Annotated in this window: 52 protein-coding genes and 1 pseudogene (2 of these 53 only partly in view); 36 read left to right on the top strand and 17 right to left on the bottom strand. The window is 69.5% G+C overall.

Going from position 1 to position 57,671, the window contains the following annotated elements:
* Positions 1-443, top strand: the 3' end of a protein-coding gene (locus ABD830_RS22235) for an extracellular catalytic domain type 1 short-chain-length polyhydroxyalkanoate depolymerase (protein ID WP_344990385.1). The gene continues 889 nt to the left of window position 1, outside the view; only the last 443 of its 1,332 coding nucleotides appear in the window; the start codon falls outside the window, past its left edge; it ends in the stop codon at positions 441-443.
* Positions 444-456: 13 nt separating this feature from the next.
* Here ABD830_RS22235 and ABD830_RS22230 read toward each other — a convergent pair whose 3' ends face one another.
* From ABD830_RS22230 to ABD830_RS54300, 3 genes and pseudogenes are all read right to left on the bottom strand, one after another.
* Complete coding sequence (locus tag ABD830_RS22230) at positions 457-1,431, bottom strand: NADP-dependent oxidoreductase (RefSeq protein WP_344990382.1); 975 nt, start codon at positions 1,429-1,431, stop codon at positions 457-459.
* 370 nt (positions 1,432-1,801) lie between these two features.
* Positions 1,802-2,179 carry an NlpC/P60 family protein gene (locus ABD830_RS54305; protein WP_425567163.1) on the bottom strand — a complete coding sequence of 126 codons (378 nt, stop codon included), beginning with the start codon at positions 2,177-2,179 and terminating at the stop codon, positions 1,802-1,804.
* Positions 2,180-2,708: 529 nt separating this feature from the next.
* Positions 2,709-3,533, bottom strand: a pseudogene (locus ABD830_RS54300) (tachylectin-related carbohydrate-binding protein); the annotation flags it as partial.
* Between the two features lie 817 nt (positions 3,534-4,350).
* On the opposite strand from ABD830_RS54300, the gene rph reads away from it, so the two are divergent.
* The 6 genes from rph (at position 4,351) to ABD830_RS22195 (ending at position 10,407) form a co-directional block, all read left to right on the top strand.
* Positions 4,351-6,948, top strand: a complete 2,598-nt coding sequence (rph, locus tag ABD830_RS22220; protein ID WP_344990377.1) for a rifamycin-inactivating phosphotransferase — start codon at positions 4,351-4,353, stop codon at positions 6,946-6,948.
* Positions 6,949-7,407: 459 nt separating this feature from the next.
* Positions 7,408-8,127, top strand: coding sequence for a DUF2785 domain-containing protein (locus tag ABD830_RS22215; protein ID WP_344990374.1), 720 nt, complete (start codon positions 7,408-7,410; stop codon positions 8,125-8,127).
* 116 nt (positions 8,128-8,243) lie between these two features.
* The gene (locus ABD830_RS22210; RefSeq protein WP_344990371.1) at positions 8,244-8,720 is read left to right on the top strand and encodes a hypothetical protein; all 477 of its coding nucleotides are present in this window, start codon (positions 8,244-8,246) and stop codon (positions 8,718-8,720) included.
* 345 nt (positions 8,721-9,065) lie between these two features.
* Entirely contained in the window at positions 9,066-9,224 is a 159-nt protein-coding gene (locus ABD830_RS22205; RefSeq protein WP_344990368.1) for a hypothetical protein, read from the top strand.
* Between the two features lie 518 nt (positions 9,225-9,742).
* A complete protein-coding gene (locus tag ABD830_RS22200) occupies positions 9,743-9,910 on the top strand; it encodes a hypothetical protein (RefSeq protein ID WP_344990365.1) in 168 nt (55 codons plus the stop codon).
* A complete protein-coding gene (locus tag ABD830_RS22195) occupies positions 9,907-10,407 on the top strand; it encodes a S26 family signal peptidase (protein ID WP_344990362.1) in 501 nt (166 codons plus the stop codon). Before ABD830_RS22200 ends, ABD830_RS22195 begins: the two co-directional genes overlap by 4 nt.
* A 41-nt stretch (positions 10,408-10,448) precedes the next feature.
* Here the strand turns inward: ABD830_RS22195 and ABD830_RS22190 are convergent, their stop codons facing one another.
* A complete protein-coding gene (locus tag ABD830_RS22190) occupies positions 10,449-11,024 on the bottom strand; it encodes a dihydrofolate reductase family protein (RefSeq protein ID WP_344990360.1) in 576 nt (191 codons plus the stop codon).
* A 253-nt stretch (positions 11,025-11,277) separates the two neighbouring features.
* On the opposite strand from ABD830_RS22190, the gene ABD830_RS22185 reads away from it, so the two are divergent.
* Both ABD830_RS22185 and ABD830_RS54295 read left to right on the top strand, forming a co-directional pair.
* The gene (locus tag ABD830_RS22185; RefSeq protein ID WP_344990357.1) at positions 11,278-13,251 is read left to right on the top strand and encodes a right-handed parallel beta-helix repeat-containing protein; all 1,974 of its coding nucleotides are present in this window, start codon (positions 11,278-11,280) and stop codon (positions 13,249-13,251) included.
* Complete coding sequence (locus ABD830_RS54295) at positions 13,223-13,981, top strand: DUF4189 domain-containing protein (protein WP_378521036.1); 759 nt, start codon at positions 13,223-13,225, stop codon at positions 13,979-13,981. Before ABD830_RS22185 ends, ABD830_RS54295 begins: the two co-directional genes overlap by 29 nt.
* Before the next feature lie 143 nt (positions 13,982-14,124).
* Here the strand turns inward: ABD830_RS54295 and ABD830_RS22180 are convergent, their stop codons facing one another.
* The 3 genes from ABD830_RS22180 to ABD830_RS22170 form a co-directional block, all read right to left on the bottom strand.
* Complete coding sequence (locus ABD830_RS22180) at positions 14,125-15,708, bottom strand: ABC-F family ATP-binding cassette domain-containing protein (protein WP_344990354.1); 1,584 nt, start codon at positions 15,706-15,708, stop codon at positions 14,125-14,127.
* Positions 15,709-15,876: 168 nt separating this feature from the next.
* Positions 15,877-16,866: a M36 family metallopeptidase gene (locus ABD830_RS22175; protein ID WP_344990351.1), complete on the bottom strand. Its 990-nt coding sequence runs from the start codon at positions 16,864-16,866 to the stop codon at positions 15,877-15,879.
* Positions 16,867-17,015: 149 nt separating this feature from the next.
* Positions 17,016-17,864 carry an SGNH/GDSL hydrolase family protein gene (locus ABD830_RS22170; protein ID WP_344990348.1) on the bottom strand — a complete coding sequence of 283 codons (849 nt, stop codon included), beginning with the start codon at positions 17,862-17,864 and terminating at the stop codon, positions 17,016-17,018.
* On the opposite strand from ABD830_RS22170, the gene ABD830_RS22165 reads away from it, so the two are divergent.
* The gene (locus tag ABD830_RS22165; protein ID WP_344990345.1) at positions 17,863-18,066 is read left to right on the top strand and encodes a hypothetical protein; all 204 of its coding nucleotides are present in this window, start codon (positions 17,863-17,865) and stop codon (positions 18,064-18,066) included. The genes ABD830_RS22170 and ABD830_RS22165 overlap by 2 nt on opposite strands.
* A 120-nt stretch (positions 18,067-18,186) precedes the next feature.
* Here the strand turns inward: ABD830_RS22165 and ABD830_RS22160 are convergent, their stop codons facing one another.
* The 3 genes from ABD830_RS22160 to ABD830_RS22150 all read right to left on the bottom strand — a co-directional run bounded on the left by ABD830_RS22160 (position 18,187) and on the right by ABD830_RS22150 (position 22,146).
* Positions 18,187-18,915 carry a hypothetical protein gene (locus ABD830_RS22160; RefSeq protein WP_344990342.1) on the bottom strand — a complete coding sequence of 243 codons (729 nt, stop codon included), beginning with the start codon at positions 18,913-18,915 and terminating at the stop codon, positions 18,187-18,189.
* 222 nt (positions 18,916-19,137) lie between these two features.
* A complete protein-coding gene (gene lanL / locus ABD830_RS22155) occupies positions 19,138-21,843 on the bottom strand; it encodes a class IV lanthionine synthetase LanL (protein ID WP_344990339.1) in 2,706 nt (901 codons plus the stop codon).
* Positions 21,844-21,975: 132 nt separating this feature from the next.
* Positions 21,976-22,146, bottom strand: coding sequence for an SflA family class IV lanthipeptide (locus ABD830_RS22150; protein ID WP_165974944.1), 171 nt, complete (start codon positions 22,144-22,146; stop codon positions 21,976-21,978).
* Between the two features lie 292 nt (positions 22,147-22,438).
* Here ABD830_RS22150 and ABD830_RS22145 point away from each other — a divergent pair, with 292 nt between their 5' ends.
* The gene (locus tag ABD830_RS22145; protein WP_344990334.1) at positions 22,439-24,349 is read left to right on the top strand and encodes an ABC transporter ATP-binding protein; all 1,911 of its coding nucleotides are present in this window, start codon (positions 22,439-22,441) and stop codon (positions 24,347-24,349) included.
* Positions 24,346-25,209: a MauE/DoxX family redox-associated membrane protein gene (locus ABD830_RS22140; protein WP_344990332.1), complete on the top strand. Its 864-nt coding sequence runs from the start codon at positions 24,346-24,348 to the stop codon at positions 25,207-25,209. The genes ABD830_RS22145 and ABD830_RS22140 overlap by 4 nt, the downstream gene beginning before the upstream one ends.
* Before the next feature lie 46 nt (positions 25,210-25,255).
* On the opposite strand, the gene ABD830_RS22135 is transcribed toward ABD830_RS22140, so the two are convergent.
* Both ABD830_RS22135 and ABD830_RS22130 read right to left on the bottom strand, forming a co-directional pair.
* Complete coding sequence (locus ABD830_RS22135; RefSeq protein WP_344990329.1) at positions 25,256-28,381, bottom strand: amidohydrolase family protein; 3,126 nt, start codon at positions 28,379-28,381, stop codon at positions 25,256-25,258.
* A 186-nt stretch (positions 28,382-28,567) separates the two neighbouring features.
* Positions 28,568-29,155: a hypothetical protein gene (locus tag ABD830_RS22130; RefSeq protein WP_344990326.1), complete on the bottom strand. Its 588-nt coding sequence runs from the start codon at positions 29,153-29,155 to the stop codon at positions 28,568-28,570.
* 332 nt (positions 29,156-29,487) lie between these two features.
* On the opposite strand from ABD830_RS22130, the gene ABD830_RS22125 reads away from it, so the two are divergent.
* The 5 genes from ABD830_RS22125 to ABD830_RS22105 all read left to right on the top strand — a co-directional run bounded on the left by ABD830_RS22125 (position 29,488) and on the right by ABD830_RS22105 (position 35,023).
* The gene (locus ABD830_RS22125) at positions 29,488-30,444 is read left to right on the top strand and encodes a D-alanine--D-alanine ligase family protein (RefSeq protein WP_344990323.1); all 957 of its coding nucleotides are present in this window, start codon (positions 29,488-29,490) and stop codon (positions 30,442-30,444) included.
* On the top strand, positions 30,441-31,820 hold the full coding sequence (locus ABD830_RS22120) for a UDP-N-acetylmuramoyl-tripeptide--D-alanyl-D-alanine ligase (RefSeq protein WP_344990320.1): 1,380 nt from the start codon (positions 30,441-30,443) through the stop codon (positions 31,818-31,820). The genes ABD830_RS22125 and ABD830_RS22120 overlap by 4 nt, the downstream gene beginning before the upstream one ends.
* Positions 31,821-31,856: 36 nt before the next feature.
* Entirely contained in the window at positions 31,857-32,549 is a 693-nt protein-coding gene (locus ABD830_RS22115; RefSeq protein ID WP_344990317.1) for an aspartate/glutamate racemase family protein, read from the top strand.
* A gap of 93 nt (positions 32,550-32,642) precedes the next feature.
* Positions 32,643-33,917 carry an aspartyl protease family protein gene (locus ABD830_RS22110; RefSeq protein WP_344990314.1) on the top strand — a complete coding sequence of 425 codons (1,275 nt, stop codon included), beginning with the start codon at positions 32,643-32,645 and terminating at the stop codon, positions 33,915-33,917.
* A gap of 98 nt (positions 33,918-34,015) precedes the next feature.
* Entirely contained in the window at positions 34,016-35,023 is a 1,008-nt protein-coding gene (locus tag ABD830_RS22105; RefSeq protein WP_344990312.1) for an NAD-dependent epimerase/dehydratase family protein, read from the top strand.
* A 6-nt stretch (positions 35,024-35,029) separates the two neighbouring features.
* Here ABD830_RS22105 and ABD830_RS22100 read toward each other — a convergent pair whose 3' ends face one another.
* Entirely contained in the window at positions 35,030-36,238 is a 1,209-nt protein-coding gene (locus ABD830_RS22100; protein ID WP_344990309.1) for a cytochrome P450, read from the bottom strand.
* Between the two features lie 485 nt (positions 36,239-36,723).
* Here ABD830_RS22100 and ABD830_RS22095 point away from each other — a divergent pair, with 485 nt between their 5' ends.
* The 5 genes from ABD830_RS22095 (at position 36,724) to ABD830_RS22075 (ending at position 41,959) form a co-directional block, all read left to right on the top strand.
* A complete protein-coding gene (locus tag ABD830_RS22095; protein ID WP_344990306.1) occupies positions 36,724-36,996 on the top strand; it encodes a hypothetical protein in 273 nt (90 codons plus the stop codon).
* A 450-nt stretch (positions 36,997-37,446) separates the two neighbouring features.
* Positions 37,447-37,812, top strand: coding sequence for a hypothetical protein (locus tag ABD830_RS22090; RefSeq protein WP_344990304.1), 366 nt, complete (start codon positions 37,447-37,449; stop codon positions 37,810-37,812).
* A 17-nt stretch (positions 37,813-37,829) separates the two neighbouring features.
* Complete coding sequence (locus tag ABD830_RS22085) at positions 37,830-41,189, top strand: putative Ig domain-containing protein (protein WP_344990301.1); 3,360 nt, start codon at positions 37,830-37,832, stop codon at positions 41,187-41,189.
* Positions 41,190-41,313: 124 nt separating this feature from the next.
* Positions 41,314-41,619 carry a hypothetical protein gene (locus tag ABD830_RS22080; RefSeq protein ID WP_344990298.1) on the top strand — a complete coding sequence of 102 codons (306 nt, stop codon included), beginning with the start codon at positions 41,314-41,316 and terminating at the stop codon, positions 41,617-41,619.
* Positions 41,591-41,959, top strand: a complete 369-nt coding sequence (locus ABD830_RS22075) for a DUF8094 domain-containing protein (protein ID WP_344990296.1) — start codon at positions 41,591-41,593, stop codon at positions 41,957-41,959. The genes ABD830_RS22080 and ABD830_RS22075 overlap by 29 nt, the downstream gene beginning before the upstream one ends.
* Positions 41,960-42,156: 197 nt before the next feature.
* Here the strand turns inward: ABD830_RS22075 and ABD830_RS22070 are convergent, their stop codons facing one another.
* Positions 42,157-43,176 (bottom strand): hypothetical protein, encoded by a 1,020-nt coding sequence (locus ABD830_RS22070; protein ID WP_344990293.1) that lies wholly within the window; start codon positions 43,174-43,176, stop codon positions 42,157-42,159.
* Between the two features lie 138 nt (positions 43,177-43,314).
* On the opposite strand from ABD830_RS22070, the gene ABD830_RS22065 reads away from it, so the two are divergent.
* Positions 43,315-43,905 (top strand): matrixin family metalloprotease, encoded by a 591-nt coding sequence (locus tag ABD830_RS22065; RefSeq protein ID WP_344990291.1) that lies wholly within the window; start codon positions 43,315-43,317, stop codon positions 43,903-43,905.
* Between the two features lie 10 nt (positions 43,906-43,915).
* Positions 43,916-44,677, top strand: a complete 762-nt coding sequence (locus tag ABD830_RS22060; protein ID WP_344990289.1) for a hypothetical protein — start codon at positions 43,916-43,918, stop codon at positions 44,675-44,677.
* A gap of 112 nt (positions 44,678-44,789) precedes the next feature.
* Here the strand turns inward: ABD830_RS22060 and ABD830_RS22055 are convergent, their stop codons facing one another.
* Together ABD830_RS22055 and ABD830_RS22050 are read right to left on the bottom strand one after the other, a co-directional pair.
* Positions 44,790-45,194, bottom strand: coding sequence for a hypothetical protein (locus ABD830_RS22055; protein WP_344990286.1), 405 nt, complete (start codon positions 45,192-45,194; stop codon positions 44,790-44,792).
* 29 nt (positions 45,195-45,223) lie between these two features.
* Positions 45,224-46,513, bottom strand: a complete 1,290-nt coding sequence (locus ABD830_RS22050; protein ID WP_344990284.1) for a DUF6745 domain-containing protein — start codon at positions 46,511-46,513, stop codon at positions 45,224-45,226.
* A gap of 209 nt (positions 46,514-46,722) precedes the next feature.
* On the opposite strand from ABD830_RS22050, the gene ABD830_RS22045 reads away from it, so the two are divergent.
* From ABD830_RS22045 to ABD830_RS22025, 5 genes are all read left to right on the top strand, one after another.
* Entirely contained in the window at positions 46,723-47,640 is a 918-nt protein-coding gene (locus ABD830_RS22045; RefSeq protein ID WP_344990282.1) for a TIGR02996 domain-containing protein, read from the top strand.
* Complete coding sequence (locus ABD830_RS22040) at positions 47,637-49,517, top strand: hypothetical protein (RefSeq protein ID WP_344990280.1); 1,881 nt, start codon at positions 47,637-47,639, stop codon at positions 49,515-49,517. The genes ABD830_RS22045 and ABD830_RS22040 overlap by 4 nt, the downstream gene beginning before the upstream one ends.
* A 372-nt stretch (positions 49,518-49,889) precedes the next feature.
* Positions 49,890-50,027 (top strand): hypothetical protein, encoded by a 138-nt coding sequence (locus tag ABD830_RS22035; RefSeq protein WP_344990278.1) that lies wholly within the window; start codon positions 49,890-49,892, stop codon positions 50,025-50,027.
* 867 nt (positions 50,028-50,894) lie between these two features.
* Entirely contained in the window at positions 50,895-51,059 is a 165-nt protein-coding gene (locus ABD830_RS22030) for a hypothetical protein (RefSeq protein ID WP_344990276.1), read from the top strand.
* 208 nt (positions 51,060-51,267) lie between these two features.
* On the top strand, positions 51,268-51,474 hold the full coding sequence (locus ABD830_RS22025) for a cold-shock protein (protein WP_344990274.1): 207 nt from the start codon (positions 51,268-51,270) through the stop codon (positions 51,472-51,474).
* Positions 51,475-51,686: 212 nt separating this feature from the next.
* On the opposite strand, the gene ABD830_RS22020 is transcribed toward ABD830_RS22025, so the two are convergent.
* Positions 51,687-52,040, bottom strand: coding sequence for a hypothetical protein (locus ABD830_RS22020; RefSeq protein WP_344990271.1), 354 nt, complete (start codon positions 52,038-52,040; stop codon positions 51,687-51,689).
* Between the two features lie 129 nt (positions 52,041-52,169).
* Between ABD830_RS22020 and ABD830_RS22015 the strand changes: the two genes are divergently transcribed.
* The 7 genes from ABD830_RS22015 to ABD830_RS21985 all read left to right on the top strand — a co-directional run.
* A complete protein-coding gene (locus ABD830_RS22015) occupies positions 52,170-52,577 on the top strand; it encodes a hypothetical protein (RefSeq protein WP_344990268.1) in 408 nt (135 codons plus the stop codon).
* Between the two features lie 47 nt (positions 52,578-52,624).
* Entirely contained in the window at positions 52,625-53,458 is an 834-nt protein-coding gene (locus tag ABD830_RS22010; RefSeq protein ID WP_344990266.1) for an NAD(P)H-binding protein, read from the top strand.
* Between the two features lie 127 nt (positions 53,459-53,585).
* Positions 53,586-54,362, top strand: a complete 777-nt coding sequence (locus ABD830_RS22005) for a SigE family RNA polymerase sigma factor (RefSeq protein WP_344990263.1) — start codon at positions 53,586-53,588, stop codon at positions 54,360-54,362.
* A gap of 133 nt (positions 54,363-54,495) precedes the next feature.
* Positions 54,496-55,194, top strand: coding sequence for a hypothetical protein (locus tag ABD830_RS22000; protein ID WP_344990260.1), 699 nt, complete (start codon positions 54,496-54,498; stop codon positions 55,192-55,194).
* Between the two features lie 58 nt (positions 55,195-55,252).
* On the top strand, positions 55,253-55,930 hold the full coding sequence (locus tag ABD830_RS21995) for a response regulator transcription factor (protein ID WP_344990258.1): 678 nt from the start codon (positions 55,253-55,255) through the stop codon (positions 55,928-55,930).
* Complete coding sequence (locus ABD830_RS21990) at positions 55,927-57,327, top strand: sensor histidine kinase (protein ID WP_344990255.1); 1,401 nt, start codon at positions 55,927-55,929, stop codon at positions 57,325-57,327. Before ABD830_RS21995 ends, ABD830_RS21990 begins: the two co-directional genes overlap by 4 nt.
* Before the next feature lie 71 nt (positions 57,328-57,398).
* Positions 57,399-57,671, top strand: partial view of a serine hydrolase domain-containing protein gene (locus ABD830_RS21985; protein ID WP_344990252.1) — the 5' end (the start) only. The gene runs 840 nt beyond the window's last position; 273 of the gene's 1,113 nt are visible here — the first part of the coding sequence; its start codon is at positions 57,399-57,401; its stop codon lies beyond the right edge, outside the window.

Genomic DNA, 57,671 nt, shown 5'->3' with positions numbered 1-57,671 from the left:
CGTACGCCATCCGCTTCTTCGGCCTGGACGGCGGCTCGTCCACCACGACGCCGACTCCACCACCCGCCGGGCAGATCAAGGGAGTCGGCTCCGGGCGTTGCCTGGACGTGCCCGGCGCCGCCACCGCCGACGGCACCGCGGTGCAGTTGTGGGACTGCAACGGGCGCAGTAACCAGCAGTGGGCCGCCACCTCAGCCGGCGAGCTCAGGGTCTATGGCAACAAATGCCTCGACGCGGCCGGCACCGGCAACGGCGCCGGCATCCAGATCTACTCCTGCCACGGCGGCGCCAACCAGAAATGGCGCCTGAACGCCGACGGCACCATCGCCGGGGTGCAGTCCGGGCTGTGCCTGGACGCCGTCGGCCAGGGCACCGCCAACGGCACCCGGCTCCAGCTCTACTCCTGCCACGGCGGCGCCAACCAGCGCTGGACCCGCACCTGACACACCGCCGCCGTCAAATCGGGTGCACGGCAGCGCCTCGCCGTCCACCCGATGATCGCGTCCTCGAGTCCCACGGTCGAACGCGGATGACCGTCTTCCCCTGGCGTCGCTCGGTCGGGTTGAGGACGGCGACGGCGTCGTCGAGGGTCGCGACGTTGCCGATGTTCGTCCGCAGTCGTCCGTCCCGGACCCGCTGGACGATCTCGCTCAGTTGGGCGCGGTCGGACTCGACAACGAAGTCGATGGCCAGGCCGTCGTCGGGCCGCGCCTCGGGCGGCCCGACGACGGACACCAGTGTTCCTCCGGCTCGGATCAGGCCTGCGGACCGCCTCCCGATGTCGCCGCCGATGACATCGAAAACCAGGTCGACTTCGCCGACGTCTTCGAGCGTGTCGTTCTCAAGGTCGACGAACTCCTGCGCGCCGAAGTCGAGTGCCTTCTGACGGTCGGCGGCGCGTCCGGTGCCGATGACGTAGGCGCCGGCCTCTCGTGCGAGTTGCGTCACCATCGACCCGACTGCGCCGGCCGCGCCGTGCACGAGGACGCTCTGCCCTGCCCGAAGGCGGCCGTGCTCGAACAGTCCCTGCCACGCGGTCAGTCCCGAGATCGGCAGGCTCGCGCCCACCGTGAAGTCGACGTCGCCGGGCAGCGGTGCGAGGTTGCGTGCCTCGACGGCCACATATTCCGCCAGGGTGCCGTCGCGAGTCCAGTCCGTGATGCCGAACACCCGCTGTCCCACCGACAGCCCTGTCGTGCCATAGCCGAGAGCGGTGACCACTCCGGCCAGCTCGTGCCCAGGGATCGACGGTGTTCGGTCACGGTCGAGGCGATCGGCCCAGGTCGAGGGCCACGCCATCTCCGTCGGGACGAATCCCGACGCATGAACCTGAACGACGACATCCATCAGCGCTGCCTGCGGCTCGGGCCGTTCCATCAGCGTCATCCCGGCCGTTCCCGCGGCCTGGTCCGTCACCACAATCGCCTTCATCCGGAATCCCCCTATGTCCAGTCCTCGCCGACACGTGTCCGCGTACGACCTCATCTCCCCGAACGAGGTCGTACCCGGACGCAAGCGGGCCGTCACCGACAGACGGCGCCCGGGACGGCCCGGCACCCGCCGGCCGGTCAAGCCGCCGGTGTCGATCCGGCGCCTCGCCGGGCTGGACGACCTGGCGGCAGTTCCTGGCCGCTCAGGCCCACGCGATCATCGTGTGCGACTTCCTGGTGGTCGAGACGGTACTACTCAAACGGCGGCGCCGGCTCGCCCCTTCAGCACTGCTTGGTGATCTCCGACCGGATGCCAGCGGAAGCGCTGAGCTATGGCATTCAGGGCCGCACGCTCATGCGGCGTGCGGAAGTCAGGCGCGTTTGGCCTTGCGCCATGAGCGGTCGTAGAGCGTGGCGCTGTCGAGGGTTGAGGGGCCGCCTTCGTCGCCCAGCGTAGGACCGTCGACCGTTTTGCGGCTGGAGATGAACCGGTGTTTGCCGGTGGAGTCGATTCCCAGATAGATGCCGACGTGGTCGAGGGCTGTGCCGTCGTCCGTGCTGGCGTCCCAGAACAGCAGGTCGCCCGTCCGCAGGTCCGCGTAGGACGTGGGTTTGGCCGTGCCACCGTCGATCACGGTGATCCCCGGGGCGTTCTCGTCGGCCATTTGGACGGCTCGACGGGGAAGGGCGGACTTGCTCAGCGTGTCGCCGATGCCCAGGGGGTAGCCGCCGCGGTAGCCAAGGACCATTCTGACGAAACCGGAACAGTCCAGCGATTCCTTCTGCCGGGCTTCCGGGGGGGTCGATCCTGTCGTCGTAGGTCCATGCGAGGCCGAGGTAGTCGTTGAAGTCTGAGCCCTCTTCCCGGGTGCCGTCCGGGAGTAAGGGACCGTAGTGGGCGTCGCCCGCGTAGCGCAGGCCATCGCGGACCTGGGAGGGGGCGTCCGCGAGGTACTGCGTGGCGATGTCCAGCAGATCCTCGTCGGTCCTGGCGATGTTGGCCGCCGGCCATGAGGCCGCCCATGGCGCCGAGGGCGACCACGGGCCGGGCAGCAGGCGGACCCAGGCTCGGGTCGAGACGGTCGCCTCGGTCGTTGTCTCGGCGAACTTACGTTGCCGGCCGTAGGTGACGGCGGTTCGGGCGCCTTCCGTCAGGACAGCTCCGACCCGGCCTTGGCTGAAGTAGAGGTTCTGGCCGGATGTGCCGGGGGCGTAACCAGTGAAGGACTGCCCCGCCGAGCAGGCGGCGGCGTCGGCGAACAGGGCGGTGAAGGAGGCGAATCCGTCTTTCAAGGGGCGGCGGTCCTGCCAGACCGGTGCCCCGGCCAGGGGGTCGGCATGATGATGCCACCACATCCGGCCGGACGCGTCGAGCGCGTAGACGACTCCCGCTCCAGCGCCGGACGGACTGCGGTAATCCTCCCACCCCTCGCCGGTTACCAGCCCCGTGCCCGGGCCGAAGGCGGTGCCGCCTGCTGCCGGGTCGGTGTGGTCGTACCAGCGGACGTGTCCCTTGGTGTTCACGCCGTACAGGGTGCCGTCGCGCCCGGTCATCAGAGTGGTGATCGCTGTCCAGCCCGAGCGGATGACCTTGCCGCTCCCCGGCGCCCACTGGGCCTCGCCGGTTGTCGGCGAAAGATGGCGGTACCAGTGCAGGTCTCCGGCTTTGTCGAGGGCGTAGATGACCCCGGAGCCGGCCGACACGATGTCCACGAAGTCGCCCCAGCCGTGGCCGATGACCGTGCGCTCGCCGGGGGCCCAGCCCCGCTCACCGGTCGCCGGGTCCAGGTGACGGTACCATTTCAGATCCCCGTCGCTGTCGACCGCATAGATCACGCCGTTGCCGCCGGAGAACACCTTGGCCAGTGTGTTCCAGCCGTAGCCGATCTCCTTGCCGCTGTCGGCGGCCCAGGAATCCTCGCCGGAGGCGCCGGCGCGGTGGCCGTACCAGCGCAGTTTTCCCCCGCCGTCGATGCCGTACACCGGCACGACCGCCGAGCAGGTCAGGGCGGAGGCGGCCACGGCTGGTCGTGGATCGACCGTGGACAGCAGGGACGCTCCGACGATTGCCGCGGACAGGACGGCCAGATGTGTACGGAGCATGTCCACAACCTTCTTTTGATCTCACGCCAGAACGGATCCCGCACGCCTCGATGCCACCGGGCTGACCCTGGGAAAATGATCTCATGGATGTCGCTCTTCACACCCCGGTCAGGCCGCCGCTGACCGGGCGTGCGCGCCGCCTCCCGTTCGTCGGCCGTCGAAGGTTGCGGGGCTCGAATATTCGACTCACATGGTGACCTGCAGCTTCTGGCAAGCGGGCGGATCTTGAGCGTCACCGTCCAAGCTGCATTGCAGCCGGCACCGAACGTCGACGCTCTCGACGTCGTGCACGTCGCTCATGGCACCCGGGTTCCGTCCCGGTCCGCATGTCAAACCAGACTTATCCGCTGACTCACGCGGACAGGCAGACCGCGGTACGCGCCCGCCGCCGCTGCGCAAGCAGCTTGTCGGTTCCCAGCGGGCGTAAGGGGCAGAGGCAGAAAGATCCTCTCCTTGCCTCTCCTAACGTATAGCGCACAGGGGGGCTTGCGGCAAGACCCGGGTCGTACCCCAGAATCGTCGGCCGAAGCCACAACCTGCGGAATGGGGGGCACGACGTGCATGTGTGGTTGTCGACGTGTGTGGGACGCGGTGACGTCCAACCAGTGATGGGACCGCCGGTGCGATCGCGGGCGCTCGGCACGGAGGTGCGGGTGTGCGCACCGCCCGACTGGCCGGAGCGGCCGGCCGACTCGTCAGAGGAAAGGCAACGAGGGATGAGGACGTGCCCGGCAAGTATCTCGACGGAGCTCGAGGCGCCGGCGATTCGATCGGCCGGTGCAGTGCAACGGAGCACGGCGGCCTCGGAGGTGTCGCAGTGATCGAGCAGTACGTGTTGGGTCTCCAAGAGGTTGACGAGACGCGGGTCGCGGTCGTTGGCGGCAAGGGCGCGCACCTGGGGGAGTTGTCGCGGATCGAAGGCATCCGCGTGCCGGCCGGCTTCTGCGTGACGACGGACGCCTTCCGGCGGATCATGGCGGAAGCGCCGTCGATCGACGATCGGCTCGATCAGCTCTCGCGCCTCAACCCGGATGACCGGGAGGCGATCCGCACGCTCAGCACGGAGGTCCGCCAGATGATCGAAGGGATCGCCATCCCTGACGAGCTGGCGGCGGCGATCACCCGCGCGCTCGCGCAGCTCGGCGAGCACGCCGCCTACGCCGTGCGATCCAGCGCGACGGCGGAGGACCTGCCGACGGCATCCTTCGCCGGCCAGCAGGACACCTACCTGAACGTCGTGGGTCCGGCGGCGATCCTCCAGCACGTCGGCCGGTGCTGGGCGTCGCTGTTCACCGAGCGGGCCGTGACCTACCGCCTGCGCAACGGCTTCGACCACCGGAAGGTCCGCATGGCGGTGGTCGTACAGCAGATGGTCTTCCCGCATGCGGCCGGCATCATGTTCACGGCCGACCCCGTCACGGGCAACCGGAAGGTCGCCACCGTGGACGCCGGCTTCGGCCTCGGTGAGGCCCTGGTCTCCGGCCTGGTGAACCCGGACGTCTACAAGGTGCGAGACGGCCAGGTCGTCACCAAGGCGGTTGCCGCCAAGAAGCGTGCCATCCACGCTTCGCCGGCGGGCGGGACGCAGGTACTGCCGATCGACCCGCAGCGGCAGGAGCAGCCGGCGCTGACGGATGCGCAGGTCGTACGGCTCGTGCGGCTCGGCCGGCGGATCGAAGCGCACTTCGGCCGCCCGCAGGACATCGAATGGTGCCTGGTCGACGATGACTTCCAGATCGTGCAGAGCCGGCCGATCACCACGCTGTTCCCCATCCCCGCGGCCCGCGACCAGGAGAACCACGTCTACCTCTCCGTCGGTCATCAGCAGATGATGACCGACCCCATGAAGCCCCTGGGGCTCTCCTTCTGGCAGCTGACGGCCATGGCGCCGATGCACGAGGCCGGTGGGAGGCTGTTCGTCGACGCCACTCGGCTACTGGCCTCGCCCGCGAGCCGCGCCGGCTTCCTGGAGATGGCGGGGAGGTCCGATCCGCTGACCAGGGACGCGCTGGAAACCGTCCTCGATCGCGGCGACTTCGTCCCGACGCTCCCGGACGGGGGTCCCGGCGGGCCGCCGGTCGGCGGCGCGTCCGCTCCGATCGAGACCGATCCGGCTATCGTCACCGGGCTGATCGAGCGCAGCCAGGCGTCCATCGCCGCCCTGCGGCGCGACATCCGGACGAAGACCGGGCCGGCGCTGTTCGACTTCCTGCTGGAGGCCTTCCAGGAGCACAAGCGGGTCCTCAGCGATCCGCTGAGCATGCAGGCGATCATGGCGGGGATGGAGGCCACGTGGTGGCTCAACGACAAGCTGCAGGAGTGGCTGGGCGAGAAGAACGCGGCCGACACGCTCACGCTGTCCGCCCCCGACAACGTCACGTCGGAGATGGGGCTGGCGCTGCTCGACGTCGCGGACGTGATCCGCCCACATCCGGAGGTGGTGGCCTTCCTGCAGGACGTCGAGAACGAGGGCTTCCTGGACGAGCTGCCGAAGCTCGCGGGCGGGACCGAAGCGCGCGACGCCATCGAGGCCTACCTCGACCGGTACGGCATGCGCTGCGTCGGCGAGATCGACATCACGAGGCCGCGTTGGAGCGAGCGCCCCACCACGCTCGTGCCCCTGATCCTCGACAACATCAAGCTCTTCGAGCCGGGCGCCGCCGAGCGGCGCTTCGAGCACGGGCGGCAAGAGGCGAAGAAGAAGGAACAGGACGTGCTGTCACGCCTGCGGGCCCTTCCGGACGGGGAGCAGAAAGCCGACGAGACCAAGCGGATGATCGACCGGGTCCGGACCTTCATCGGCTACCGCGAGTACCCGAAGTACGGCATCATCAGCCGCTACTTCATCTACAAGCAGGCCGTGCTGGAGGAGGCCGAGCGCCTCGTGCAGGCCAACGTGCTGCCCGATAAGGAGGACATTTACTACCTCACGTTCCAGGAGCTCCACGACGTCGTGCGCACCAACCAGGTGGATGACCAGCTCATCCAGCAGCGCAAGGACGCGTTCCGGTCGTATCACGCGCTCACGACGCCCCGGGTGCTCACATCGGACGGCGAGGTCTTCACCGGCGCGTACCGGCGCGACGACGTGCCGGCCGGCGCCCTGATCGGCTTGCCGGTTTCCGCCGGCACCGTCGAAGGGCGGGCCCGCGTCATCCTGGACATGGCGCAGGCCGATCTCGAGGCGGGAGACATCCTGGTCACGCCATACACGGACCCCAGCTGGTCGCCCCTGTTCGTGGCGATCACGGGCCTGGTGACGGAGGTGGGCGGCCTGATGACCCATGGCGCGGTGATCGCCCGGGAGTACGGCTTGCCTGCCGTCGTGGGCGTGGAGCAGGCCACCCGGCTGATCCGGGACGGGCAGCGGATCCGCGTGCACGGAACCGACGGGTACGTCGAGATCCTGCCTTGATCACGTGAGCTTGCGCGGCCAGAAGCTGCCGCCAGCTCGGCCCGCCCCGCCGGGGCGCCGGATCGATCCCCGCCGCGTGCACAATCTCCCACACTGTGGAGGCCGCGGCGGGGTAATCCAGGCGCGCCAACTCGGCTTCTGCGCCCCCATGTCGGGTTCTCCTGGGCCATCCGAATGATCAGTGCCTTGACCGGCCAGCGGATGCAGGGCCGTCTCGGGCGCCATCTGTCCGTGAAGGCGTCAGAGCACGAAATCGGGTTTCCGAGCGGGATGGGGTTCGGTTCGAAGCGCTGCTTCCCGAGCGCCCGATCTACAACTCTGCCGCGGCGACGGTGCTGACGGCTGCGGTAGCATCCCGCAATGCCATCCACCCACGTCGATTGGCCATCGGTCGCAGCCGCGGGTTTCCCCTTTCCCAGCCATCTAGCGGTCCGCCGCCTCGCGGACGAACTCTCAGCCATGCTCGTGTCACCGGATCCTGCGGTCCGTGACGACCATGCCTACACCGCGCTCGCCCGTTGGACCGACGAGGGGTATCTGGACGAGGTGCTCGTGGACATCGGAGACACCTCGGCCACGCGTTTCACCCACCCCGACATCCAGGCACGTTCCTTCGCCGCGCTGGTGCTCGCCCGCGTCCTGGACCGCGTCAGGGCCGTGCCGCAGGTCGTGGCCGAGGAGACCACCGACCGCTGGTACGGCGCGTTCGCCGCATGGTTTCCCGCTGAGGTCGACACTCGGGGCTGGGACGACACCCTCGGTTGGCTCCACGCGGTCGCCCATGGCGCCGATGCCGCTGCCGCGTTCGCCTCTGTCCTGCCCTGGCGCGGCAGCGCATTGCTGGACCTGTGCGCCCGTCGAATGACGGCCACGGCGGCTCACCACTACTACGTCCAACTGGAAGACGCGCGACTCGCCCGCGCCCTCACGACCATCCTCTTCGCCCCTTGTCTGTCCGTGGACGAGGCCACCGGTTGGCTGGACACCGTGGCCCACGCCTTCGCCGGCGCCGAACCCGGACCCGTGCCGCCGTGGGCGTTCAACACCTTCGCCACGTTGCAGTCCCTCCACATGCACCTGGCCCGGGGTCTGGCCGGCCGCGATACGCCGCATCACGCCGAGGCCGTCGCCACTCGCGTCGTGGCCATCCTCCGCGGCCCCTTCCCCTGGCTGTTGTAACGCTGCCGGCAACCGTCCCCTCACGGCACTCAGGCCGGTGCACGAGCCCTGATGGATGTCATCACCGATACCGCCGGTGCCAGATCGCCTCGCTGACCGGCATGGCGGGAGCGGAAGTGGAGCTCGGCAGAGCGGACAGCGCGCTCGCCCGCCTCGACGCCGCGCTGGACCTCGCCGAGCACACGGGCATCGACCTGGACGAGGTGTTGCTCGGCCGCGCGGAGTTCCATTACCGCCAAGGCAGGTACGCGACCGCGTGGGACGAGGCGGACCGGTCGCTGGCGCTGGCGCTCACGTCCAATCTGCTGAATCTGCCACGGCTGCACGGCCTGCTCGCGGCCATCCACCTGGCGGCGGGCGACGTCGAGCAATGCATGGAGGAGTGCGAGCAAGCGCTGCGGCAGGCACGGAGATCCGGGCAGCGGCTGGACTACGCCCGCGCCCTGATGACGCTCGGCCATGCCGTGAAGGGCACAGAGCGCGAGGAGTCCCGACGCCATTGGGGCCAGGCCCATGCGTTGTTCACGGTCATCGGCGCACCGGAGCGGTCGACGTCCGCGGCACTGCTGAGTCAAGCGCCCGAGGCCCTCTGAAGCAGATCTGGTGGCGCACGGCAAGGAGCTCGACGTCCTTGTCCCGATCGCCCACCGGCGGTAACCGCACGCGCGGCATCCTCACAGAGGCCTGACCTGGACGGATGCCGTTATCGGCAGGCACGAGGTCCCATCGCCGTAGAACGTCTCCCCGATCACGCTCCAAATCCGCATGTACGCCCTTTTCGGTCCATGCAAATAACATCGCTTTGCCTCCGAAATATCAGAAACCTGCCCCCTCTTGTCGTTGGGTGGGAGTTTAATTTCGACCGTTGCGCCGTAATTCGGAAGACCAGATCATCGTGATCATCATCGTTTCGGCCGCAGAGCCGGAGAGGAGACATCATGATGGGTCTCGTAGATCGTCTGCCTGCACGCGTCGCCCACAAGGTGACCGTGGAAGCCGCCTGCACCAACACCTACTACTGCAAGGACGGGGTCAAGTACCTCCGTGCTTGCTGCCTCGACCAGGGGTGCCAGACGATCAGGGTCGGCACCTGCTGACGCGGTCGGCATAGCGTCCGCGGGCGGCGGCCGGCCGCCGCCCGCATCGCCGCCTCGCTCGGCCCGCTGGTGCCCGGTGACTCGCCCGCGCTCGACGGGACGGCCGCGGCAGCCGCCACGGGACTGATCGGGCGAACCTGATCGCGTCCTTCGACGACCTCGTCGATCTCTTCGTGAGGAACCCCTGATGCCCTACCTGACCGTCGCTGTCGTGCTCATCGGCGTGCTGTCCGTGTCGAACCTGCTGCTCACCCTGGGCCTCGTCCGCCGGATACGACAGCTGGGCGAGGGAAGCGTCCAGCATGCCGGACCTCCCCTCGAGCTGGGCCCCGGCTCGCCCATCGGAGAGTTCAACGCCGTCACCGCCGACGGCGAACCGGTGTCCCACGACTCGATCGCCGGACTGGTCGGGTTCTTCTCCGCCGGATGCGAACCCTGCCACAAGCTCCTTCCCCAGTTCGCGGCGCACGCCCGCGCCCTCGGACGGCAGAACGTGCTGGCGGTGGTCGCCGGGGAGGATGCCGAAATGGTGGCAGCACAGCGCCGTTCGGGAAGCCGACCTCATCGCCGTACTCCACGATGGGCGGGTCGCCGAGTTGGGGCCGCACGAGGCGCTGCTCTCCGCGGACGGCCACTACGCCCGCCTGTTCCGGCTCCAAGCCGCGGGATATCAGGAGGCGCGATGACATGGAGCAGGCTGTTCCTTTCAGCAGGCGGCGTGCTGGCGCTGGGAGCCGCGCTGTGGTGGATCCGCCGACGCTACCTGGTCGCCACCGTTGACGGGCCGAGCATGGAACCCACCCTGCGCTCCGGGGACATGCTGCTCGTCCGCAGGACGAAGCTGGTCCGCGCGGGTCAGATCGTGGTCGTCCGGATCGAGGACCCACCGCCCATCGACGGGCTGCCGCCGGGTCTCGAACCGGGTGGCGAGGACGAGTTGCCGGAGAAGCCGGATCATCCTGGTTGGCGGTTGCTCGTGAAACGGGCGGTCGCGGTTCCCGGAGACCCCGTACCGAGACAGGGCTTTCCGGCGTTTCGCGACGCACCCGAGACCGTCGTGCCCCGGCACGCCCTGGTCGTGCTGGGCGACAATCCGGACGCCAGCTGGGACTCCCGGGACTTCGGCTTCGTGCGAGGCGACGAGTTCGTCGGCGTGATGGTGCGCCGCCTGGCACCGCCCTGACCGCCTCGGTCACGGCACGGAAGTGGTCAGCTTGTCGCCGATCAACTGTGTCGGGTCGGCCGATAGGTCAGCACCTGCGTGTGGCCGTCGAAGGTCCGGGCATCGAGCAGCTCGAGGTCGAAGTCGTCCGCACCGTCGAAGATCCGGTCCACGCCGGTCTTCCCGGAGATCACTGGGAAGACCGTCACCTCGATGGCGTCGATCAGGCCGGCGTTCAGCAGCGCCCGGTTGAGCGTCAGGCTGCCGTGGGAGCGCAGCGGCACATCGGATTCGGCCTTGAGGCGCGTGACCACCTCCACAGGATCGCCGGACTCGATGGTCGTGTCCGGCCACTCGAGCGGCTCGGTCAGCCGGCTGGACAGCACCGTGACCGGGGAGTCGAACATGCGCGTGATCCACCCGTCGAACAGGCTGCGGTCGAAGCCCGCGTCAAGGAACGGCGCGTTCGAGGAGTAGGTCGTCGCCCCGAGCACCATGCGCAGCGGGTCACGGTAGGCGGCGGCGCGATAGGCGAGGAACTCGGGGCCCTGCTTGCCCCAGTAACCACCCCAGTCGCCGTCGTGGTTGGCGAAGCCGTCGAGCGTGGAGAAGATGTCGAAGGTGTACGTGGCGGTCATGGTGTCTCCTTGCGGGAAGTCGGTCGCCCGCCTTGCGGCGGCCTCACCCCTGCTACGAACGCCACCGCCCCGATCCGACACATCTCCCGGACAGCGATGTCCATCGCTGTACTTGATCAGCAGGACGCCGGCATCGGCCCTGCAGTACTCTCTCAGCGTTTGATCTTGAGGGTAAGCGCGAGCTCTGGCTACAGCGGCGACGGCTGGCAGTCGAGTGCGGCTGAGACTGGTCAAAACCTGAAGGAGTACAGGAATGCGAAGAACCTGGCCAGTGGCGCTGGTGGCCCTCGCCACGGTTGTCATGGGCGGCGCGACGCCGGCGAGTGGCGACGCGGTCAAGCCGGCAACCGGTTCGACGACGGCAACGGCAGCGGTCTGCGGCAGCTCGTCGCTGAACGGCCCGACCACACCGCCCGCCGGCGCGGTCGTGGTCCCTAAGGGCGACAACAGCGGCGTGGACTTACGCAAGGCGAACACCACGTACTACTTCGAGACCGGCACGCACACGCTGGGCACCGACAAGTTCTCCCAGATCATGCCCGGCAACGGGGCGACGTTCATCGGCGCGCCCGGCGCGGTACTGGACGGGCAGCGGCTGAACCTGTTCGCGTTCACTCAGCAGGCGACCGGCGTCACGATCCGGTACCTGACCATCACCAGGTTCGTCGCGCCGAAGGATCAGGGTGTGGTCAACCACGACTCCGGCGACGACTGGGTCGTGGAGCACAACACCATCCGCGACAACGCCGGCGCGGGGCTGATGGCCGGGGCCAGGAACAAGATCCGTGGCAACTGCTTGAAGGACAACGGGCAGTACGGCCTGAATGCGTTCAAGGACGGCAACACGATCACCGGCCTGGTGGTGGCGGACAACGAGTTCGCCGGCAACAACACCGATGACTGGGAGCAGCAGGAACCTGGGTGCGGATGTACCGGTGGCATGAAGTTCTGGGCGGTGAACGGTGCCGACGTGACCGGCAACTGGGTCCACGGCAACCACGGGCCGGGGGTCTGGGCGGACACCAACAACAACGATTTCCTCATCGAGGGCAACCTCATCGAGGACAACGAGTCACTCGCGATCTTCTACGAGATCAGCTACAACGCCGTGATCCGGAACAACACCATCCGCCGCAACGCATGGGCCTCCGGTGCCAAGCGGGTAGCGACGGGCGACCCGTTCCCCGAAGCGGCGATCTACCTGTCCGAGGCGGATGGTGAGCCTCGCGTGCCAGCGCGGACCAGCAAGATCGAGATCACCGGTAACCGGCTCGAGAACAACTGGGGCGGGATCACCGCGTGGGCGAACGCCGACCGGTTCTGCAACAGCCCGGCCTCGACGACCGGCGACTGCACGCTGATCGTCGGACCGACCAACAAAGCACAGTGCTCGGCTCCTGCCATCGCCAGCGAGCCGCTCTACACCAACTGCCGCTGGTGGACGAAGAACGTCGACGTGCACCACAACACGTTCGCCTTCGACCCCAGTGCCGTCAACGGCGGCTGCCCGACGCAGTACTGCGGGCACATGGCCCTGCTGTCCAACTGGGGTACGTACCCGGACTGGTCCCCGTACAAGGGCGCCGTGATCCAGCAGGCGATCGTCCACGAGTCGAACAACTCCTGGCACGACAACACCTACACGGGACCGTGGCAGTTCAGGGTCAAAGACATGGGCAACCGCATCGTGCCCGCGCTGTGGGTCGGCCCCCAGTACGGCCAGGACGCCGGCAGCACGTTCGACGGTGGCACGCCCGCCCCGCCGGCGATCGCCGAGCAGGACTTCGAGTCCGGTTCGACTGTCTCGCCCTACACCCCGTGGTACGGGGCCAGTCTGGCGCACCAGACCGGCGGCGCGCATGGTGGCACAGGCTCGCTGCAGATGACCAGCACCCAGGGGTCTGGCAGCGCGGTGTCGCTTGACAACTTCCCCGGATTCAGCGGTGCGGTCGCCGGTACGAGCTACCACGTGTCGCTGTGGTACAAGGAGGCCGTGGCGACCATGCCTGCCGTCACGTGGAACGTGCGGTGGCGCGACGAGTCCGGCACGGTGCTGCGTACCGACGCCATCTCCCTGGCTCAGAAGACCGCCTGGACCGAAGCTGCCGGCACGTTCACCGCGCCCGCGGGCACGACCCGTGTCGACTGGACCTTTGTCTGGAGCGCGAGCACCGCCGGGCCCGCGTTCCAGATCGACGATGTGGCGATCCGTCCCGGGAAGCTTTAGCGGAAGACCTGGCGAACAGGAGCCCGGTGACGGCGCTCCGTCCGCCTTCCTGGCACGCTACGCGCGAACCCTCGAACCTACGGGTTCGGGGTTTCGTCTTGTCGGGGCTTGCCTGTGGCTTACCTGGCCGTCACGAACGTCTTCGCCGCGCTGCGCCGGTCCGCGAGGCGCGCAAGCGGCTCAACTCCTGCCCGTTCCGTTGACGGCCTTCACATTGCCCCCTTCACTATGTACCGATTTCAGTGGTTTGCAAGCGGCACACTACAGACTGTTCTCACCAACCACGCTGCCGTCCGCTTGGACGGCACGAAGGGAAGACATCATGCAGCTGGGCAAGAAGCTCACCGCCGTGGCCGCTTGCGTCTTTATGGCGAGCGGGGTGCTGGCTACGGCGTCTCCTGTAGCAGCCGTTGCGGCTACATCGGCTACCGCGGGGGAAAGTCAGGCACGTTACTATTGGGGTGCCATTGCCGTGTCCCGGTACGGCCGTACCGGCAGGTCCTGGGACTACAGAACAGTGGCGGCCGCCAGACGGCGGGCACTGGGAGAATGCGGCTCCGGCTGCAAAGTCCTTGTCACCTTCGCCAACGGGTGTGGCGCTGTCGCCTACAACTCCAGAAGGAACGTCTATTGGGGCGGCAGGGGGAGCACGCCCACCAGGGCGAAGAGGAACGCCATAGCCAATGCGGGCGGCGGTCGCTGGATCGCCTATCAATGCACCACCCGATAACGCCGCTACGGCGGCCATCATTCACCTACCAATGTGACGACGCCGCCCCGCCCTGTCGTGTACCGGCGGGACGGCGCCTTCGCAGCTTCGCAGCGGAGGTGCCCAGGATGGCGATCGAAGCCGTGACCGAGGAGCCGGCGTGATCAAGCCAGGGTGATCAAATCGGCGTAGCCGTCGTTCCACAGATCTTCGACCCCGTCGGGCAGCAGCAGCACCCGGTGCGGCCGAAGCGCTGCGACGGCCTCCCGGTCGTGCGTGACCAGCACCACGGCGCCCCGGTACGCGGCCACCGCCGCCAGTACCTCGGCCTTGGAGGCCGGGTCGAGGTTGTTGGTCGGCTCGTCCAGCAGCAGCACGTTGGCCTGGGAGCTGACCAGCCCGGCCAGCGCCAGCCGGGTCTTCTCCCCACCCGACAGCACCCTGACGGGCTTGTCCACGTCGTCGCCGCCGAACAGGAACGACCCCAGCACCGTCCGGGCCTCGCCGTCGCTCAGGTGCGGGGCAGCGTCGGCCAGATGCCGCCCGACCGTGTGCGCCGGGTCGAGCGTGTCGTGCTCCTGGGCGAAGTAGCCCAGCCGCAGCCCGTGCCCGTGCACGACCCGTCCCGAGTCGGGTCGCTCGTACCCGGCCAGCAGCCTGAGCAGCGTGGTCTTGCCCGCGCCGTTGAGCCCCAGGACCACGAGCCGGCTGCCCCGGTCGACGGCCAGGTCCACCCCTGCCAGCACCGGCCGTCCGTCGTACGACTTGGTCAGGCTGATCGCGCCGAGCGGCGTGCGGCCGCTGGGCGCGGGCTCGGGCAGCCGGATGCGGGCGACCTTCTCGGCGACGCGGGGCGGGGGAGTCTCGGCGAGCATGCGTTCCGCGCGCCGGGCCATGTCCCTGGCCCGGGTCGCGGTGGCCACGTTGGAGCGCATGCGGCCGGCCTGGGCATGAAGCGCGGCGGCCTTGCGCTCGGCGGTGGCCCGCAGGCGCGTCCTGCGCCGGTCGTCGGCCTCACGGTTGGCGAGGTAAGCCTGCCAGCCGGTGTTGCGCGCCTCCAGTGCGCCGTGCTCAACGTGCCAGACGCGGTTGACCACGTCGGCCAGCAGTCCGGTGTCATGGGTGATGAGGACCAGGCCTCCGGGATGGCCTGCCAGGAAAGAGCGCAGCCAGGCTGTGGAGTCGCCGTCGAGATGGTTCGTCGGCTCGTCGAGCAGCAGGACCCCGGGCTCGGCGAACAGCACCCGGGCCAGCTCCACGCGGCGGCGCTGCCCGCCTGACAGGTCGCCCACCGGCCGGTTCAGCACCCGGTCCGGCAGGCCGAGCCCGGCGGCGACGCGGGCGGCCTCTCCCTCGGCCGCATACCCGCCGCGGGCCTGGAACTCTGCCTCAACCCGGACGTAGCGGGCCATGGTCCGCTCGTCGCCGCGCTCGGCCAGGGCGGACTCGGCGGCCCGCAGGTCCCGGACCGCCCGGTCGAGGCCGCGGACGGACAGGACGCGGTCGAGGACGGTGACGGCCGGGTCGGCGGCGGCCGTGTCCTGCGGCAAGTAGCCGACGGGGCCGGTGCGGACGATCTCGCCGGCCGCGGGCGGGAGCACTCCGGCGAGGGTCTTCATGAGGGTCGTTTTGCCGGCGCCGTTACGGCCGACCAGGCCGACACGGTCGCCGGGGGCGACGTGGGCGGTGACGCCGGACAGCAGGAGGCGGGCGCCCGCACGCACGTCGACGCCACGTAGGGTGAGCATGGAACTGCACTCCGAATTTGCTAGAGGACACACGGGTGGCGTGGAAGCGGGTGTCCTGGCTAGGAAATTCGGGGCAGCGACATGCGGCCGAGTGTAGGGGCGGGCCGTGATGGCCCGCCATCCATTTACCGGCCGCTCGCCATGGGAAGTGACTCGAGTTCCTGAGAGCTAGAGAAGCCCTCTGGAGGTGAACGCGGCACGTACGGCTGTCGCGGCGGTGTCGCCGCCGTGCCGCTGTGCCGCGTTCACCGTGGCCTCGGCCGCCGCCTTGAACGTGGTGTCCTTGGCGAAGTCGAACTGCGCGTCGATGATGACCGTGCTGCCCAGCGTGTCACCAAGCCTGGTGCGGATGTCGTACAGGGCTGACGACCAGATCTCGCCGTCCGCGTGCACCTCGCCGACGATGTCCTCGGGGTAGTGCTTGGTGCCGTCCAGCCGGCGCAGGCAGTGGGGGACCCTCGACGTGTAGGAGGCCGAGTCCCAGTCGGCCACGCATGCCTCGGGAGTCCGCGTCGGTACGCCGGTCTTCCAACTGCTGACGGCCACGGCGAGGTAGTCGCCGAAGGCCTCGCCGATCGCGCCCGACTCCAGGGTCGTGCCGAAGCCGGTCACCTGGCCGTCCTGCACCGAGTGGCCGTACTCGTGGACGATCACCTCGCCGTCCTCGGCGTCGTCCACGCCACCCTTGCCGAGGGTGATGTTGGCCTTGTCCTCCCTGAAGAAGGAGTTGTCGCCGCCGTACTGGTTGATCCGCAGCTCGATCTGGCGCTGGTTCACCGGGCGCAGCCGGGAGCCGAAGCCCAGTGCCTGGATGTACTGCTGGGCGGTGGTGACCCAGTAGTAGCCCATGACCTGCTCGAACTGGTCACTGTCGCGGTGCCAGGCCGGGAAGACCCCGTTCACCGCTTGGGCGGCCTTGCCGGTCTCGCTCTTGACGGTGACGTAGCGCCCGGTGAGAGTGCCGGAGCTGTCCAGGTCGGTGAGGGTGACGGTGCGGTACGCCGGGGCGAAGGCCGCACCGTCGTGGTCGTGGTCGTCGACGAGGGACTCGTCGCCCGTGCTCTGCACCGGGTTGGGGTAGAAGACGGTGGCGGTTGGATCGGTCGTGGCCAGGGCGGTGCCCGGCGCGAGGAGCGCCGTGATGGTTCCGACTGCCAAGCAGGCCGCAGCCATACGACGTTGGGGGGTGCTCACCGTAGATCCTCCGATTGGTGGGAATCCGGTGAACTTATGCGATTGATGTTCCTTTTGTCACCCCAGCGCGAGTTCGGGCTCGCCTGCCGGCGCCGGCAGGGTGTCGGCAGGTGTTACAGCAGGGATCCGGCGAGCGGGATGTTCTGCGTTCGCAGGGCGCCGGTGACCAGCCGGGCGATCCGGCGGGCGCCGTACGCCTCGAAGTGGGTGTGGTCGTTGCAGAAGAACTGTCCGACCAGCCCGGAGGTGTAATCGCCGTTGTTGGGACACAGACCCAGGGAGTTGTAGTAGTCGACGCTGAGTTTCTGCAGGTCGATGACCGGTGAGCCGGTGGCGGCGCCGGCGGCGGTGGTCTCGGAGACGAAGCCGCGGTTCTTGACCGCGGTGCTGCCCGAGCAGGTGATGGCCGCGACGGCGGTGAGCAGGACCGGGTGGGCGCCGCGGGCCAGCGCCGCCTGCGCCATCATCGTCATCAGCGCCTGGTAGCGTGCGGCGCCGACGTGGCGCGGGCAGGTCGTCGAGCCGTCGTTGATGCCGAACTGGATGAACAGGTAGTCACCGGCCTTCATGTTGGTGAGCATCTGCTGCCATCGGGACGAGTAGGTGGTGGAGCTGAGGACGCACTCGCCGTTCGAGCCGATCGTGGAGGTCACGTTCCCCTCGTAGAGCCAGGTCTGGATGCTGCGCCCAGCGACGGCGAGGTTGTTGACCACGATGTTGCTGTGGAACAGCGAGTCGAATTCGGTGGCCCAGCCCACGGGGCAGGTGGCACTGGGGTTGGCCATGGTCGAGTCGCCGGCCATCCAGACGGTGGTCGTTGCGACGGCGGCCGTCGCGGCCGCGTTGGCGACCCGGGCGTTGCACCCGGTTGCGCCGGTCACCGTGGCCGAGGCGGGGCTCGGGGCGACCAGCGACAGGGATGTCACCAGGGCAGAGACGATCGATAAGAGGACCTTACGCATGGGTTTCTCCTGTCACCCCAATGGCGAAAGGACCGCGCCGGCAGCCGCAGCAGGCGGCCGACTGCGGGCGCGGCTGGGTCAGCACCAGGACAGCGTCGAGTTGACACGGGTCACGTTGCTGATCGTGTTGTTGCCGCCGGTGCAAGGGCTCCACCTGATGGTGGTGTTGGTGACCGGCGGTGATGCCACAGAGCAAATATGACGACGCCGAGTCCTGTCAATTCCGGTGTCGTATCCGATGAAAATTTCAGCAAGGTGGTCTGTTGCTTGTCAGAACAACGTCGCGTGCCATTTGATGCGCCTACACGTCCGCTCGGATTTCTCAACCGCGCAGCAGCTCCTCCCGCCTGGCCAGCAGTCGCGCTTGTTCTTTGGAGAGTTCGGCGTCGCGGTGCCGCAGGTGTGTCCGCACGCCCTCGACCCATCGGGCCGTTCGCTCTACCTCGGCGCGGGTGTTCTCGATGCGCTGATGCTTCATCACATCGGTGATGATGTTGTCGAAGAACGTGTCGACGAACCACCGCGTGTCCACTTTGGGCAGGCGGGCACGCGCGGAGACGCCGACGTCGGCGAGTTCGCGGGAGAAGACGTCCAGGGCTCGCTGGGCGTGCCAGGCGGCCTCGTCGGCGGAGCGCAGCCGGTTGTGCTCGATGGCGTCGGCGATCAGGCCGCCGCCCAGGACGTCCCAGGTGGAGGCGCCCTTGGCCGAGTCGAGGTAGCCGAGCACCTGGGCCAGCGCCTGGAGTGCGGCCTGCCCGGCCTGGTACGCCTCCGTGTGCTCGCGCAGCTCGGCCGAGACGCGGTCGAGGGCCGCGCCGAGGTCCGTGAGCTCACTGGCGCGGGCATCACCGCGGGCGAGGAGCTGCCGCTCCTTCTCGGCCAGCAGCTTCTCGTACTCCTCCGAGGCCGTCGCGAGTCCCGCCAGCTCGGACTCGATCGCCCGTGCGTCCGCCTCGATCTGGGCCAGCCGGGCCCGGTGGCCGTCGAGCCGCTGCCTGGCGACGGCGGCCTCGGCGCGCTCGCGGTCCAGCAGTTCCTCGCGCCGGCTCACCAGACGGGCCAGGTTCGGGCGGCCGCCGCGCGCATGTAATAGTCACGGTGCGGCTCAGCACCTCAAGGGAATCTGGCTGTGGTACCGAGGGCAGCTCCCGCGCTCAGCGGTCGTGGCAGCAGGCAGTTCGGGCTCCCTCGAGTACGGTTGGCGCAGTATCCGGGGAGCCAGGCCGCCTGATCTGGATGAGCGCCCTTCAGAGACCTGACCGGCGCGCAGGACTCACCGCCTCCCGCTCGCTGCTGATCCGGCTGCCGCATGCGTTGCCCGGTCCGATTCGGGCAGCCGCCAGGCGGCCGTCCACAGGCGCGTTCCCGAGCGGCGGTCGAGGCGGCGCAGGAACGACACGACCCCCGCGGTGCCGGTGCTCCAGGTGTAGGCCGCCTTGTCGAGGTCGTTGCCGGGGAAGACCGGCTGCGCCGGCTCGCCGCCGGCCCGTACCAGCATGCGCTCGGCGGTCTTCTCGGCGTGGCGCCAGTAGTCGTCATCGCCCGTGACCATCGCCAGGTCGATCAGCGCCTCGCCTATGCCCGCCAGGCCGCAGCACTGAGAGACCACCCAGGCCTGCGGAGCGACGACCAGGCACGCTCGCGCGCCCCGCTCGGCCAGCTGCAGATAGCGGTCATCGCCGTACGCGTGGGCCGCGCGGGCCAGCGTGCCGGCGATGCCCGACATTCCCTGGCACCAGGAGGCCCCCATCGCCCGGGCATCCGGGCCGTGCAGCTCGCCGATCAGGGCCTCGGCCCGTACGGCCAGCGCCGCCAACCGCTCCCGGGCCGCCTCGCCTGCCGCTTGGTCGCCAGTGGCCTCGTGGTAGGAGAGCAGGAAGTCCGCGCAGCCCGCGTCGCCGTGGGCGTACGCCGTGTCGACAGACACGCCGGAGCCGGGCTGGGCGGGCGCGACGGCGTCCTCCGACCGCGTGACCTCACCGGCGATCAGCAGCCGGGCACACTCGGCGGCCATCCGCAGATGCCGGGGATCGCCGGGTTCGAGGGCGGCCAGCGCCAGGTGGCCTGAGCCGATGCCTGCCACGCCGTGTGCCTGGTCGGCCCGCTGCGGGCCGTCGAGGATGATGGGGGCCGGCGCCGACAGCTCCGGAGCGGCGGTCAGGCGCGCCGCGGTCAGGAACAGCGTGGTGCCGGTGCGGCCGAAGTACAGCGAGGGCGGGAGCTTGGCGGGCGGCATCACGCGGGCGGTCCACCGGGCCAGGTCGGCGGCCACGGCCTGGGCCTCCGGGTGGTGCAGCAGCTCCATACCGACTCCGGCGCTGCCGCCGTAGACGTTCGTCACCGGTGGACTCTCCCGGCGGGCGTCCTCAGGCGCGGCCATCAGCTGCTCCGCGAAGGACGCGCACTCGCGCACGGAGTGGTCGAGCGCCTTGGACAGCAGCTCCCCGGTGAGCCTCGGCGTGGCGGGCGGACTCCACCGTCGCGGCGGCGGCTGCCCGTCGCCGGTCGTGGCCGTCGCGTCGAGCCGCCCGGGGGCAGACCTGAGCTCGGCGGCGGCGGCAGCACGCTCGGCGGGGTCGAGGCTCAGCAGGCCGGGCAGCAGGCCGAGGACGCCCGTCGTGACGTCCGGGAACATCCCTGCCAGGCACATGAGCGTGCGCTCGACGTTGCGGACCGGGTCCGGGCCGATCATGATCGGGTTCATCCCGGTGGCCGCGAAGAACAGGGTGGCGCCCAGCGAGAAGTAGTCGTCGGCAGGCACGGATTCGCGGTCGGTGTGCTGGTCGGGGACGCTGTAGCCGCGGCTCCAGCCGGGCAGCTGCAGCCCGTCGTACCTGCTGTTGCCGAAGTCGATGAGGGTGCAGCGGCCGTCGTCACCGAGCACGACGTTCTTGGGCGACAGGTCGCGAATGACGACGCCGTGCGAGTGCACCGCGTCGATCACCTCCAGCAGCCGGACGGCGAGCGCGCCGAGGTCGCGCTCGCCGCCGGCGGGCTCCTCGGTGAACAGGCCGTTTTCCGCAACGAACCGGTTGAGGTCGCGGCTGCCCGCGTCGGTCATGACGAGGAACTCGTCCTCACCGTGCCGGAAGTGGTCGATCGGCTCCGGTACGCCCGCCACGCCCTTGAGCGCCTGGAGGACGCGCAGTTCGTTGCGGAGGTACATCCGCAGGTCCCAGCCTTCGACATTCTCCCCGACGTACGCGCGGGCCTCCTTGACCACGACCCGTCGGCCGGCGGCGTCGGTGGCGCGATAGACGTTGCCGCGCGGGCCACGTACGACGCCGGACGTCACGTGGTACCGGCCGCCGATGACCCGGCCGGTGCCGCCGACAGCCTGCCCGGCCGTCTCCGCGGATGGCAGCGTTCCCAGCGACGGCCGCCCACCGGACGGCAGCGCGTTCGACGGGCCGGCCTCAGCAGGGTCCGTGGGGCGGAACGGGTCGGTGGCCCAGGGCGGGCAGGTGAACTCGGGGCCGGCCGCGCCGGGCAGCTGCTCACCGTCCGGCCCGATCACGATCAGCTCGAAGTCGCCGTTCTCGTCCACGCGGTACTGCGGGGCGAACGGGGCGTACCTGTAGTACACCGGAGCGTCGGGACGGACCCGCCGATCGCTGACGATGCGCGGGGCGGACAGTCCGGACAGGGCGTCGGCGAGGGCGTGGCCCAGCTCGACCACCGCATCCTGCTCCGGGTAGACCGTCATGGCCTTGCCCACGGCTCCCGGGTCGACGTCGCCGGAGTTGAGCTCCATGAGTCTGCGGGCGGAGCGGGCGACCTTGAAGGCGCAGCCGCTGCCCGCCAAGATCGGCAACACGCGGTCAAGGGTGTCGGTGAGGGCGCCGGGACGTGCGGAAATGTGGATTTTCCAGCCCTGCAACGGAATCTCGTGGTGAGGGTCGTGAACGCTGATCCACGTGTCGTCCTCGTATATTTCCCTACCATTCAACTCGGCAAATTGGGTAAGGCGATCGAGCACATTGCTATCCACAGTCGTCCCTCGATAACGGAGCGCATCTGCCTGATACGGGGAAAGGCCATCGGAGCAGCGCCGATGGCCTTTCCCCAGCGCTTTGCGTCACCACGCGTCACTGCGTGGCGTCAGCCGCTTTCACACAATGGACGGACAGCACGGGAAGCTGCTGCACACCGTGCGCTTGCAGGTGTTGACGCAGGCCTGGGGGCCGTGGAGCAGCTTGTTCAGCTCGCCTTCGAAGTCGACGGCGAGGTCTTCGTACTCCAGGACTCCGGCGTCGCGGGGCTCAAGGGCGAGGACCGACATAAGGGCTCCTTCCTTGGCCGCCTATGGGCGGCCGACGTGGGGATCCGAGCCTCGGGATGGCGCCGGTAGGCACCTTTCCCGGGCCCTGCCCACGACCAGGAATCGTTGGGTACGTTCCCTCGTCGCGAGCAAACGGACGCATTATGTGCATATATCCGGAAGTCTGTCCAGAGGTGGCCATAAGGACCAAAAATGTGTTTACATGCACCTTTACACTGAGAGTTCGATCTTCTAGATTGGCGTGCATGATGGGGGGACTTCCGGCGTGCCGGTCTCGCAACGGCGCCCTCACGTGAGGCTCTGGCGACGCCGACGCACGACGAGTGTCCCGGACGACCGGTCAGGGCTCGCGGCCCAGTACTGGGAGAGCCACGACGAGCACCTGCTGACCGCCACACTCGGCACGATCGCCCGCAGGCTGCCGTCTCTGGTGGCCGCCGCGCTGCGGATGGCGGGGCAGGCCAGTCCTCGCGACACGGCCGTGGCCCTGGCGGGCAACCTCGCGGCCGGGATCTTCACCGTCTTCAGCCTGGTGGCCACCTCCGACGTGCTGGCCTCACTGTTCGCCGCCGGGCCCACACCCGATCGGGTATGGGCCGCGCTTCCCTCGCTGCTGCTCGTGGCCGCAGCCACAGGGTTGCGCGGTGCGCTGCTGGCCGGTGCCGGATGGGCGCAGGCTCGGCTCAAACCGCTGGTCGAACGGCTGGCCGAGGCCCGCCTGTTCGAGCTGACCACCCGGGTGGACCTGGCCGCGTTCGACGACCACGACTTCCACAATGCGATGCGGCGGGCCCGCGACAGCGGCGTGCCCGACACCGCCAACGTGGTGGAGACGACGATCGCCGTGGTCACCGGCGCGGTGGGTGTGCTGGCCTCGGTCGTGGCGCTCGGCCTGCTGCACCCGACCCTCATGCCGTTGCTGCTGGTCGCCTCCGTGCCGGCGGGATGGGCCGCGGTGCGCATGGCGCGGCTGGGCTACCAGGCGTTCTACCGACTTTCCACCGCGCGGCGGCGCAAGTTCATGCTGTCGGACCTGATGGCCGAGCGGCAGCCCGCCGCCGAGGTGCGGGCGTTCACGCTCCGGGACTTCCTGCTCGGCCAGTATGCCAAGGTGGCCGACCTTGAGCAGGACGTCCAGCTCAACGTGGCGCGGCGGCGGGCCGCGACCAAGGCGGCCGGCGACCTGCTGACCGGCGTGGCCACGACCGGCGTGTACGTGGCGCTCGGCGTGCTGCTGGCCGTCGGCGTCATCCCGCTGTCGGTGGCCGGCGCGGCCGTGCTGGCGATCAGGACCGGGCAGATGTCGCTCACCGCCCTGATCCAGACCATGAACCGGCTCTACGAGGCAGGCCTCTACTTCGGTGACTACCTGGCCTTCTGCGAGCTGGCCCGGGAACGCCTCCCCTCGCCACCCGCCGCGTCCGCACCCCCCGTCGAGTCGGCGCCGTTCCGTCTGCTGACGGCCGAGAACGTCACGTTCACCTACCCCGACGCCGACCGGCCCGCACTGTCGGGCGTCAGCGTGACGGTCGGCCGGGGTGAGGTCATCGCCCTGGTCGGCGAGAACGGCTCGGGCAAGACGACCCTGGCCAAGCTGCTGGCCGGCCTGTATCAGCCGCAGGAGGGCACGATCCGCTGGGACGGCGTGGACCTCGACGCGTTCGACGGTGACGCGTTGCGGCGGCGGGTCTCCGTGATCGCCCAAGATCACACTCGCTGGCCGCTCACCGTCCGCGAGAACATCGTCATGGGACGGCCCCTGGAGGAGCACCGGCTCGCCGCCGCCTCCGCCGCGGCGGGCGCCGACGAGGTGGTGGCGCGGCTGCCCGACGGCTACGACGCGCTGCTCGACCGCCGCTTCCGCGGCGGCCACGACCTGTCGGGCGGTCAGTGGCAGCGCATCGCCGTGGCACGCGGCTTCTACCGCGACGCCGCGCTGGTCATCTTCGACGAGCCGACCTCGGCCCTGGACGCCCGTGCCGAGCACTCCCTGTTCGAGCGGATCCGCGGCCACGCCGACGACCGCGCCATCGTGCTCATCACCCACCGGCTGGCCAGCGTCCGCTACGCCGACCGCATCTACGTGCTCGACGGCGGCACGATCGCCGAGCAGGGCACGCACGCCGAACTGATGGAACGCGACGGCCTGTACGCCGGCCTCTACGAGCTGCAGGCCTCGGCCTACCACCAGAGGGTGCCGTGATCGTCGCCGAGTCGGCGTACCTCGCCGTGACCGCGGTGCTGCTGGTCGCGGTGCTGGGCAAGCTGCGGGACGCGCGCGGCTTCGCCCGGTCGGTGGCCGGTTACCAGGTGCTCCCGGCCCGCCTGGCCGGGCCGGCCGCGGTGGGCCTGCTCGTGGCCGAGCTGGTCGCCGCCGGGCTGCTGCTCGCGCCGGGCGGCCGGCGGTGGGGTGCCGTGGTGGCGGGGGTCCTGTTCAGCACGTTCCTGGCGGCCATGGCCTCCGTGATGCGGCGCCGGATGGCCGTGGACTGCGGATGCTTCGGCGGCCATGACCCCGTCGGGGCCGGCACGCTGCTGCGTACCGGCCTGCTGCTGGTCCTCGCGGTGACGGCGGCCCTGGCCGGGCCGGTCGCGTTCGCACCCCTGCAGCTTCCGGTGGCGGCGGTCCTGCTCGGGCTGGCCTTGCTGCCCGGGCGGCTGCTACGTGGGGAGAAGGCCGGGTACGGGCCGCGCTCCGGCACGCGCTTCGCTCTCACCGGCGCGCCCGAGCCGGCCGGGGACCGGATGATGTACGCGCTGGTCTCGCCGGCGTGCGGGCTGTGCAGGACGATGCTGCCGGAGTTCGCCGCGACAGCCGCTCGCCTGGAGGTCGTGCTGGTCAGCGCGGTGGAGGGATACAGTGGCGGCGGGTTGCCTGTGGTCGTGGACCCGGAGGTCTTCGACCGCAATGACATCCCGTGGCCGCCGTACGTGGTGGTGACCGACCGCGCCGGCACCGTCCTGGCGGCCGGCGGCGCGGCCGACCCGGCACAACTGGAGCAGGTCCTGTCCCGCGCCGATCGGAGATCGCGCACGCCAGGAGAAGACCTGCACGGCCCTTGAGCCTGGGGGATGGCATCATCGGCGGGCGCGGATCTCTCGCGCGCGCTCAGTGGTCGTGGCAGCAGGCGGTTCTTGCTCCCTCGAGCTGGGCCGGGTCGTTCCACCAGTGGCCGGCTGTGCTCGGGTGGACGGGGACGCGGTCCTTGACCTTGCCTGAAGGCGCGGAGGCCGCGGGTGTCGCCTGGTCGGTGGTGGAGGAGGACGGGTAGGGCGCGAGGAGTTGCTCGACGGTGTGGTGCCTCCCGCCGACGACGACGGCGGTGACGTTGGCGGCGTCCTCGATGCGGGACAGCGGGTCGCCGTCGATGATGGCCAGGTCGGCGTACATGCCCTTGGCGATCCTGCCCAGCGGGAGGCCGAGGTAGGTCCCGGACGTGCTGGTGGCGGCGGTGAGTGTTTCCCGCGGGGTCAGGCCGTACTTGACCATGGCGCGCAGGTTCATGTGCAGGCTGATCCCGAGGTGATCGATCGGTGCGTCGGTGCCGGCGGTGACCACGCCGCCGCCGCGGATCATCGCGGTGAGCTGCGCGACCTGGTTGGCGAGGTTCGTCCGGACCACCTGGACCGCCGCCGGGTCGGCGGTCTGCGCCGTGGTGACCGTCGCCTGGAGCTGCGCCATCCGCCAGTTCGGGTAGAGCCGGCGGACTCGTTCGTCGGTGACCAGCGAGGTGTCGTCCCTGTAGAGGGTCGAGGAGTTGAACAGCGTGGGGGTTCTGGCCATCTTCGAGGCGTTGAACATGGAGATGACGTCCGAGTAGGCGGAGCCGACGTTCGTGACGGTCCGTGAGTAGCCGAACCGGTTGGTGGCGCCGACGTGCTCGGTCTGGTCGCCGCCCATGGCGATCGCCGGATAGTGGTAATGCGAGCTGACCGGTTTGCCCTGGCGGTGGGCCCAGTCGATGACCTCCCGGTGCCAGACGACCGGCAGCCGCACGTAGCACTTCATCATGTCGTAGTCGAGGGCGGCGGCACGCTGCAGTTCGAGCCGCAGTTGGTCGTGGGAGTACGTCGGGCGCATGAAGTTGTAGTAGATGCGCGCCCCGTCGATGGCCTCGCCGGTGCCCAGGTAGCGCGGTGCGAGCCGGGCGCCCGACTGCACCGACTCGCGCTCCTCGACCATGTGGTACGCAGGTGAGCCGGGCGAGCGCGTCGTGGTGACGCCCAGGGCGAGCCACAGCGGACCCTGTCGCGATCCGTAGGCGTAGCCCTGCATCTCACGGTGATGGTGGATGTCGATCAGTCCGGGCATGACGAATTTGTCGCGGGCGTCGATCCGGGTGCCGGGCCTTCCGTCCCGGTGCGGCTCGATCGCGGCGATGCGCTGGCCTCGTACGACGATGTCGACGTCGCGGACGACGCTGCCGGAGACGCCGTCCCACATGCGGCCGGCGTGAATGACGACCTCATCGGGGCCGGTGTCGTTGCGCCAGGTCAGCCGCATCGGGATGGACCGGGCGGGCTTGCCGTCGAGGCGCACGCTCTTGAGACGTCCGCCGTTCAGGTAGAGGAGGGCGGCCGAGCCGCCTGCCCAGACAGGGGCGTCGGAGACCTCCTGGGTGACCTGGCGGGCACTGCCGGTGGGGCGTCCGGTCTTGTCGACGGGCAGGACCCACACGAGCGATTCCATGGCGAAGGCGAGCATGGTGCCGTCAGGTGACCAGACAGGGCCGTCGTCACCACGGGTCTGCAAGGATCGGTGCGGCGCGGGGTCGATGTACGTGCCGGCGCCCGTGGCCCGGTCGACGAGCAGGATTTTGGACAGTCCCTCACGGTAGCGTCGTGAGTACGGCACCACCGCGGCCAGCGCGAGGGTCCTGCCGTCGGGTGACCAGGTCGGGCGGCCTGGTTCGAAGGTGGCGTCGAAGATCTTCTGGATGTCGCCGGTGGAGACGTCCACCACCCACAGGGCGCCGTCCTGGTCCAGGTAGGCGATCTCCCTGCCGTCGGGTGACCACCGGACCGACAGGGCGGCGGAGTCGGTCAGCTGGGTCACCTGCCGGTCGGCGCCCGTGCTCAGGTCGCGGACCCAGATGTTGAGGGTGCCGGTGCGGTCGGTGACGAATGCCAGTTGCCGCCCGTCCGGGGAGAAATCCGGGTCGGCCTTCCACCAGCGGTCGCGTAAGAGCGGTTCCGGCGTGCCGCCGATGCGCATCAGATAGATGTCGTTGAGCGCGCGGAAGGCGATGGTGGACCCGTCCGGGGACACGGCCGGGCTGCCGATTCCGACGACGGGGAATGACCCGGGCTCGTCGAACACGCGGACCTTCTTCTTGTACTTCGGAGTCGTCGTCGTCAGCGCGGCGGTGAAGCCGATCGTGCCGACGGACGCGGAGTTGAGGCGGCGGACCTTGATGGTGCCCGCGGAGGTGTAGTAGTAGCGCCCGTCCGGGGTGAACCGGGCACGGAACGGGAAGACCGCCTCGCCGGTGACGAGGGTGCCCGCGGTGCCGGCCAGATCATTGGCGCCCGAGTGGAAGAGGTGGTAGGCGAGGTCGGTGCCGTTCGGCAGCCAGGACGGCTGGTGAATGACCTGACCGGCGGGCACCGTGACCGCGGTGCTGCGCGTGCCGGTGGCGACCTCGATGACGTCGATCCTGGTGTCGGCGACGACGAACGCGATCTTGCTCCCGTCGGGTGACCAGGCCGGCTCGTACTCCTCGGCGGAGGTGTCGGTCAGGGCGCGGCTCGCTCCGGTGGCGACGTCGAGCAGGTGGATCCCGTAGCTGCCCCCCGCATCGGAGGAGTAGGCGATGGCGCGCCCGTCCGGGCTGTAGCGGGGCTCTCGATGATCGAACGGGCCGGTGGTCAACTGCGTGATCGCGGACCCGTCGGGCCGGATGGTCCACAGGTTGAACACACCGTCGCGGTACGACTGGAACACGATGGTGGATCCGTCCGGGGACCAGTCGGGCTGGGCGATGTCGTACAGATCGCTGGTGAGCCTGCGGGCGGTGCCCCCGGAGGCGGAGCAGACCCACAGGACGCCGAGCAGGTCGAGGGCGAGCAGGCGGCCGTCGGGCGAGGGCGCGACGGAGAAGTCGGTGCCGGAGGCGACGGATGTCTTACCGGCGATCCCCGCGACGCCGGCCCGCGCCGGTGAGGCCGGGGCGAGCACCGCGGCGAGGGCGGCACCGCCGCCCGCCAGGACGGCCCGGCGGGACGGGCGTGACATCGATCCGGAGGTGGAGGTGAACACGCTGGGGGGAACCGGTGAGTGAGACATCGGGGACCTTCACTCCACTATTCACGCTTGGTCAGTCCGCCTGCCGGCGACTCGTATGTGCTCATTGAGGGCAGTGGGACCTGCTTGACTAAAGTAAGTGCATAGGAATGTACATACGTTGGTCAAAAGCATTGGTCAAGAGGAGCCGGTCGGCTCATCGGACGACGGCGTTCCTACCCGTACGGGGGCCGGCGCGAAGTTCGCGGCGAAGTACGGGCTCAGCAACGGGCCCAGCGTGGCCGCCATCAGCAGGTCGCTCGGCTCGATGGCGCGTCGGTCACCGTCGAACGGCACCCCCAGCGTGCTGACCGCGCCCGTGGCCGGGGACCTGACGACGATCTTCAGCATGTCGTCGATGCCGTTGCGGCGCAGGAACGTGTCGGCGAAGTCCCGCTCCGGCTCGGTCGCCCGCAGGCGGAGCTGTCCCAGGGTCGCCACACCGCGGCGGGTCAGGCAGGCGATCCCGTTGTGGGAGGCGAACGGATTGTTCAGGCGCCAGCGCTCGACGTATTCCTCCACGAAGTCCGGCCGGAACATGGTGCGGTACTGCTCCTCGCCATCGCTGTCCAGCGCCAGGTACGCGGGGTTCTCGGCCACGAACGCGTCGATCCACCCGAGATGGACGGCCACAGCCTCGGCCAGCACCGGATAGAGCTCCCCTTGCCGAGCCCCGGCGACTTGCTCCAGCACCTTGATGAGCCTTCGGTATTCCAGCTGTTCCACGGATCCGCCATCGCACTTGTGGGTCGCTTCGGGGGAGCAGCCGGATGGTGGGCTGCGGCGTTCTCGCCTGCTCAAGGATTCCGTAACAGGCGGCCGTTCATCCATGACTTGACCAAGGAATCTGCTTCAAAGGCCCATGTCCCACGACACTCTCCGGTCGCGGATGATGGCGGATCCGGCAAAAGCCTCAATCAGCGGCCGTGACACAACCATGACACGGCGCTGACGAGGCGGGGATACGGTCGGCCGACAGTGGATGGGGTCTGACCGGCGCCCGTTCCCCCAGTGGTGGGTCCGGCTGTCTCCGTGCCACTGAGGAAGGCTGATTGATCGTGACTGAACGCGTGCGCGTGGCTGTGCTGGCGGGTGGGCCGTCCGCCGAGCATGAGGTGTCGCTGCAGTCGGCGCAGGCTGTGCTCGATGCTCTGCCGAGGGACCTGTACGAGCCCGTCGCCGTGATCATCGACCGGCAGGGCAGGTGGCCGGTGGAGTTACGACGCGATCAAGTGGACGTGGTCTTCCCCGTGCTGCACGGGCCGTTCGGCGAGGACGGCGTCGTCCAGGGTCACCTGGAGACGCTGGGCATCCCGTACGTGGGCTGCGGCGTGCTGGCCTCTGCCGTGGCGATGGACAAGGTCGCGATGCGGCGCACGTTCCTGGCGGAGGACATTCCGGTCACCCCGCATGTGTGGTTCACCGAGCACGAATGGCGCACCACCACCGACCCCTGGGGTCTGGTGAAGTCGCTCGACTGGCCGATGTACGTCAAACCGGCCGGCATGGGCTCCTCCATCGGCATCTCACGGGTCACCTCCATGGAGGAGCTGCGCGCGGGCGTGGAGCTGGCGCTGACCTACGACCGGGTGGTGGTCGTCGAGCAGGGTGTGACCGCACGCGAGGTCATCTGCGGCGTGCTCGGCGGCTATGACACGCCGGATGCTTCGGTGCCCGGCGAGCTCATCGTGCCCGGTGACTGGCTCGACTACGAGGCCAAGTATCTCAGCCGGGCCGAGATCGCCACCATTCCCGCCGCGCTGCCTGAGCGGGTGGCCGAGGAGGTGCGTGAGCTGTCCCTGCGCGCCTTCCGGGCGATCGGTGGCTACGGCCTGTCCCGTGTCGACTTCCTCTATGAGCAGGACACGGGACGCCTGTACGTGCTGGAGATCAACACCATGCCCGGCTTCACCTCCCGTTCCGTCTACGCCAGGGCCTGGGGCGCGAGCGGCGTCCCGTACCCGGACCTGCTGCGCCGCCTCATCGACCTGGCGTTCGCCAGGAGCGGCTCATGATCCCCATGACGCTGAACGAGATCGCGCAGGTCGTCGGCGCGAGCCTGCACGACGTGCGCGACCCGCAGGCGCCGGTGACGGCCCCCTCGGCGGTGGACTCCCGCGAGGTGGCGCCCGGCGGCCTGTTCGTCGCGACGGGCGGCGCCAACGTCGACGGTCACGACTACGCGGCCGGTGCCATCGCGGGCGGCGCCGTCGCCGTGCTGGCCTCAAGGCCCGTCGGCGTGCCCGCGCTCGTGGTCGAGGACGTCCAGCTCGCGATCGGCCTGCTGGCCAGGCACCTGCTCGAACACATCAACCCGACCGTGATCGGCCTGACCGGCTCCGTCGGCAAGACCACGACCAAGGACCTGCTGGCCCAGGTGCTCGAACGGCACGCGGCGACGGTCGCCACCGACAGGTCGTTCAACAACGAGCTCGGGTTGCCGCTCACCGTGCTGCGTGCCGACGCCACCACCCGGTACCTGGTGCTGGAGATGGGCGCGGGCCGCAAGGGCGACCTGACGTACCTCACCGGCCTCGCACCGCCGCAGGTCGGGCTGGTGCTCAATGTCGGCACCGCACACGCGGAGCGCATGGGAGGCAGGCTCGCCGACGTGGCCGAGGCCAAGGGCGAGCTGGTCGAGGCACTTCCGGCGGACGGGTTCGCCCTGCTCAACGCCGACGACCCGTACGTCCTGGGCATGGCCGGCCGCACCAGGGCCCGGATCCTGTTGTACGGCAGATCGGCGAAGGCGCAGGTGCGAGCCGAGGACGTGCGGATGGACGATCGGGCGCGTACGGCGTTCGAGCTGGTGACGCCCTCCGGCCGCGCCCAGGTGGAGCTCGACCTCCTAGGCGAGCACCAGGTGAGCAACGCCCTGGCCGCCGCCGCCGTCGCCACCGCACTCGGCCTGGGCGTCGCCGAGATCGCCGATGGGCTGAACGCCGCGCGGCGGCGCTCCGCGGGCCGGCTGGAGATCGTCGAACGACCTGACGGCATCACCGTCGTCAACGACGCCTACAACGCCAACCCCGAATCCATGCGGGCCGGGCTGCGGGCTGCCAAGGCCCTGGCCGGCACCCGTCGTACCGTCGCCGTGCTCGGCGCGATGGGGCAGCAGGCGGACGCCTCCCGCGCCCGGCACGCGGAGATGGGCCGGCTCGTCGCCGATCTCCGCTTCGACGTGCTGATCGCCGTCGGAGCAGGGGATCCGCTCGCGATGGCGTGGGCGGCGGCGTCATCGAACCAGGGCGTGGCCGTCCATACCGTCGAGGACGTGGCCGGTGCCATCAAGCTGGCCACCGCGCTTCTCGAACCGGGCGACGTGGTGTTCGTCAAGGCCTCCAGCGAGATCGGGCTCGGTGCCTGCGCCCGTGCGCTGGCCGGCGCCTGACCTACCTGCCGACACAAGCTAGTGAAACGGAGTTCCATGCGCGCCATCGGTCTCATCGGCGGGTTGAGCTGGGAATCGACGGTGATCTACTACCAGATCATCAACCAGCGGGTACGCGAGCGGCTCGGCGGCAGCCATTCCGCCGACAGCCTCATCTGGTCGGTCGACTACACGACCGTCGAGGAGCTCATCTTCGCCGACCGCTGGGACGAGGTGAGTACGTTGCTGACCGGTGCGGGCAGGAAATTGGAGGATCTCGGCGCCGAGGTCCTGCTCATCTGCAGCAACACCTTCAGCCGGGTGAGCGACGACGTGGCGCGGGCCGCGAGCGTGCCCGTGCTGCACATCGCCGACGCCGTGGGCGCCGAGGTCCGCGCCAGGGGGATGCGCAAGGTCGGTCTGCTGGGCACGCGCTTCACCATGGAGCAGCCCTTCTACCGGGACCGGCTGGCCGCCCACGGATTCGACGTGGTCGTCCCGCGGCGTGAGCAGCGGGAACTGGTCCATCGCGTGATCTTCGACGAACTGGTGCGCGGGGTGATCCGGGAATCGTCCAGGGACGCCTACGCCCGGATCATCGATGATCTCGCAGCCGACGGCGCGGAAGGCGTCATCCTCGGCTGTACGGAGATCGAGCTGCTGATCAGTGAGAAGGACACCGCCATCCCGGTGCTGCCGAGCGCTCGGCTGCACGCGGAGGCGGCGGCCGGCTTCGCGCTGGCCGACTGACACACCCGGCGCGAGGCCACCGGTCGTTCCGACGAAAGTGATCATGAAGGGGAGAAGGCGTTGGTAAATGACGGAGAATGGGATCGGCGTTCGGTGTTGCGAGGCGCCGCGGTGCTGGCCGGTGCCGCCGCGACGGCGCCGCTGTTGGGCGGGGCGGCCAGGGCGCTGGCCGGCAGCGGTGACGCGGACGCGCTGTTCAAGGCGGGCAAGTTCGAGCAGGCCGGCCGCGCGTACGAGGAGATCCTGAAAAAGGACCCCACGAACCTGCACGCGGCCCGCCGGCGCGGCTATGTCGGGCTCCTGGCCAACCAGTTCTCCGACGCCGAAAAGTACCTCAAGATGGCCATCGAGCTGGCGCCCGACGACAAGGACGCCAACTACTTCCTGGCCGACTGCTACATCCGGCAGGACAAATTCTCCCTGTCCGCACCACGCTGGAAAGCGGCCGGCGAGGAAGCCTACGCCAAATGGTTCGCGGCGGTCCGCGGCGAGCCGTATCAGATCCACGGCGACCTCGCGCGGGTGCCATTCCAGCAGATGGACCCGATTCCACTGGTGGAGGCCTCGGTCAACGGCGGACCGCCGAAGCGCTTCACGTTCTACACCGGCGCCCCGAGTATGAGCATGCGCGCGTCGGTGGCCAAGGAGGCCGGGCTGAGCCCCGTCGCCAGTCAGAGCATCGAGTACGAGAACGGCGTCATATGGGCGTACTACGGGATACTGGACTCCTTCAAGCTGGGCGGCATCGAACTGCGCAACGTCCCCGTGGGCTGGTCGTCGACGGAGTCGGGCGAGGATGTCGACACCGACAGCGACGGCCTGATCGGCACGTGGGTCTTCTACCACTTGCTGACCACCTTTGACTACGCGGGCCGGTCGCTGATCCTGCGCCGCAGAACCCCCGAAACGGCCAGTAAGGTACGCGCCGCCGCTACCCGAGCGGGCGCGGAGCCCCTGCCGCTGTGGCTGGCCCGTGAGCAATATCTGCACAGCAGGGGCAGCATCGCCGGCGTCGCCGGCTCCGGCACAGGGGTGGTGGGCGTGAACTTCGGCGGAAGGGGCGAGATGGCCGCGGTCGTGTTCGGGGACACGGCCGAGCAGTTGGGGATCCGCAGCGACTACGGCCGCCCGATCGGGACTTTCGCCCACAGCCACCCAGCCGTCACCTACCCCTGCTACCCGAAGGAGATCCGCCTCGGCGGCGCCGCCGCCAAGGAGATCTACTGCGAGACGCACCCACAGGCCGAGCGCGCCTCCCTCGGGTTCGACGTGCGAGCCGCCTTCTTCCACTGCTTCTTCAAGCCCTACAACATCACCCTCGACTTCACCGACATGAACCTCTACATCGCCGACGGCAAGGCCACCTGATCACCCCGACCGCACCATGGTGATCCTGACGGTTGGCCGCGTTGGTGCTCGTTCTTGAGGAACCTGGGGTTTCGACCGCAGCGGGTTAAGATCGATTGGTGACGGTTCACGACCGAAGGGCCTTCATCATCGGAGGCACGGGGCAGATCGGCCGGGCCACAGCCGCCCGACTCACCGAGGCCGGGTACGCGGTGACCCTGGGGCACCGCCGGCCCCGTCCGGACGCCTCGGAGCCGGACGGGGTGGTGTCGGTCCAGGTCGACCGGAACGACACCGAGGCGCTGCTCAATGCCCTCGAGGGCCACGATCTGGTCGTGGACACGGTCGCGTTCGCCCCGCACCATGCTGCGCAACTCGCCCAGTTGGCCGGCCGCGTCGGCTCGCTGGTGGTCATCTCGACGGGAGCGGTCTACAAGGCTCCCGGCCTGCCGGTGCCGATCCCGGAGACGTGGCCGACGGTCGAGCGCGACGCCCACATCTATGCGGCGGGGAAGGCGGCGCTGGAGCGACACCTGCTGGCGACGCCCGGCCTGCCGGTCAGCATTCTGCGGACGGGCGTGCTGCACGGCCCGTACGGCACGTCGCTGGATCACTGGTCGTTCATCAAGCGGGCGCTGGACAAGCGGCCGCACGTCGTGCTCGCCCAGGACGGGCAGAGCCGGTTCCCCACCTCGGCGGTCGCGAACGTCGCCGAGCTGATCTGTCTGTGCGCGCAGCACCCGGCGGCCCGGGTCCTCAACATCGCCGATGACCCGCTGACCGTCGCCGAGATCGGCGCCAGGATCTTCGCTGTCATGGGCCACGAGACAGAGATCGTCACCTTCCCGGGCCCGTCGCGTCCGGACGGGCTGGGTTTCAACCCGTGGAATGTGCCGGAGCCGATCGTGTTCAGTATGGACAGGGCCCGTGCTGAGCTCGGGTACCGCCATGCCGTCTCCTACGACGACGCGCTGCGCCAGGACATCGAATGGGCCGTCGCCGCCGTGGCCGTGGCCGAGGCGGGCGGCGGCAGCTGGCAGGACGTCTTCCCTGATCTGATCGCTCGCCACGGCCCCGACGTCTGGTTCCCCTATGCGGCCGAGGACGCCTATGTCGCCGGCGCGTAGGCGGCACTACCAGGCGACAGGCATCGCGTGCAGCCCGAAGAACGGGGCATCGTCGGCGAAGGGCAAGTCTTCGACCCCGATCGCCAGGTGCAGCGTCGGCATCCGGGTCAGCAGCGTGCCGAAGGCGATCTGCAGCTCGGCGCGGGCGAGGTTGCGGCCGATGCACTGGTGTATCCCGTAGCCGAAGGCGACGTGGTGGTGGGCGGACCGGCGGATGTCGAACTCGTCGGGGTTCTCGAACGCCAGCGCATCACGGTTGGCGGATGCGGCCAGCACCGTCAAACGATCACCGGCGCGGATCCGCGCAGAGCCGATATCGAGGTCGTCGGCCGCGATCCGGTCGAAGCTGACCCAGTCCTGCACCGAGTGGAAGCGCAGCAGCTCCTCGACCGCGCCCGGCAGCAGGCCGGGGTCGGCGCGCAACGCGGCGAGCTGCGCCGGGTGCCGCAGCAGCGTGAGTACGCCCAGCGAGATCGTATTCGCCGGTGAGTCGTAACCCGCGAGCAGCATGAGAAAGCCCATGTTGATCAGCTCGTCCGTGGTCAGCTCGCCGGTGGGCAGGTGTCTGGCGGCCAGCCGCCGGATCATTCCGTTGTCCGGTTCGCGCTCCGCGCTGCTGATGAGTTCCCGCAGATAGCCGCGAACGTCTCTGGACGCCTCGGCCGCCACACTCGGGTTCATACTCGTGACGGACAACATCCGCAGCCGCGACTCGAAGAACTCGTGGTCGCCGGCCGGGATGCCGAACAACTCGCAGAGGACCCGCGACGGGACCCGGCGCGCGTACATGCCGACGAGGTCGGCGGGCGCCCCGGCCGCCAGCAACTCGTCGATGGCCGTATCGGCGATTCGCTGGAGCGCCGGCCGCATGGCGTCCATCGGACGGGCGCCGAGCTCGGAGATCAGCAACCGCCGGAACCGGCTGTGCTCAGGCGGATCCATATCGACGAAGAAGCCGTCGTCGGGGCGATCGTCGTCGGGTCCACGCGGCCGTTCGGGGCGTCCGGTGTTCGAGCTGATCCTCGGGTCACTGAGGATCTGCCGCGCCTCGGCGTGGCGGGTGACCGCCCAGACCGGTGCGCCGTTGGGCAGGGTGGCTCGGACGACCGGCGCGGTGGCACGCATCCGCTGATACTCGTCCGGCGGTGCGAGCGGGCAGGACCGCACCATCGGGAAGGTCGGCGTCGGGGTTGTGTCGTGCTCGGATGTACTCATTGCGCTTTCCCGTTCGAGCCGGACACCACCCGGCGAGGTAATCGGAAATGGCGGCGATGGTCGGCTGCGCCCATTGCAGCGTCGCCGATAGCGAGCAACCGGCAGCAGGGGCCGGGGAGCGATCGTGCGTCCCGAGTGTTGGCAGATGTGTCTGTTCAGGTAGCGCCGATGCTAAATCTGCGGTCCGGAAATTACTAGTGGTGCATTTTTCCGTTTTTGCGGTAGCGCAGCCTGCTGAACCGGCCCTCGGCCCGGCGCCCGAGCACTTGCGGGGGCGTGTGCAGCGTGTTCGAGCGGGAAGGTGCAGACCCGTCCCTTGAGCGAGCACGTGGTCCGCCATCAAAGCTCGCGATGGAACCGAAACCGGACTTCCGATCGTCCCCTCGATAGAGGGCATCAACCAACCGCCTACCCATCGCATCCGCCCCCTGACAGTCCGTAGGCCAACTCCGCTGGAAACCCGTTCGAACAAGGAGTACGAATCGGTGAATCCACACGCACTTGCCCACCGAGCGCACCGACACGGCTGGGACGTGCAGACCGTCCCGCGATCCTCCGGCCCCACGGTCATCCTGCAGCGTGACGGCTGGCGTCTGGAAATCGCGTTCGACGGCCACGCACCCAAGGAGGCCACCGCCAACGAACCCGGTCACAACGTCGGGAGACAGCTCAACCTCCGCTCGATCAACGACTTCGTGCACCGGCCACGAACGGATCGGTTAACTCACCCAGGCCGCGATCGGCGGCCGGAGGTCTGATCTGACGGTCGCAGGTGCGAATCCTGCAGCAAAGTTCGACGTCGCCGCCTCCGCTGCGCCGTCGGACCGGACGGCGCGGGCACGTTCCACGGCCTCATCGCGCTCGGCATCGGCTCACCCCGGCCCTTCGACCCATGGGAACCCGGGGACCTCAACCTGGCCACCGGCGGCGCCACGCATCATTCGGCCATTGACAAGAGGCGATTGAGCGAAGCGGGGCGACTCTCACCAGGCTCAGCGATGATCATGCCTGTGTGGATGTAGACACCGGTTTCGGAAATGGGTGGCGGTTGCGGAGCGGGGCGGTTTCCCCTCGGTCGGGCTTCGCGCACAGGCCTGGAACCTAGCTGGTGAGACGGTCTTGGTCAAGCGGTTTCTTTTCGTGAGACATCCGCGATATACCTACACCAGATCTAGAGAACGGTTTCTACCCGGCAAGGAAACCCCCCAATGACCGACCCCCACGGCAACGGGCTCACCCGGCGCACCTTCATCCAGGCCGCGGACACCACCGCCGCCGCATACTCCCTGATCAGCACGGTGACTGGCACCGCGAACGCGGACGACAGGCCCGAGGCAGCCGACCGGCTCGTGGTGTACCCCGTCCCGGCCGGAGCCCCGGCCAACGCGAGTTTCTCCGTCAAGGCGCGTACTCCGAACGGCCGATGGCAACCGGTACCTGTCCTCCGAGGCCTGACGAAGATCATCAACGAGAAGACGGGCTCCGGCATCGTCCGGAACACCTCGGTCGCCACCCTCGACATCAACGGCACGGCGACGAAGACGCTCACCCTCACCATGTCGCACCCCGTCTGAGCAAGAAGGAGTCGTCTGTGCTTCCCCTCAGCCGACGGTCGTTTTTCGGTGCGGCGGGGCTGGCGGCCGTGGCGGGAAGCGGGCTGCTGCCCGCATCCGCCACGCCCGCGTGGGCCCTGGACACGGATGAAGCGTCGACCGCGGAAAAGGCGTTCGCGCATCCCGGGCTGCTCCACTCCCGCGCGGATCTGGACCGGATGAGCTCCGCGGTCGCGGCCGGACGCGACCCGATCGCCTCGGGCTTCGCCGCCATGGCCGCTCACGCCCGCTCCCAGCACACCTACGCCGTCCAGAACACCGGACAGATCACGACCTGGGGCCGCGGTCCCACCAACTTCGCGAACCAGGCCGCCGCCGACGCGGCCGCCGCGTACCAGAACGCCCTGATGTGGGCGATCACCGGCGATGTCCGCCACGCCGACAAGGCCCGCGACATCCTCGATGCCTGGGCCGCCTCCCTCACCGGCATCACCGGCGCGGACGGGCAGCTCGGCGCAGGACTCCAGGGTTTCAAGCTCGTCAACGCCGCCGAGATCCTCCGGCACAGCGGCTACGACGGCTGGCCTGAGGCGTCGGTGCGGCGCTGCGCCGGTTCCTTTGCCGAGGTCTGGTACCCGGCGGTGTCCGGCTACTGCCTGTACGCCAACGGCAACTGGGACCTCGCCGCACTCCGCACGGTCCTTGCCATCGCGGTGTTCTGCGACGACCGGGTGATGTTCGAGGATGCCATGCGGTTCGCGACGGCCGGGGCCGGCAACGGCTCCGTGCTCCACCGCATCGTCACCGCCGCCGGGCAGGGCCAGGAGTCCGGTCGCGACCAGCCCCACGAGCAGCTCGCGGTCGGCCTGCTCGCGGACGCGGCCCAGGTCGCCTGGCAGCAGGGCGTGGACCTCTTCGGCTTCGCCGGCGACCGGATCCTCGCCAATTTCGAGTACTTCGCCCGCTACAACCTCGGCGACGACTCCGTGCCGTTCACAGCCGACCTCGACCGCACCGGCAAATACATCAAGACGGCCGTCTCCGACCGGCAGCGCGGAGTGTTCCGGCCCCTGTGGGAGATGGCGTACGCCCACTATGTGGGACGCCTCGGCAAGTCGGCCCCCTGCACCGAGAAGGTGATCTTCCGGGGTGCGGGTGGGACACGCGTGGTCGAGGGCTACGACGACGACCACCCGTCATGGGGCACCCTCACCTTCGCCGGTACGGAACGCGGCTCCGGCATGCCGGCGGCGCCCACCGCTCCCGCAGGTGTGACGGCGGCGGCCGGAGAGGCGGGGATCGACCTGGTCTGGCCGGCGGTCGTCGGGGCGCGGACCTACGCGGTGTGGCGGAAGGAGCCGGGCTCCGACGCGTACACGCTGCTCGTGGACGGGCTCACCGCGACCTCGTACACCGACCGCACCACGGCCGCCGGCCGTGCGTACGCGTACACGGTCGCGGCGGCGGGCGGACAAGGCGCCGGGCCTCGGTCGCTGCCCGTCGTGGCCGCCCGCGGACTGCCCGCTCCGTGGCATACCGATGACATCGGCGAGGCACGGCCGAAGGGCTCGACGGGGTACGACGGCGAGCGCATCACCATGGAGGCGGGCGGCACCGGAATCGCCGCGGACGCCGACTCCTTCCGCTTCGCCTGGTTGCCGCTGTCGGGGGACGGCGCCGTCACGGCCCGGGTCGTATACCCGCTCAGCTCGCAGTACTCCCAGGTGGGCGTCATGGTGCGCGGCTCGCTGGAAGCGGGGGCCCCGCACGCGGCGATGCTGCTGCAGGGCCTGCCGCTGCACGCCTGGAGCGGGGTGTGGACGGTACGGGCCAAGCCCGGCGGCACCACGCGCGGCACCGGCTCCCTGCCCGTGCCGCCGTCGCAGCGCCCGTCGATCACCACGAACGCCGCCTTCCCGATCTCCGAGCTGGGGCCGCTGCCCGAGTCGGCGACGCCGTTGGAATGCCCGTATGTGGAGGCCGCCGGTGACGGCTACCGGCTACGGATGCCCTACTGGGTGCGGATCACCCGCAAGGGAACGCTCCTCACGGGAGAGATCTCACCGGACGGACACGAGTGGACGAAGGTGGGGGCGGACGAACTGCCACTGGGCGAGCACGCTCTGGTGGGGCTCGCCTTCACCTCGTGCCTGGGGGTCGCGGAGGACTATGCGGAGACCGGTACGGCGTGCTTCGACAACGTGACGATCCAGGCTCGGGGCACCAGCTGGTCGGTCCCGGAGCCGCAGAGCGGCGTGAGCGAGGTACGGGCGACAGGCGACGACTCCGCGATCGAGCTCGAGTGGCGCGACGACGACCTGTCCGGGCGGTACACGGTGTGGCGCAGGGACACCGAGCGCGGCCCGTACCGGGTGCTGGCCACCGGCGTCGCGCCGGTCGGCTTCGGGACCCGGGCCCGGTTCAGGGACGCCACCGGCGTGCCCGGGAACACGTACCACTACGTCGTCGCGCGCGCGAACGCGGCCGGAACGGGGCCGCGTTCGCGCCCGGTGAGCACCCGGATGCCCGAGCCGTCCGGGGCTCCCGCGCTGTCCGTCCCGAAGACCGCGTACGGCAACGCCGTACGGCCGTTCCGCCTTGTCGTGCGCGCGACGGGCGACCCCGTACGGTTCACGGCGACGGGGCTGCCCGACGGGCTGAGCCTCGATCCCCGAACCGGTGTCCTCTCCGGCATTCCGGCCACGGGGGGCGAGTACTCCGTCCGGCTGACGGCGGAGAACGCGAAGGGCTCGGGCACGGCGGTACTCGCGTTGACCGTCGCCGCCGCCCCACCCGGCCCCTGGGCGTACCGCGACCTCGGCGACGTGGTCCACGACGAGCGCCTCCTCGGCGCGTACGGTGTGGTGAGCGTCCGCATGCCGGGGATCACCCATCACGACGACGGGGTCTTCATCGTGCGCGGCGCGGGCGCCGATCTCAACGTCAACGGGCAGGGCGCGAGCGCCCAGTTCGCGTACGTGCCGCTCGCCGGGGACGCGGAGTTCACCGCCCGGCTGACCCGGCCGACCGGCGCACCCGGGCGCGTCGGGGTGGTGATGGCGAAGTCCCTCAATCCCTTCGACCTGATGGCCGGCACGGTGGTGACCGCAGGGGGGAGCGGCGTGTGCCAGTTGATCAGGCGGGCCAAGGTGGCCGGCAGCGCGGCGGCGGTGAACGGCCCGTCGTTCTCCGGTGCCCCGCTGTGGCTGCGGCTGCGGCGCGCCGGCCTGGTCTTCACCGCCTCCGTGTCGGGCGACGGCGAGACCTGGACGACGGTGGGGGAGGACACTCTGGCGGGCTTCGGCGACGCCCCGTACTACGCGGGCCTGGCCGTGACCTCCGGGAGCCAGGACGTCCTGGCCACCGCCGTGTTCGACCAGGTCACGTGGCGTACATGAGCTGAGGGGCGGTCAGCCGACCTGCCGGCAACCTTTCTAACCAAACGGGCATGGCACCCGTACAGGCTGAACTCGGGCGGATGAGGACCGCGTACAAGGAGGCAATCACAACACGGAGCCAGCCATGACCATCAAACGCCCGTTATGCCTCCTGCTCGTCCTGCCCGTCACCGCCGCCTGCGGCCTGGTCGGGCAGGGAGCGACCGGTGGACCCTCCACCCCGTTCCCGTCCGGGCAGAAGCGGGGAGCCGTCACGTCCGCGTCTCCGCAGGAGGCGGAGACCGTGACCGCGGCGGAGGCCAAGCAGATCCTTGCCCGCTGGGACCGCGCGGAGAAGGAAGCGATGCGTCAGGGCGGAACAGACGCCGGCCGGATGGCGCATGGTGGCCGACTCCGCGACTTTGGACAAGCTCCCCACGCCGGCACGTGACGAGGACGGCTTCGCCACCGTCCTCGCCCCGGACGAGCGTGCGGGGCTCGTGGTCTCGCCTCGGGAACTCGCCACGACGTACGCGCGTCTGCTGGTCACCGCCGGAGACGACCCGCGTGCCAACCGGCTCATCTTGCGAAATGTCTTCACCTGGGACGCCGATGTGCGCAAGCGGGATCGGGAGCACCTGCCTCGCGGCTGGAACCTGCAGCGCAACACCCAGCCCGCCCAGGAGTCGTACGCGCTGCGCACCGCCTCTGGAAGTGCGCTGGTCTGGTACGGCATCACAGAGGCCGACACCTATACCGCCCGCCCCGGCGCGCCCGGGATGACGTTCTAGAGCGGCTCCATAGGCAGACGCCTGAGCAACGGTAAGACCTTCCACGACAAGGCCGTGTACAAGAGGGCCTCGATGTACTTCGCCGTCGTGCCGAAGTCCACGGGCAAGGTCAAGATTCTTTGGACCCGGAACGGTTACCTGAGTGCCACCGGTTCCTGAACGACGATCCGTCAAGCCCCCGTCGTGGACGGCACGGTTCAGCGCGGCGGGCCGAGGCTGGACCAGCTCCGCTCGTCGGACCAGCAGGAGGCCGGATCGATGTAGGCGCGCAGCGACTCACCGAGTTCTCTGTCACCGCGGCCGCGGAGTTCGTCGGAGGCGAGCCTCCGAGCGACCCCGGCCAGCACATCGGCCACCTGGACCCGCGGATCCGTGCGCGAGTCCACCTGCCTGAAACGGAGGCGGCGGCCCGGTGGCAGGAGCTGCCGCTCAAGCCGCCGGATGCGCCGCTCGGTCAGAGCGGACTGCTCGTCGTGCACGATCGACACATCGGTCCCGCCGCCCCGGCTCCAGTGGAGAACGGTCCTGGCGAGGGCGGGGATCAACGGTTCCAGAGCCGGTTGCAGGACGCGGTGCTCGATGAGCCGGGCCCGCGCCGCGTAGGCAGCCGATCTCTCCCGTCGAAGCTCGTCGAGAATCGCGCCCGCGCGGCCGCTTCCGTCGATGTCGGCGAGCGTCTCGACCAGATGGACGAACGCGTCCACGGGCTCGCGCACGTTCCGGGGTCTCCACGTCCGCAGGACGGCATTGGACGCCGCCAGAAAGGCCTGCCACCGATCACGGCCGAACGCTTCGGGGCCTTCACGGCTGAGCGTGGTCGCCAGTCCGGTGAGCCGCCGATCGGGGACCACACCGGCGCTCGCCGTGTCCGCGGACTGCCCGAGGACGAGGTCGAGGAGTCTGCCGACGACGAAGTGGGCCTTCTCGGTGAGATGGACGAAGGCATTGCCATGGATGGGCCCGGCCGGATCGAGCAGCCTCTTCACCGTGGACCGTCGATCCGCGCGGAGCACGTGTGACGCCTTGAACTCCCGCTTCGCGTGCCCGGTGCGGCCGCTGAGCTCGCGCAGGCACTCCGTGGCCGCGTCGACGCTCAGTCGCACACTGGCGTACGCGATGACGTCCGAGCTCCCGGCCACGAGGTTGGCGCCCTCCCAGCCCGACTCGTCGCAGGCGATCTCACGAGCCGGGGCGATGGAGGGAGGTGCCGTCCGCACGATGGCATCATCGGCTCTCGTCGCCCGCTTCCGCCACCGGGTTTCCACCCGTGCACCTGGCGCACCTGACGCCCGCTTGATCGCCGCGTGACTTGCGGGCAAGATATCGGGCGTCCCTTTGTCCTTATTTAGGATCACATGTCTTACAGAATGCTACTGTCGGCGCTCATCATCGCGGCGGCGGTCACCGTGACGGCCGCTCCCGCCGGCGCCAACGGGTTCGGCTCGGAGAACGGCTGCTGCCCCTTCGCCGACAACGCCAAGCACTGGTACACCTCCGAGACGCTGGAGACGCGTACCAAGAGCGCGGCCAAGGCCGCCATGCTGAACCTGGACTCCCAGACCGACATGACCGTGGCCTACGACAGCACCCCCGACCCGAGCACGGACGTCGAGTCGTTCGACCGCTACTACGTCGACTACTGGGACCTGGACTGGGACGGCTCCAGCACCGGCTACAACCTCTTCGCCTACTCGAAATGCGTCAAGAACATCCCGCCGGCCGACAGCACCCAGGCCTGGCGCTGCGACCAGTACGAGGTCCGCTACGACCTGAAGGACATCGACTGGATGAGCACCACCCAGCGGCAGGCGCTGGCCTGCCACGAGATCGGGCACACGATCGGCCTCGACCACTCGACCGAGTCCGGCTCCTGCCTGCGTACCGGCTCCCACACTGTCACCAAGTACGGCACGCATGACGTCGCCCACATCAACGGCCGTTACTAGGAGACAGGCGATGAGACACCTCAAGCTCCTCACGGCCGTCGCCGCCTTCGCCGTCGTCGGCGGCTGCGCCCAGGCGCCCGCCACGAAGCCGGCGACCCCCTCCTTCTGGTCCCAGCTCCACGCCGACAGCGGGACCGGCGAGTACCTCTTCGACTCCCTCGACGACGTCACCCCGGGTGCCAAGCCGTCCGGCGTGTTCCGCCCGGCCGCCGCGATCGTCGAGGGCACGGTCGTCGGCGTGGAGCCGGGCATCGCCTACGCTTCGGGCGACGACTCGGTCACGCCACGGGTCGTGCCCTACGACAGCGCGGAGGCGGCGATCCGCTGGGCCAGCGTCGTCATCAAGGTCGACAAGGTCCACGCGGGCAAGCTCGGTCGCGGCTTCGCCTCGGGCCAGATCCGGCTCAGGATGGAGCAGCCCGCCGGTACGACGCTCGACGGGCTCCGCGCGTCCCTCGGCACGGCCGGGCGCGGCATCTTCTACGTCGACAGCGCCCTCGACCGAGCCAGGCGGCGGCCCGCCTCGCAGGCGGCCCAGGCATACCAGGCGAACGTTCAGCTCCCGATCGGCCAGGGCGTCTTCATCGAGGAGAAGCCCGGCACGCCGCTGATCGCCCCGCTGGCCGACAGGGAGCGTGCCGCCCAGCTCCTCGGCGGTGGCGCGCAGACGAGAAGCGTAGGGGCAGGCGGTACGACGCTGGCCCAGCTCCGTGGCCGCGCCCAGCAGTCAGCCTGCGCGACGGGCACGGCGACAGACCAGTCCTCCTGCTGACACGCTGCCAGGAGGGGCCGAAGCGGCGCGACGTTGCTCCCGAGGGGCGCCTCGCGCCGTGCCGGCCCCTCCTTGGGGCGCCCTGCCGGGTGACCCAGGCTCCGACGTTCCGTCAATCAGCGACGAGCCGGGCTTGGTCGGCCTGCTCGCGCTGGCGCCTCAGCTCGTAGGTGCCCGGGGCGATGCCGGTGAAGGCGTGTTCGGGGTGCGCGAGATAGGCGGTGGCATCCTCCGCGACGGTCAGCACACCGAGCACCAATCCGCCGCCGAAGCGCTCCGGTGTGAAGAACGCCTTGCCGGTGGCGACCAGGAGATGGGTGTTGGCCTCGGCCTGGCCGCGGACGATCGGGACGCCGGTCTCGGGGACGGGGGTGCGGGCCGGGTCCCGGTTGACCGGGACGACGGCGACATCGCCCTGGAACTGCAGGCCGGACAGGACGGGGATCTCGGCCTGCCGGTCGAGGTGCTCGTCGACGGTGACGCCGAAGGTGGCGATGGCCTGTTCGAGGGTGGGCATCTTCTGGGCTCCTTGCCGGTGGGCGGGGGTCAGGATCGTCGTTGTGCCGCGGCGTACTGCGCCGGAGTGAGGCCGTAGGTCCAGGCGGCGGCCTGGAGGGGGTCGGTGCAGTCGGCAGGGACGGTGAGGCCGAAGCGGCGGCGGGTGCCGTCCCGTTCGACGGTGCCGTTGGTGCACAGCAGAACCCGCACGTGTGTGGCGTAGATGCCTTCGGGGACGTCGTGCAGGGTGAGGGTCTGGCCGGGGTTGCCGGGGTCGGGCACGGCGGGTCCGATCTGGGCCAGGCCGGCCTCGGCGATGAAGCGGTCCCAGCCGCGGCGTTCGATGGCGCAGCGGCGGATCTCGGCGTTGGATTCGCGGAGGATCTCGTCCGTGGTGAGGGTGTCGTCGATGACGGCTCGGGGGACGTGGGTCCCGTGCCAGAAGTACACCCCGAAACCGTCGGCCCAGCCGGCCGCGGGGCCGTCGGCGCGGTGTGGCCGGTGCGTGGCCCCGGCGCCCTCGCCGACCTGCTCGAGGTGAATCTCGGCCGGACGCGGACAGAGCATGACGAAGTCCTGGAAGGGCCACCACCACCAGCCGGCGGGCGCCTGCTCCGCGATCCGCTCCGCGATGGGTCGCTGCGGCTGCTCCTCGTCGAGCGGCAGGGCCGCGGTCTGCTGGAAGTGGCCGACGAGGTTCAGCCACGTACCGGAGCGCTGGAAGTCGAGGCGAGCCCGCCACAGCCGGCGCACCTCGCCGCGGATCGTGTCCTGCCGCGGCCCGCCGACCGCCGCGTCCACCGCCGCCCGTACGGCCTCGTCCGACGCCTCGGCGAGCGTGGCCAACGGGGTGGTGGGCAGGATCCGGCTTTCTTCGCGGGGGAGAGTGTCGTGCGCCGTTTCCCGTACCGCTTCGTGCGGCGTGTCCCGCACGACCGCGGCCAGCGCGGAGCCCATTCTCGCGGTGATCTCGGTGTGCAGGGCGGTGGCCGCCGCGCCATGCACCGGATCGCTCATCGCGCCGTCCGCCGCCGCCTGGACCGCGGCGCGCACTGCGCGGCCGACGGTCTGACCTGCGGTGTCGTCCACCGCGCGGTAGACGGAGTTGAGGACGCGGGTGTTGCGGTGACCGATGCTCAGGCAGGCGGCGATCGGTGCGGCGAACGCGCCGACGAGCGGTGAGGAGACCCATACGACCCGTTCCGGGAACGGGACGCCGATCTCCCGGTAGCAGGCACGGGCGGCGGACTCCCACGCCCGCCTCTCGGCGGCGGCGCCGTCCCGGCTGTGCTCCTCCCGTTCGTCGGCCGTCGAACGGGCTGGACCCGGTGGATTCACAGGCGGAAACCTCCAGCTGAGGCGGCCCCTGACGTAGCCCGAGGATGCCGCGATGGACACCGTGTGGCGTGGAGCGTCCACGCCGTCGATCATGACTCGGCGCAGCACGATACCGGCCCGCTAGGACAATTTGCGGCCGTTCGTCGATGGCGTGCGTCGGTTTGACAGATTGGCTTGACACATCGGCTGATCTCCGTACATTCGTACGAATGCAGGGGACCGAAGTCGAAGACGAGTTACGGGTCCATCCCGACGACCTCGCCTCGTGGCTCGCCTACAGCGACTGGCTGCTGGAGCAGGGCGACGCCAGAGGCACGCTGATCCGTCTCGAGCAGCGCCTGGCACGCACCCGCCCCGCCGATCGCCCGGCCGTGGAGCGTGAGATCGCGGACCTCGTCGCGGAGCACGAGGGCGGATGGGACGACGGGTTGCCGGCGACGGCGCGTGTGCTGGCGCGCCGGCACGGCTTCGCCTCGGAGGTGGCCGTCGCGTGGTCGGACGACATCCGCGATGTCCTGGAGCAGGTGCTGCGCGGCCGGTTCGTCACCACGCTGAGCATCACGCCGAACGCGGCGGCCGACGACGAGGACTGGGACGACGACGAGGACTGGGACGACGACGAGGGGGAAGGCAGCCCGGGAGCCGAGGTGCGCCCTGGGTGTTTCGACATGAAGGCGCTCGACGGGCTGGACGCCGGACGACTCGTCGAGCTCGACCTCTCCTATCTGGACCTCGGCCCCGACGGCGCCGAAATCCTCGCCACCTCGCTCCGCACGGATCGGTTGCGGGCGCTGCGACTGCGGTATTGCCGGATCGGCGACGCCGGTCTGGCGGCCCTCGCGGCGTCCCCGCACCTGCGCGGGCTGCGCCGCCTGCACCTGCAGCGCAACAGGGTGACCGCCGAGGGTGTGCGTTCCCTGCGTCGGTTTCCGGAACTGACCGAGCTCGACCTGCGATACAACGACATCGGTGAGGCGGGCGCGGAGGCCCTGCTCGCCGCCCCGTTCGCCGGGTCACTCGAGCGGCTGTGGCTGTACGACTCCGATGTGGGCCAGGACGGTGTGCGGAAACTGGCACAGGCCACGAACCTTCCGTCGGGGCTGCGCAGCTTGTGGAGGGCCATGTGAGCATCGAACTCCGGGATCGTTTCTTCGTCCTGTCGGCAGGGGAGGCGCCCGCCGAGGAGACCGCCCGGTATCGGGCGGAGGTGGACGCGACCGACGCCGAGCCGGCCGCGACGGTGGACGGACTGGACGTCTCATGGCATCCGTCGGCACGCTTCAAGGCAGTGCGGTTCATCGACGCCGAGCGAATCGACGAGCGGGTGCGGGATCTGTTCGCCCGGCCCAGCGCGGACGCGCCGTATCTGGCGGCGGTGTTCGTGGATCCGCACGAGTTGTCATTTCGTACGTTCGAGAACATCGTCCCGCTGGACCGCCTGTTCGAGGGCGTGCCGTTGGAGGCGGACCTGACGGAGCGAGCGGAGCACGCGGATGGGGTGTTCTCGTTCTCGCTGCGGTTGCCGGCGGAGGCCCAGGCCCGGCTGGCGCAGCTGGACGAGTTGAAGCTGTACGTGCCGCCGCTGAACGCCGTGTCCCGGGGCGGCGAACGATTCATCTTCCACTCGGCGCTGCTGGCCGAGGCGTTGACCGCGGCGGTGGCCGACGCGTTGCCGCCGACGACGGCGGAGGGGTTCTCGCATGTGAACCCGGTGTTCCGGTGTAACCGGTTCGAGCCCGGTGACGCGAACTTCCACCGGCATCGGGACACGCCGTACTATGACGCGTCGCGGCGGCACATCTCCCGGTACACGCTGCTGCTGTACCTGACCGGCGGTACGGGGTCACCCGCGCTGGACCTGGTCGGCGGCGCCGCGCTCAGCGAGATCGGCGAGTTCACGTGCGTGATCTTCGATCAGCGGTACGAGCACGAGGGCGCCCCCTACCGTGACGGCCGTAAGGTGTTCCTGCGTACCGAACTCATCTTCACCGCCGACGAGGTCCTCGAGGCGCCGGAGATCGGTGAGCTGTTCAGCAAGGCCTGCTATCTGACCGGTGAGAGTGTGTTCGCACCGGAGCTGGCCCGGCACGCCGACGCCTACTACAACCAGGTGGCGGCCGCCCACTGGAACGGCTGGGGCCAGGGTCCTGCCCGCGAGACCTTCGTGCACAAGGAGTTCCGCGGGGTGCACTTCGTGGCCAACGGCTACGACTTCTGGTTCGCCAAGACCGACGCGTTGTCGCTGCCGGAGTGCGCCGCGCTCACCCTTCTCGACTACTTCAACTGCAAGGTCGGCGACACCGCGTTCCGGGCGCTCTGCCGGACAGAGGTGATCGAGTCCGACAACGCCGACTGGATCCCCGAGTTCCTGCAGGCCAGGCAGAGCGGGTCCGCCATGACGCGGGTGGACAAGTCCGCGTTCTTCCCCGAGCCGGAGCGGCCCAAGCGCGAGATCTGCTGCCCGTTCCACTCCTCCGGACGCTACGATCCCACACGCCACGACGAGATCATCGAGCTCTACACCGACGCGCAGTCCTTCGCCAAGGCGCACATCCTGCCCGCGCCGATCCTCATGCTCGGCGAGGACGTGGCCCTCGACCCGGACCAGTTCGTCATCCAGGACAACCTCATCCACGTGCTCGGCAAGGGCACGCTCCAGCCGGTGAACTTCGCCGCCTGCTGGAACGACGAATCCATCCCCGAGGACTATGTGGTCGTCGCGGCCAAGGTCGGCGTGGCGCAGTTCCTTGTCCCGCCCATCATCTACACCGAGTCCGCAGGCTGCTACCACCTCACGTTCGACTTCTTCCGCAACTCCTGGATGGTCGACCACCAGCGGGCCACCATTCCCATCCCGAGGATCACCGAGGAGGATTGGGCCGACCCGGACGAGAGCCACGCCTGGCGGCGCTCGGTGGACGACTCCCTCATCGACGACGAGCACCCGCTGCCGCCCAGCGACCTGTGGGACGACGAGGACGACTGGGACGACGAGGACGACTGAAGCGACGAGGACGACCGCCGCAGTTGGTCACAGGTGGTATCGGCCGTGTTCGGTGCGTGCTCGTACGGCCCGGAACGCACTGTCAGGCGCCGACACTGCACATCGGTGGCAGGCCAGCCAGGTAGGCGAGCCAGAGGAACTGGTCGGAGACGCATCTCGGCGCGGACAGGGCGATGGACAGGCGGTCTGTGTGGTACGCAAGGTGCGGGCAATGACGCAATGCAGGTTCGACCCTGCGGATTGTCGATATATCCGCTGATAGGGGGCATACTTGCACCAATGAGGCATACTCGCGCCGTGGCCCGGCAACGCCCGCCAGGAAGTCCCTTCAACGTTCCCGAGGCTCCTCCACCCCCTGTTGAGCAGTTCGCCGTGCGAGACCAGGTGAGCCACGACAAATACGGTCTCGGCCGGGTCGTCGCGGTCGAGGAAGACCTCGCCGTTGTCATCGACTTCGGTGCGGAGACGCGTCGCCTCACCGCGCCGTACGCCAAACTCGTCAAGCTGTGACGATGACAGACGTCCCCAAGCCGGCCGGCCGTTGAACGGCGAGGAGCGTGATGCCGTCGTTCATGGCCGTGCTGCAAGACAGACGATCATGCAGAGGTGCCGGCCCGGCGAAGCGAGGCCGAAGAGAGGGCCGAGCATGCGGCCAACGCGCAGTGGCTCAAGGACAATCCCACCGCGATGCCGCAGGTGGGCGCGAGGCGGCTCCGGCATCACCCTCCACGATGCCCGGAGCCCACCTCCTCGATGTCGCATTGGGGAGCGACGTCGAGGATCAGACGTGACAGCGGGGAGCCATCGTCCCCTGAGCCGCCGGAACGCTCCCCGTGGACGGGGTGTCCATCACCGCAGTGAACGCATCGCCTTGATGACGCCTGAACGCATTGTGTTCGCCGTGGCCGGGAGTGCGATCGACTCGGACTTCAGTGCCGCCTCCACGGTCAGCTTTCGCCGAAGGACAGCAGGGTCAGCGGCCACAGGTTCGTCGCCCGGTCGTGGCGGCGGATCTTGAAGGGCCTGCTGCCAGGGCGGGCTCCGTACTCGTGGGTGAAGAGGTCGTCCGCTCGTCGCCGGCCTCGTCCACTGCGCCACTGCGGCGCTTACGCAGAGTCACGCCGTGATCGTTCGGGTTGGAAACGACCGGGCGCCCAAATATTATTTGGCGCATATTTGTACGCCGACTTGACCGGGTCATTCCATTGTTTCGTGGTGCGGCCTTGGCCTTGTGTGTACCTCCTTGCTGCAAGGCCGGAAATAGGCGTACGAGATGGTGGCGATTGGCTGCCTCTCGGACACGACACGAATCTCCTGTGCACACGATTCCTCTGACAGCGGTGCAAGCTGTCACGGTCCACAAGGAGGAGTGGGCGGGTGACATCAACGACGCTCGGCCGGGTGCCGAGCGGCCGGATGGCCCGCCGGCTGCGGATGGCCGCCACCGCTGCACTGCTCCTCACCGCGGCTCCCGTCCTCCAGTCCCGGTATGAGACGAGAGTGGCGCCGGCGCCTCGTCGCGAAGTCGTGGTCGCCTGCTGATGGTGTCGGTCCGGCACTCAGGAAACTGTGATAGCCTCGAAATCATCGCAGTTGTTGTACCCATAAAATGACTTTGGGCGCACCTGGCGGAGTTTGTTCCGCAGGTGCGTTTCGGTTTTCCGGTCATCTCCGGATGGGCTTCATCGCGGCGACACGGTGATTCGCACGGTGCGAATCGCGTCCCTGCACATCTCTGAAGGAGATCGCCATGGCTTCCGGAACCGTCAAGTGGTTCAACGCCGAAAAGGGCTTCGGCTTCATCGAGCAGGACGGCGGCGGCGCCGACGTCTTCGCGCACTACTCCAACATCGTGGCCAACGGCGGCTACCGCGAGCTGCGCGAGGGCCAGAAGGTGTCCTTCGACATCGTCCAGGGCCAGAAGGGCCCGCAGGCGGAGAACATCGTCGCTGCCTGATCTGACACGGTCCTGAGTCCCGGGTCCGCGCCCGTCACGGGTGCGGGCCCGGACCTCGTTCAGCCCGTGCTTTCGCATTACCGCGTGGGATGACGGGCGAGCAGGGCAGGGGCGGCGTATGGTGGGTTGCCAGCCGGCCCGGGTATCTCTCGAACCTACCCTGACCCGCGACGGAACGCTCGATGGAGCCCGATCAGGGTGATTCGCGGCAGTCAGGATGGCTTCATGCCCCTGGTGATCCCACCGCAGACCGCCGGACCGTCGCAGCCGCCGCGATGAGAACCGCCGCGCGCACGGGCAACGTCCCAGAGCTCGCCGACCACCAGGAACGGCACGAAGTAGAGCGGCACCACGGCTGCGAGGAGCCCGTACCGGACGGCCGTGTTCCGGCGCCACACCACCAGCGTGACGAGCGGTGGATACGGCGCCATGGCGAGCAGCGCCCCGAGCACGCCGGCGCCGTTGTCCAGCCCGCCGGCCGCGCGGATGTAGAACAGGATGCCGAACGTGGCCCACAGCATGCCCCGGGCAAGCCGTAACGGGAGGTCGTCTGCGATGCGCCCCACTCGGTGCCTCCCGATGAGCCGTGCAAAATGCATACTCGGCCGATGACAGGGACACTATCGGCTCTTCTTCGCCGAACGTCACGATTTCTTGCGTCAATTCAGCAAGATCGCACAGTGAGGAGGGATCGGATGGGAAAGGCCGCCGAGATCCTGCCGATCATCGCCCTGGCTTCGGTCGTCACGGTGGAGTTCGGCGGGCATGCGCTGCTCCGCTTCATCACCACCGATCGCGAGAAGCTGGATGAGTTCCGCGAGCGGTTCTTCCGCGCCGGCCACGCGCACGCCGGCGTACTGCTGGTGCTGTCGCTCGTCTACTTCCTCTACCTGCCCCGCGCCGGTTTCCCCGACGGCCTGGAGTGGCTGGCAGGCGGGATCCTGCTGGCCGGAGTGCTGGCGCAATCAGGTGGATTCTTCCTGCATTTGGCGGTTGGCCGGCAGGGCGCCCGCTCGCCCGGCACGATGCTCACGCGAGGAGGGGCACTGCTCCTGGCCATCGCGCTGATCGCCCTCGCCGTCGGCCTCGCCGGTGCCGCATAGCGCCGTCGGAGCTCTTCGCCCCCGCACCTCATGACCTGATGGGACTGATGATGATCTTAGTGACCGGCGCCACCGGCAACACCGGGTCGCACGTGGTGGCCGAGCTGGCCCAGGCGGGGCAGCGGGTGCGCGCGCTGGTGCGCGACCCTCGGGGCGTCACTCTGCCGCCCGGCGTCCAGCCCGTCACCGGCGACCTGAACCGGCCCGACAGCCTGGCCGATGCGCTGATCGGCGTGCGGGGAGTGTTCCTGCTGCCGGGATATGCGGACATGCCCGGCCTGCTGGCCCAGATGCGCCGAGCCGGGGTGGAACGGGTCGTGCTGCTGTCGGGCGGCTCCGCCGCGCTGGCGGACATGAGCAATGCGATCTCCCGCTACATGACGCTTTCCGAGCGCGCCGTACGGGAGGCGGGCATGCCCTGGACGTTCCTGCGGCCCAGGGCGTTCATGTCCAACGCGCTGCGCTGGTTGCCGCAGCTTCGGGCCGGGGACCTGGTGCGCGTGCCGTTCGCCGCAGTCGCGGCCGCCGCCATCGACCCCGCCGACATCGCGGCCGTGGCGGCCCGGGCGCTGACGGGTGACGGGCATGAGGGCCGGATCCACGAGCTGACCGGCCCGGACTCGCTGCTGCCCGCCGACCAGGTCGCCGTACTGGCCAAGGTGCTGGGCAGGGACCTGCGCTGCGAGGCTCTGCCGGATGAGGAAGCCCGGGTCGAGATGGAGGCGACCATGCCGGCGGAGTACGTCGACGCCTTCTTCAGCTTCTACGTCGACGGCACACTCGACGAGTCGCACGTCCTGCCGACCGTACGGGAGGTGACCGGACACCCGCCCCGTACCTTCGGACAGTGGGCGGAAGCACACGCCGACGCCTTTCGCTGACCTCGGCCGCCGGGCACGGGCGGCACCGGCCGTCGCCCTGGACGGGGGTGGCGGAGGCCCGCACGCTCCGCCGTCAGCCGGCGCCTTGACCGCGCGACACCCGACCGGCTCGGCTGCGTCCGGCGGGGTGCCCTCAACGCCACTCCAGAGACCGACGCGGAGCAGGGTGGCGGCCGCTCGGACGGCGTCGCGGTCTGGTCGAGGCCGCGGAGGTGCGGTGGGAGCCGAGGACCTGGTGCAGATCACGCTGGCCAGGGCGTGGCAGGCGTGGCGGCGCATCAAGGGCGATCCCGACCCGTACGTCTATCGCATCTTGACCAACACGCACGCCTCCTGGTGGCGAAAACGTTGGCGCGGCGAGGTGCCCACGGAGTCGCTCCCCGACACGACCGCCCGCGGCGACTTCGCCCGCGAGCTCGGCGAGAAGGACGCGCTCTGGGCGGCGATCAGAGGGTTGTCGGACCGGCAGCGGGCGGTGATCGTCCTGCACTACTTCGAGGACCTGACGCTGCCACAGTGCGCCGACGTCCTCGGCTGCTCGCTGGGCACGGTGAAGACCCAGCTCGGGCGGGCAAGGCAGCCGCGCGGGGCAGGTCACCCGGTGCGAGGGCGGCATGGCCCGGCACACCTACGACCGGAAGTCGCTGCCCTCCGGATGGTCGGACGGGCACCAGTCCATCCGCGTGTGGGTCTTTCCGCCCACCGAGCTCATCGGGCCGACGTCGCTGGACGGCTGCACCCGGCGTACGGGCAGGCGTGTGCCGTGGTCGACAAGCGGAAGGGGACCTGCAACGGCAGGTACGCGGCCGAGGAACTGGTCAGGTACGACGTCGCCCTGGAACTGGCCGCCGACCTGGGAGTCAGGCCCGGAGAGTGGGCCGCCGGGGTCTACGACAGGAGCTGATGGGGCGGCCTCCGCTCTTTGCCAGAGAACTGCCATAAAAGACTGTCACGATGCCGCGCATGATCGCGTCAAACCTGGGCGTAGCCCTGGCCACAGCCACCGCCGTGTCATCCCACCGATGGAGGAGGTCCTGGTGAGCCTCCGACTTCTGCGTTTCGTCATCGCCACCGGCGTGCTGACGCTCGCGATCGGGCTGGGCAAGCTCGTGGACGGCGACGTCCGGGCGGGTCTGCCGCTGTTCGCCATCGGACTCGCTCTCGCCGGAGTGCCGGCGGTCCTGCTGGTCCGTCATGTGATTGCGAACTGGACGACAGGCTTCAGCCGCTCGCCGGCGATGGCGGATCCCACGCTACGGCGCAACTTCCGCAGCGTCGGCGTGCCCGTCATCGCCTACAGCGCGCCGTGGTTCCTCGCAGCCCTCGCGATCCTCGTCTCCGCCTATCGGATCCCGCACGACAGCGGCAGCAGCGCCGGAGGGATCGCCGGCGTGATGGTCGTCGGATGCTTCGTCGCCGGGATACCTGCGCTGCTCGGCATTCAGTTCCTCCGGTGCGGGCAGATGCTGCTGCACGGCGACACTGACGGCATCGCGCCCGGCCTGCGGCTCGGCTGGATCGTCGTCGTCATCGGCGCGCTGGCCACTGTGGGCTCGCTGGCCGATGACCGGCCCGGCTACGGCACGGTCGCACTCGTCGCCGGCTGCCTGGTCGCTGTCACGCTGGTCAACAACCTCCGGCTGCTCATGCTGAACGCCCGGGTCGCCGAGTACCAGCGGCAGGCGCGGGCGCCGAGGGCAGGGACGTCGGCCGAGGTGGGCACTTCCGAGTTCTGAGCTCGGCCTCATGCGGGACATCTCGATCGTCGCGGTCAGGGCGAAATAGACTGCCGCGATGACCGCGTACCGGATCCTGGCGGTGGACGACGATCAGGCCATCCTGCGCTCGCTCTGGCGTGGCCTGCGGCTGGAGGGCTTCGCCGTGGACACCGCCGAATCGGGGCGGCAGGCGCTGGAGCAGGCGGAGGGACAGCCCGATGCGATCATCCTCGATGTGTCCATGCCAGAAATGTCAGGTATTGAGGTGTGCAGCCGATTACGGGAGTCCGGGTCACAGGTGCCGGTGCTGATGTTGTCGGCCATGGACGAGGTGGCCGACCGCAGGGCCGGGCTGGCGGCGGGCGCCGACGACTACGTCGTCAAGCCGTTCGACCTGGGTGAGCTGGTGCTGCGCCTGCGTGCCCTGTTACGCCGTGCCGGATCTGCCCCGGGTATGGCGGTACGCGTCGGGCCGTTGGTCGTCGAACCAGACGCGCGCCGCGTCACGTTGCGAGGCCGGGCGATCGAGGTGACGCGGCGTGAGTTCGACCTGCTGGAGGTGCTGGCGCGGAACAGCGGGATCGTGCTGTCCCGGCCGCTGCTGCTGGAGCGCGTCTGGGGCTACGACTTCGAGGTGACCGACAACGCGGTGGACACGTTCGTCGGATATCTGCGGCGAAAGCTGGAGGCGGGCGGTGAGCCGCGCATGCTGCACACCGTGCGCGGCGTCGGGTTCGTCCTGCGAGAGCCATGAAGCTGTCCACGCGTTTCGCCCTCTGCCTGGCCGTCGCCGTCCCGCTGCTCGTGGCCGTGGCGGGGCTGGCCGTGCTGGGGTGGGTCTCCCGGGACCTGAACGCCCAGCGCGACGACCGGCTCGAGACACGGCTGCGGGCGCTGACTCCGCTGGCGGCGACGATCGCGTGGCGAACTCGCCTGCTGCCTGCCATGCCCCCCGGCTTCCTGCAGCAGCGGCTGGCCGCGGCCGCCGGCGCGGGCGGCGCATGCGTCACAGTCGGCAGCGAGAAACTGCTGGTCATCGGGGATGTGCCAGGGGGGCTTCCGGCGGGCGCGGGTCCCGGCGACCACGCTGAGGGGGATCGGCGCTGGCGGTTCGTGGCCGCCCCATTGGGACGGCAGGGGGACGCGCGGCTGATCCTTTTCGAACCGGACGAGCACGTCGCCGGACAGATCGCGCTGCTGCGCGACCGACTGGTCTCGGTCACGCTGATCGCGGTCGGTGCGGGCGTGGTCGCGGGGCTCTTGCTCGGCAGGTTCGCGGTGCGGCCGCTGTCGAAGCTTGGCAGGCAGGCACGTACGATCGGCATGCCGTCCCGGACGGAGACGCGGCTGGCGACCACGGCCGGCGTCACCGAGATCGACGAGCTGGCCGGCCTCCTGAACGACCTCCTCGACCGGCGCGACGCGGCCGTGGCCCGCACCGGAGAGGCACTGGAGAGCGCGCGTGCCTTCGCGGCCACCGCCGCGCACGAGCTACGCACCCCGCTCACCAGCATGGGCGCCAACCTCACCGTCCTGAACCACCCCGGGCTCGACCTCGCGGACCGCACCGAGATCGTCGCCGATCTGGTCGCCGAGCACGGCCGGATCCAGCGGCTCATCACCATGCTGCGCCGGCTCGCGCACGGCGAGCTGCTGGACGCCTCCGCCTTCGCCGAGGCCGACCTCGCCGAGATCGTCAACGACGCGGTCGAGGCCGCCCGACGGCGTCATCCGCATGCCACGATCACCGCTCGCGTGCCGGACGCCGTCCGGGTGCGCGGCTGGGTGGAAGGGTTACGCCTGGTCGCCGACAACCTCCTCGACAACGCCGCCGTGCACGGCGCCGACGCGTCCGGCCACGCCGCGATCACCGTGACCCTGGAGGTGGGGGAGGAGATCGTCCTCGTCGTCCAGGACGCGGGTCCGGGGGTCGCGCCGGAGGACCGTGAGGCGATGTTCGCCCGCTTCCGCCGCAGCTCCGCCAGTCCGGGTTCGGGGCTCGGCCTCACGCTGGTCCGGCAGCAGGCGGCACTGCACGGCGGCACCGCCACGCTGGGCGCCTGCCCCACCGGTTCAGGTACGCGAGCCGAGATCCGCCTGCCCATGACCGACCGGCAACCCCCACGATCCACGCGGTCCTGGCTGGAATAGCCCCTTGCCAGACAAATGCCAGAAAGGCGCGTCACTATCCCGCCCGGAGCAACCCCTTCGGAGGAGATGACATGCGCATCACCCACTACGCGGCCGCACTGACGCTCGCGCTGTCCATACCAGGCATGACCGCGACCGCGGCCTCGGCCGAGACCACCGACGTGCTGAGTCCGTCGGCGCATCCGGTCGAGCTGCGCACCGCACCCAGAAAGCTCTCGGTGACCTACACCTACCAGGGCCAGGAACACACCTTGGAGGACTTCCTCACCCGGACGAAGACCAACGGCTTCCTCGTCCTGGACGGCCAGGACATCGTCGCCGAGCGCTATTCGGGCGCGAGCCGT

It is taken from the genome of Nonomuraea helvata (assembly GCF_039535785.1).
Taxonomy (GTDB): domain Bacteria; phylum Actinomycetota; class Actinomycetes; order Streptosporangiales; family Streptosporangiaceae; genus Nonomuraea; species Nonomuraea helvata.
The sequence above is the reverse complement of the archived record's forward strand: the minus strand, read 5'-3'. Positions and strand labels throughout refer to the sequence as shown.

Coding starts and splice junctions, on each gene's coding strand:
- ABD830_RS22080 (WP_344990298.1), top strand. CDS start 41,314: ATGACCATCAAACGCCCGTTATGCCTCCTGCTCGTCCTGCCCGTCACC.
- ABD830_RS22135 (WP_344990329.1), bottom strand. CDS start 28,381: ATGTCACGCCCGTCCCGCCGGGCCGTCCTGGCGGGCGGCGGTGCCGCC.
- ABD830_RS22065 (WP_344990291.1), top strand. CDS start 43,315: ATGTCTTACAGAATGCTACTGTCGGCGCTCATCATCGCGGCGGCGGTC.
- ABD830_RS22165 (WP_344990345.1), top strand. CDS start 17,863: ATGGGTTTCTCCTGTCACCCCAATGGCGAAAGGACCGCGCCGGCAGCC.
- ABD830_RS22025 (WP_344990274.1), top strand. CDS start 51,268: ATGGCTTCCGGAACCGTCAAGTGGTTCAACGCCGAAAAGGGCTTCGGC.
- ABD830_RS22200 (WP_344990365.1), top strand. CDS start 9,743: ATGCCGAAATGGTGGCAGCACAGCGCCGTTCGGGAAGCCGACCTCATC.
- ABD830_RS22045 (WP_344990282.1), top strand. CDS start 46,723: ATGCAGGGGACCGAAGTCGAAGACGAGTTACGGGTCCATCCCGACGAC.
- ABD830_RS54295 (WP_378521036.1), top strand. CDS start 13,223: ATGTGGCGATCCGTCCCGGGAAGCTTTAGCGGAAGACCTGGCGAACAG.
- ABD830_RS22185 (WP_344990357.1), top strand. CDS start 11,278: ATGCGAAGAACCTGGCCAGTGGCGCTGGTGGCCCTCGCCACGGTTGTC.
- ABD830_RS22060 (WP_344990289.1), top strand. CDS start 43,916: ATGAGACACCTCAAGCTCCTCACGGCCGTCGCCGCCTTCGCCGTCGTC.
- ABD830_RS22190 (WP_344990360.1), bottom strand. CDS start 11,024: ATGACCGCCACGTACACCTTCGACATCTTCTCCACGCTCGACGGCTTC.
- ABD830_RS21995 (WP_344990258.1), top strand. CDS start 55,253: ATGACCGCGTACCGGATCCTGGCGGTGGACGACGATCAGGCCATCCTG.
- ABD830_RS22230 (WP_344990382.1), bottom strand. CDS start 1,431: ATGAAGGCGATTGTGGTGACGGACCAGGCCGCGGGAACGGCCGGGATG.
- ABD830_RS22100 (WP_344990309.1), bottom strand. CDS start 36,238: ATGAGTACATCCGAGCACGACACAACCCCGACGCCGACCTTCCCGATG.
- ABD830_RS22205 (WP_344990368.1), top strand. CDS start 9,066: ATGATGGGTCTCGTAGATCGTCTGCCTGCACGCGTCGCCCACAAGGTG.
- ABD830_RS22150 (WP_165974944.1), bottom strand. CDS start 22,146: ATGTCGGTCCTCGCCCTTGAGCCCCGCGACGCCGGAGTCCTGGAGTAC.
- ABD830_RS22010 (WP_344990266.1), top strand. CDS start 52,625: ATGATGATCTTAGTGACCGGCGCCACCGGCAACACCGGGTCGCACGTG.
- ABD830_RS22115 (WP_344990317.1), top strand. CDS start 31,857: ATGCGCGCCATCGGTCTCATCGGCGGGTTGAGCTGGGAATCGACGGTG.
- ABD830_RS22195 (WP_344990362.1), top strand. CDS start 9,907: ATGACATGGAGCAGGCTGTTCCTTTCAGCAGGCGGCGTGCTGGCGCTG.
- ABD830_RS22180 (WP_344990354.1), bottom strand. CDS start 15,708: ATGCTCACCCTACGTGGCGTCGACGTGCGTGCGGGCGCCCGCCTCCTG.
- ABD830_RS22015 (WP_344990268.1), top strand. CDS start 52,170: ATGGGAAAGGCCGCCGAGATCCTGCCGATCATCGCCCTGGCTTCGGTC.
- ABD830_RS54305 (WP_425567163.1), bottom strand. CDS start 2,179: ATGGTCCTTGGCTACCGCGGCGGCTACCCCCTGGGCATCGGCGACACG.
- ABD830_RS22090 (WP_344990304.1), top strand. CDS start 37,447: ATGACCGACCCCCACGGCAACGGGCTCACCCGGCGCACCTTCATCCAG.
- ABD830_RS22170 (WP_344990348.1), bottom strand. CDS start 17,864: ATGCGTAAGGTCCTCTTATCGATCGTCTCTGCCCTGGTGACATCCCTG.
- ABD830_RS22215 (WP_344990374.1), top strand. CDS start 7,408: ATGCTCGTGTCACCGGATCCTGCGGTCCGTGACGACCATGCCTACACC.
- ABD830_RS22055 (WP_344990286.1), bottom strand. CDS start 45,194: ATGCCCACCCTCGAACAGGCCATCGCCACCTTCGGCGTCACCGTCGAC.
- ABD830_RS21990 (WP_344990255.1), top strand. CDS start 55,927: ATGAAGCTGTCCACGCGTTTCGCCCTCTGCCTGGCCGTCGCCGTCCCG.
- ABD830_RS22120 (WP_344990320.1), top strand. CDS start 30,441: ATGATCCCCATGACGCTGAACGAGATCGCGCAGGTCGTCGGCGCGAGC.